49 protein-coding genes (2 of these 49 cut by a window edge) are annotated in these 57,671 nt (G+C 68.7%); 43 read left to right on the top strand and 6 right to left on the bottom strand.

From position 1 onward, the window contains the following. From leuC to AB0333_RS11695, 6 genes are all read left to right on the top strand, one after another. On the top strand, nucleotides 1-1,333 hold the 3' portion of the coding sequence (gene leuC / locus AB0333_RS11720) for a 3-isopropylmalate dehydratase large subunit (protein ID WP_366218847.1). It extends 173 nt beyond the left edge of the window; the window shows 1,333 of its 1,506 coding nt (coding positions 174-1,506); its start codon lies off the left edge, out of view; the stop codon is at nucleotides 1,331-1,333. Nucleotide 1,334: 1 nt separating this feature from the next. Further along, entirely contained in the window at nucleotides 1,335-1,937 is a 603-nt protein-coding gene (gene leuD, locus AB0333_RS11715) for a 3-isopropylmalate dehydratase small subunit (protein WP_366218846.1), read from the top strand. 120 nt (nucleotides 1,938-2,057) lie between these two features. Then, complete coding sequence (gene murA, locus AB0333_RS11710; protein ID WP_366218845.1) at nucleotides 2,058-3,386, top strand: UDP-N-acetylglucosamine 1-carboxyvinyltransferase; 1,329 nt, start codon at nucleotides 2,058-2,060, stop codon at nucleotides 3,384-3,386. 10 nt (nucleotides 3,387-3,396) lie between these two features. Beyond that, complete coding sequence (locus AB0333_RS11705) at nucleotides 3,397-4,134, top strand: lysophospholipid acyltransferase family protein (protein ID WP_366218844.1); 738 nt, start codon at nucleotides 3,397-3,399, stop codon at nucleotides 4,132-4,134. Next, a complete protein-coding gene (locus AB0333_RS11700; protein WP_366218843.1) occupies nucleotides 4,131-5,168 on the top strand; it encodes an NAD(P)H-dependent glycerol-3-phosphate dehydrogenase in 1,038 nt (345 codons plus the stop codon). Before AB0333_RS11705 ends, AB0333_RS11700 begins: the two co-directional genes overlap by 4 nt. Continuing rightward, nucleotides 5,165-6,319, top strand: a complete 1,155-nt coding sequence (locus AB0333_RS11695; RefSeq protein ID WP_366218842.1) for a D-alanine--D-alanine ligase family protein — start codon at nucleotides 5,165-5,167, stop codon at nucleotides 6,317-6,319. The genes AB0333_RS11700 and AB0333_RS11695 overlap by 4 nt, the downstream gene beginning before the upstream one ends. A 36-nt stretch (nucleotides 6,320-6,355) precedes the next feature. Here AB0333_RS11695 and AB0333_RS11690 read toward each other — a convergent pair whose 3' ends face one another. Then, entirely contained in the window at nucleotides 6,356-6,961 is a 606-nt protein-coding gene (locus AB0333_RS11690; protein ID WP_366218841.1) for a DUF3515 family protein, read from the bottom strand. Between the two features lie 171 nt (nucleotides 6,962-7,132). Here AB0333_RS11690 and AB0333_RS11685 point away from each other — a divergent pair, with 171 nt between their 5' ends. Genes AB0333_RS11685 through rsmD form a run of 5 tightly spaced genes read left to right on the top strand, consistent with a single transcriptional unit; the run spans nucleotide 7,133 to nucleotide 13,685 of the window. Further along, on the top strand, nucleotides 7,133-8,218 hold the full coding sequence (locus tag AB0333_RS11685) for an LCP family protein (protein WP_366218840.1): 1,086 nt from the start codon (nucleotides 7,133-7,135) through the stop codon (nucleotides 8,216-8,218). Nucleotides 8,219-8,247: 29 nt separating this feature from the next. Then, nucleotides 8,248-9,726, top strand: a complete 1,479-nt coding sequence (locus AB0333_RS11680) for a polysaccharide biosynthesis tyrosine autokinase (protein WP_366218839.1) — start codon at nucleotides 8,248-8,250, stop codon at nucleotides 9,724-9,726. A gap of 10 nt (nucleotides 9,727-9,736) precedes the next feature. Continuing rightward, complete coding sequence (locus tag AB0333_RS11675; protein WP_245952041.1) at nucleotides 9,737-10,744, top strand: DAK2 domain-containing protein; 1,008 nt, start codon at nucleotides 9,737-9,739, stop codon at nucleotides 10,742-10,744. Beyond that, entirely contained in the window at nucleotides 10,741-12,999 is a 2,259-nt protein-coding gene (locus tag AB0333_RS11670; protein ID WP_366218838.1) for an ATP-dependent DNA helicase RecG, read from the top strand. The genes AB0333_RS11675 and AB0333_RS11670 overlap by 4 nt, the downstream gene beginning before the upstream one ends. 23 nt (nucleotides 13,000-13,022) lie before the next feature. Next, nucleotides 13,023-13,685 (top strand): 16S rRNA (guanine(966)-N(2))-methyltransferase RsmD, encoded by a 663-nt coding sequence (rsmD, locus tag AB0333_RS11665; RefSeq protein WP_366218837.1) that lies wholly within the window; start codon nucleotides 13,023-13,025, stop codon nucleotides 13,683-13,685. Here the strand turns inward: rsmD and AB0333_RS11660 are convergent. Further along, nucleotides 13,653-14,903 carry an aminotransferase class I/II-fold pyridoxal phosphate-dependent enzyme gene (locus AB0333_RS11660; protein WP_366218836.1) on the bottom strand — a complete coding sequence of 417 codons (1,251 nt, stop codon included), beginning with the start codon at nucleotides 14,901-14,903 and terminating at the stop codon, nucleotides 13,653-13,655. The two genes, rsmD and AB0333_RS11660, sit on opposite strands and share 33 nt — an antisense overlap. 23 nt (nucleotides 14,904-14,926) lie before the next feature. On the opposite strand from AB0333_RS11660, the gene coaD reads away from it, so the two are divergent. From coaD to AB0333_RS11625, 7 genes are all read left to right on the top strand, one after another. Beyond that, nucleotides 14,927-15,397 (top strand): pantetheine-phosphate adenylyltransferase, encoded by a 471-nt coding sequence (coaD, locus tag AB0333_RS11655; RefSeq protein ID WP_366218835.1) that lies wholly within the window; start codon nucleotides 14,927-14,929, stop codon nucleotides 15,395-15,397. A 29-nt stretch (nucleotides 15,398-15,426) separates the two neighbouring features. Further along, on the top strand, nucleotides 15,427-16,338 hold the full coding sequence (gene galU, locus AB0333_RS11650; protein ID WP_366218834.1) for a UTP--glucose-1-phosphate uridylyltransferase GalU: 912 nt from the start codon (nucleotides 15,427-15,429) through the stop codon (nucleotides 16,336-16,338). 118 nt (nucleotides 16,339-16,456) lie between these two features. After that, nucleotides 16,457-17,509 carry a glycosyltransferase gene (locus AB0333_RS11645; protein ID WP_366218855.1) on the top strand — a complete coding sequence of 351 codons (1,053 nt, stop codon included), beginning with the start codon at nucleotides 16,457-16,459 and terminating at the stop codon, nucleotides 17,507-17,509. Nucleotides 17,510-17,641: 132 nt separating this feature from the next. Continuing rightward, nucleotides 17,642-18,895 carry a nucleotide sugar dehydrogenase gene (locus AB0333_RS11640; RefSeq protein ID WP_366218833.1) on the top strand — a complete coding sequence of 418 codons (1,254 nt, stop codon included), beginning with the start codon at nucleotides 17,642-17,644 and terminating at the stop codon, nucleotides 18,893-18,895. Then, nucleotides 18,895-20,124: a glycosyltransferase gene (locus AB0333_RS11635; protein WP_366218832.1), complete on the top strand. Its 1,230-nt coding sequence runs from the start codon at nucleotides 18,895-18,897 to the stop codon at nucleotides 20,122-20,124. Before AB0333_RS11640 ends, AB0333_RS11635 begins: the two co-directional genes overlap by 1 nt. 6 nt (nucleotides 20,125-20,130) lie before the next feature. Beyond that, the gene (locus AB0333_RS11630; protein WP_366218831.1) at nucleotides 20,131-22,665 is read left to right on the top strand and encodes a glycosyltransferase; all 2,535 of its coding nucleotides are present in this window, start codon (nucleotides 20,131-20,133) and stop codon (nucleotides 22,663-22,665) included. Then, on the top strand, nucleotides 22,662-23,816 hold the full coding sequence (locus AB0333_RS11625; protein ID WP_366218830.1) for a class I SAM-dependent methyltransferase: 1,155 nt from the start codon (nucleotides 22,662-22,664) through the stop codon (nucleotides 23,814-23,816). The genes AB0333_RS11630 and AB0333_RS11625 overlap by 4 nt, the downstream gene beginning before the upstream one ends. Here AB0333_RS11625 and AB0333_RS11620 read toward each other — a convergent pair. After that, complete coding sequence (locus AB0333_RS11620) at nucleotides 23,779-25,410, bottom strand: hypothetical protein (RefSeq protein WP_366218829.1); 1,632 nt, start codon at nucleotides 25,408-25,410, stop codon at nucleotides 23,779-23,781. The genes AB0333_RS11625 and AB0333_RS11620 overlap by 38 nt on opposite strands. 627 nt (nucleotides 25,411-26,037) lie before the next feature. Here AB0333_RS11620 and AB0333_RS11615 point away from each other — a divergent pair. The 7 genes from AB0333_RS11615 (at nucleotide 26,038) to wecC (ending at nucleotide 34,289) form a co-directional block, all read left to right on the top strand. Then, complete coding sequence (locus tag AB0333_RS11615; RefSeq protein WP_366218828.1) at nucleotides 26,038-26,646, top strand: DUF177 domain-containing protein; 609 nt, start codon at nucleotides 26,038-26,040, stop codon at nucleotides 26,644-26,646. Nucleotides 26,647-26,648: 2 nt separating this feature from the next. Beyond that, complete coding sequence (rpmF, locus tag AB0333_RS11610) at nucleotides 26,649-26,852, top strand: 50S ribosomal protein L32 (protein WP_115930987.1); 204 nt, start codon at nucleotides 26,649-26,651, stop codon at nucleotides 26,850-26,852. 7 nt (nucleotides 26,853-26,859) lie between these two features. After that, nucleotides 26,860-27,648, top strand: coding sequence for a ribonuclease III (gene rnc / locus AB0333_RS11605; protein ID WP_366218827.1), 789 nt, complete (start codon nucleotides 26,860-26,862; stop codon nucleotides 27,646-27,648). Next, nucleotides 27,641-28,594 carry a bifunctional DNA-formamidopyrimidine glycosylase/DNA-(apurinic or apyrimidinic site) lyase gene (gene mutM, locus AB0333_RS11600; protein WP_366218826.1) on the top strand — a complete coding sequence of 318 codons (954 nt, stop codon included), beginning with the start codon at nucleotides 27,641-27,643 and terminating at the stop codon, nucleotides 28,592-28,594. Before rnc ends, mutM begins: the two co-directional genes overlap by 8 nt. A 171-nt stretch (nucleotides 28,595-28,765) precedes the next feature. Further along, entirely contained in the window at nucleotides 28,766-29,920 is a 1,155-nt protein-coding gene (locus tag AB0333_RS11595) for an LCP family protein (RefSeq protein ID WP_366218825.1), read from the top strand. Between the two features lie 3 nt (nucleotides 29,921-29,923). After that, entirely contained in the window at nucleotides 29,924-32,944 is a 3,021-nt protein-coding gene (locus AB0333_RS11590) for a glycosyltransferase family 4 protein (protein WP_366218824.1), read from the top strand. Between the two features lie 100 nt (nucleotides 32,945-33,044). Beyond that, the gene (gene wecC, locus AB0333_RS11585) at nucleotides 33,045-34,289 is read left to right on the top strand and encodes a UDP-N-acetyl-D-mannosamine dehydrogenase (RefSeq protein WP_366218823.1); all 1,245 of its coding nucleotides are present in this window, start codon (nucleotides 33,045-33,047) and stop codon (nucleotides 34,287-34,289) included. Nucleotides 34,290-34,303: 14 nt separating this feature from the next. Here the strand turns inward: wecC and AB0333_RS11580 are convergent, their stop codons facing one another. Beyond that, a complete protein-coding gene (locus AB0333_RS11580; protein WP_366218822.1) occupies nucleotides 34,304-35,197 on the bottom strand; it encodes an ATP-binding cassette domain-containing protein in 894 nt (297 codons plus the stop codon). Next, the gene (locus AB0333_RS11575; RefSeq protein ID WP_366218821.1) at nucleotides 35,194-36,087 is read right to left on the bottom strand and encodes an ABC transporter permease; all 894 of its coding nucleotides are present in this window, start codon (nucleotides 36,085-36,087) and stop codon (nucleotides 35,194-35,196) included. The genes AB0333_RS11580 and AB0333_RS11575 overlap by 4 nt, the downstream gene beginning before the upstream one ends. 223 nt (nucleotides 36,088-36,310) lie before the next feature. On the opposite strand from AB0333_RS11575, the gene wecB reads away from it, so the two are divergent. After that, nucleotides 36,311-37,498, top strand: a complete 1,188-nt coding sequence (gene wecB / locus AB0333_RS11570) for a UDP-N-acetylglucosamine 2-epimerase (non-hydrolyzing) (RefSeq protein ID WP_366218820.1) — start codon at nucleotides 36,311-36,313, stop codon at nucleotides 37,496-37,498. Beyond that, nucleotides 37,489-41,253, top strand: a complete 3,765-nt coding sequence (locus AB0333_RS11565; protein ID WP_366218819.1) for an AAA family ATPase — start codon at nucleotides 37,489-37,491, stop codon at nucleotides 41,251-41,253. The genes wecB and AB0333_RS11565 overlap by 10 nt, the downstream gene beginning before the upstream one ends. Here AB0333_RS11565 and AB0333_RS11560 read toward each other — a convergent pair. Continuing rightward, complete coding sequence (locus AB0333_RS11560; protein ID WP_366218818.1) at nucleotides 41,210-42,514, bottom strand: MFS transporter; 1,305 nt, start codon at nucleotides 42,512-42,514, stop codon at nucleotides 41,210-41,212. The two genes, AB0333_RS11565 and AB0333_RS11560, sit on opposite strands and share 44 nt — an antisense overlap. 101 nt (nucleotides 42,515-42,615) lie before the next feature. Here AB0333_RS11560 and ftsY point away from each other — a divergent pair, with 101 nt between their 5' ends. From ftsY to AB0333_RS11480, 16 genes are all read left to right on the top strand, one after another. Further along, complete coding sequence (gene ftsY / locus AB0333_RS11555) at nucleotides 42,616-43,845, top strand: signal recognition particle-docking protein FtsY (RefSeq protein WP_366218817.1); 1,230 nt, start codon at nucleotides 42,616-42,618, stop codon at nucleotides 43,843-43,845. A 205-nt stretch (nucleotides 43,846-44,050) separates the two neighbouring features. After that, nucleotides 44,051-45,874, top strand: a complete 1,824-nt coding sequence (locus AB0333_RS11550; RefSeq protein WP_366218816.1) for a hypothetical protein — start codon at nucleotides 44,051-44,053, stop codon at nucleotides 45,872-45,874. Between the two features lie 238 nt (nucleotides 45,875-46,112). Next, nucleotides 46,113-47,441, top strand: a complete 1,329-nt coding sequence (locus AB0333_RS11545; protein WP_366218854.1) for an ammonium transporter — start codon at nucleotides 46,113-46,115, stop codon at nucleotides 47,439-47,441. A 126-nt stretch (nucleotides 47,442-47,567) separates the two neighbouring features. Further along, nucleotides 47,568-49,169, top strand: a complete 1,602-nt coding sequence (gene ffh / locus AB0333_RS11540) for a signal recognition particle protein (protein ID WP_366218815.1) — start codon at nucleotides 47,568-47,570, stop codon at nucleotides 49,167-49,169. Nucleotides 49,170-49,430: 261 nt separating this feature from the next. Then, entirely contained in the window at nucleotides 49,431-50,393 is a 963-nt protein-coding gene (locus AB0333_RS11535) for a VOC family protein (RefSeq protein ID WP_366218814.1), read from the top strand. A 165-nt stretch (nucleotides 50,394-50,558) separates the two neighbouring features. Further along, entirely contained in the window at nucleotides 50,559-51,014 is a 456-nt protein-coding gene (gene rpsP / locus AB0333_RS11530) for a 30S ribosomal protein S16 (protein WP_366218813.1), read from the top strand. A 2-nt stretch (nucleotides 51,015-51,016) separates the two neighbouring features. Next, nucleotides 51,017-51,256 (top strand): RNA-binding protein, encoded by a 240-nt coding sequence (locus AB0333_RS11525; protein ID WP_188804119.1) that lies wholly within the window; start codon nucleotides 51,017-51,019, stop codon nucleotides 51,254-51,256. A gap of 159 nt (nucleotides 51,257-51,415) precedes the next feature. Then, complete coding sequence (gene rimM / locus AB0333_RS11520; RefSeq protein WP_366218812.1) at nucleotides 51,416-52,015, top strand: ribosome maturation factor RimM; 600 nt, start codon at nucleotides 51,416-51,418, stop codon at nucleotides 52,013-52,015. Further along, on the top strand, nucleotides 52,012-52,812 hold the full coding sequence (trmD, locus tag AB0333_RS11515) for a tRNA (guanosine(37)-N1)-methyltransferase TrmD (protein ID WP_366218811.1): 801 nt from the start codon (nucleotides 52,012-52,014) through the stop codon (nucleotides 52,810-52,812). The genes rimM and trmD overlap by 4 nt, the downstream gene beginning before the upstream one ends. A gap of 193 nt (nucleotides 52,813-53,005) precedes the next feature. Continuing rightward, a complete protein-coding gene (gene rplS, locus AB0333_RS11510; RefSeq protein WP_188803127.1) occupies nucleotides 53,006-53,368 on the top strand; it encodes a 50S ribosomal protein L19 in 363 nt (120 codons plus the stop codon). Nucleotides 53,369-53,395: 27 nt separating this feature from the next. Next, entirely contained in the window at nucleotides 53,396-54,142 is a 747-nt protein-coding gene (gene lepB / locus AB0333_RS11505) for a signal peptidase I (RefSeq protein WP_366218810.1), read from the top strand. Between the two features lie 34 nt (nucleotides 54,143-54,176). Beyond that, entirely contained in the window at nucleotides 54,177-54,989 is an 813-nt protein-coding gene (lepB, locus tag AB0333_RS11500; RefSeq protein ID WP_366218809.1) for a signal peptidase I, read from the top strand. Between the two features lie 34 nt (nucleotides 54,990-55,023). Next, complete coding sequence (locus AB0333_RS11495) at nucleotides 55,024-55,854, top strand: ribonuclease HII (protein WP_366218808.1); 831 nt, start codon at nucleotides 55,024-55,026, stop codon at nucleotides 55,852-55,854. Then, nucleotides 55,851-56,177: a DUF2469 domain-containing protein gene (locus AB0333_RS11490; RefSeq protein WP_313817270.1), complete on the top strand. Its 327-nt coding sequence runs from the start codon at nucleotides 55,851-55,853 to the stop codon at nucleotides 56,175-56,177. Before AB0333_RS11495 ends, AB0333_RS11490 begins: the two co-directional genes overlap by 4 nt. Nucleotides 56,178-56,295: 118 nt before the next feature. Beyond that, complete coding sequence (locus AB0333_RS11485) at nucleotides 56,296-56,700, top strand: YraN family protein (protein ID WP_366218807.1); 405 nt, start codon at nucleotides 56,296-56,298, stop codon at nucleotides 56,698-56,700. Beyond that, nucleotides 56,697-57,671, top strand: partial view of a YifB family Mg chelatase-like AAA ATPase gene (locus AB0333_RS11480; protein ID WP_366218806.1) — the 5' portion only. The gene runs 603 nt beyond the window's last position; only the first 975 of its 1,578 coding nucleotides appear in the window; it begins with the start codon at nucleotides 56,697-56,699; its stop codon lies beyond the right edge, outside the window. The genes AB0333_RS11485 and AB0333_RS11480 overlap by 4 nt, the downstream gene beginning before the upstream one ends.

Below are 57,671 nucleotides of genomic sequence, written 5' to 3'. Positions count from 1 at the left end.
GCACGAGGTCACCAGCCCACAGGCCTTCGAGGGGCTACGCCTGGCGGGCCGCACCGTCCGGCGCCCCGACCTGACGATCGCCACCGAGGACCACAACACCCCCACGTTGGAGATCGACAAGCCGATCGCCGATCCGGTCTCGGCCAAGCAGATCCAGACCCTGCGGGACAACGCCCAGGAGTTCGGCATCCGGCTCCATTCCCTGGGCGACGCCGAACAGGGCATCGTCCACGTGGTGGGGCCACAATTGGGCCTCACCCAGCCGGGCATGACCGTGGTGTGCGGCGACTCGCACACCTCCACGCACGGCGCTTTCGGAGCCCTGGCCTTCGGCATCGGCACCTCCGAGGTCGAGCATGTGCTGGCCACTCAGTCCCTGCCACTCAAGCCATTCAAGACCATGGCCATCACCGTCGAGGGCACCCTCCGGGAGGGGGTGACCGCCAAGGACATCATCCTCGCGGTCATCGCGAAGATCGGCACCGGTGGCGGGCAGGGGTACGTCCTGGAGTACCGGGGTTCGGCCATTCGGGCGCTGTCCATGGACGCGCGCATGACCATCTGCAACATGTCGATCGAGGCCGGTGCCCGCGCCGGTATGATCGCCCCGGACGAGACGACCTTCGAGTACATCAAGGGCCGTCCCCACGCCCCCCAGGGCGAGGACTGGGACGCCGCCGTCGAGTACTGGTCCAGCCTGCCCACGGACGAGGGTGCCACCTTCGATGCCGAGGTCTTCCTGGACGCCGACGAGCTGGAGCCCTTCGTCACCTGGGGCACGAACCCGGGGCAGGGTGTGTCCCTCAGTGACACCGTTCCGAACCCGGAGCACTTCGACGACCCGAACGCCCGGGCCGCCGCCGAGCGGGCGCTGGAGTACATGGACCTGACCGCCGGCATGCCGATGAAGGACATCCGGGTGGACACCGTCTTCCTGGGCTCCTGCACCAACTCCCGGCTCGAGGACCTGCGCACGGCAGCCGCGATCATCGAGGGGCGGACCAAGGACGAAAACGTGCGGATGATCGTGGTCCCCGGCTCCGCCCGGGTGCGACTGGAGGCGGAGGCCGAAGGCCTGGACCGCGTGTTCAAGGATTTCGGTGCCGAATGGCGCTTCGCCGGCTGCTCCATGTGCCTCGGGATGAACCCGGATCAGTTGGCCCCGGGAGAGCGGTGCGCGTCCACGTCCAACCGCAACTTCGAGGGGCGCCAGGGCAAGGGTGGCCGCACCCACCTGGTCTCGCCGGTGGTCGCGGCCGCAACCGCGATCCGAGGCACGTTGTCCTCGCCGTCCGACCTGACGGCATTCGAATCCGAACTGCAGGAGGCCTGACATGGAACCCTTCACCAGCCACACCGGGATCGGCGTTCCGCTGAAGCAGTCCAATGTGGACACGGACCAGATCATCCCGGCGGTCTACCTCAAACGGATCACCCGTACCGGTTTCGAGGACGCCCTGTTCGCCGGCTGGCGCAAGGACCCGGAGTTCATCCTGAACCGGGAGCCCTACTCGGCCGGTTCCGTCCTGGTGGCGGGCCCGGACTTCGGCACGGGTTCCTCTCGCGAGCACGCGGTGTGGGCCCTGAAGGACTTCGGGTTCAGAGTGGTCCTGTCCGCCCGCTTCGCGGACATCTTCCGCGGCAACTCCGGCAAGCAGGGCCTGCTGGCCGCCGAGGTGGACCAGCAGGACATCGAGCTGATCTGGAAGGAGCTCGAAAACCATCCCGGCACGGAGGTGACGGTGGACCTGGAGGCTCGCACCGTGACGTGCGGTTCGTTCAGCACCGGATTCCAGGTGGACGACTACACGCGCTGGCGCCTGATGGAGGGGCTCGATGACATTGGCCTCACCCTGCGCACGGAGCAGGAGATCACCGACTTCGAGACGAGCCGCCCGGCCTACAAGCCCGCCACGCTTCCGGCCCGGACCGCGTGATCCCGGACTGATCCGGCTTCGCCCCGTATGCTGGTGTGCGGATCTGCGCCGGGCACGTCCCAGCCATCCGCACACCAGCGACGGCCCGTTCCGGCGGGCCACGGAGGAATGCCACTGTCTATGGGAAATCTGCTGACGATCAACGGCGGTAAGCCGCTCGAAGGACGCGTGACCGTCCGTGGCGCCAAGAACCTGGTGCCGAAGGCCATGGTGGCCTCGCTGCTGGGCAGCAAACCGTCGATCCTGCGCAACGTCCCGGAGATCCGGGATGTGGACATTGTCACAGGCCTGCTCTCCGTCCACGGGGTCAAGGTCTCTAAGGATCCGGAGACCGGGGACCTCTCCCTGGATCCCGCGGACACCAAGTCCGCCACCAGCTCGGAGATCGACGCCCACGCCGGCGACTCCCGCATCCCCATCCTGTTCTGCGGCCCCCTGATGCACTCCATCGGCGAGGCCTTCATCCCGGATCTCGGCGGCTGCAAGATCGGCGACCGGCCGATCGACTTCCACCTGACCGTGCTGCGCAACTTTGGCGCCGTGGTGGAGAAGCGACCCGGCGGCATCCACATCTCGGCACCGAAGGGGCTCACCGGCGCCAAGCTCGAGTTGCCGTACCCCTCCGTGGGCGCCACCGAGCAGGTGTTGTTGACCGCAGTGAAGGCCGAGGGCATCACGGAGCTCAAGGGCGCCGCCGTGGAGCCGGAGATCCACGATCTGATCCACATCCTGCAGAAGATGGGCGCCATCATCACGGTGCAGACTGATCGCACCATCCGGATCGAGGGCGTCGACGAACTCTCCGGGTTCAACCACCAAGCTATCCCGGACCGCAACGAGTCGGCGTCCTGGGCCTCGGCCGCACTCGTGACCCAGGGGGACATCTACGTCGAGGGCGCCATGCAACGCGACCTGACGGCCTTCCTGAACATCTACCGGAAGATCGGCGGCGAGTTCGAGGTCGACGATCACGGCATCCGCTTCTGGCACGGCGGGGGGAGCCTCAAGCCCCTCGTCCTGGAGACCAACGTCCACCCGGGTTTCATGACGGACTGGCAGCAGCCGCTCGTGGTGGCGCTGTCCCAGGCCGAGGGCGTCTCGATCGTGCATGAGACGGTCTATGAGAACCGCTTCGGGTTCACCGACGCACTCGTGCGGATGGGCGCCTCCATCCAGTTGCACCGTGAGTGCCTGGGGTCCGTGCCGTGCCGTTTCGGTCAGCGCAACTTCCTGCACTCTGCCGTCATCTCCGGACCGACGGAACTGCGCGGGGCGGATTTCGACATCCCCGACCTGCGCGGCGGGTTCTCCCACCTCATCGCCGCCCTCGCTGCCCAGGGAACCTCGCGTGCCACCGGCATCGAGATCATCAACCGCGGCTATGAGAAGTTCATGGACAAGCTCATCGGCCTCGGGGCAGACGTCGAGTTGAGCAGCCCGGGCCGGTAGGGGACCACTCGTGACCGAATCCACCGGACTGCGCGCCGGCTACTTCGCGGCGGCCTCCCTGGTCCGTCCCGCGCTCAACGCCATCATGTCCAAGGAGTGGCAGGGCGCTCACCACATCCCGGAATCGGGATTCATCGTGTGCGCCAACCACATCTCCAACCTGGACCCGTTGGCCCTGGGTCACATGATCTACAGTCTGGGCCACCTGCCGCACTTCCTGGCCAAGTCCGAGCTGTTCCAGCTGCCGGTCGTGGGCGGGATCATCACCGGGTTGCGGCAGATTCCCGTGGACCGCGCCCGGGGCGGCAACGAATCGCTCGTGGCCGCAGACCGGGTCCTGTCCGAGGGCGGCGCGATTATCATCTATCCCGAGGGAACGCTGACCGCAGACCCCGAGCTGTGGCCCATGAAGGCCAAGACCGGGGCGGCGCGATTGGCTCTCAAGGCCGGGGTGCCGGTCATCCCGGTGGCCCAGTGGGGCATCCATGAGGTGCTGCCGAAGACCGCCAAGGCGCCCCGGCTCCGGCCCCGCCGGACGGGACGGATCCGCATCGGCGCCCCCGTGCCCCTGGAGGACCTGAGGGAGTCCACGCTGACCCGAGCCGTGCTGGAGACCGCCAGTGAACGCATCATGACGGCCATCACCGGCGAACTCGAGGTCCTCCGTGGCGAGGATGCGCCGGAGGGACGGTGGAATCCGCGCACCGGGCAACGGGAAGCGGGCCACCGGGGCCAGGGGATCTCGTGAACGCGCGCCCCGAGAAGCTGGTGGTGGTGGGAGCCGGCAGCTGGGGGACCACCTTCGCGAAGGTCCTGGCGGACAGCGCCATCGAACGAGGGGTGGTCGAGCCGGAGATCGTGCTCTGGGCCCGCCGCCCCGAGGTGGCCGAGGACATCACGGCCCGGAAGCGCAACACCGACTACCTCCCGGACATCGACCTGCCGGCATGCCTGAGCGCCACCACCGACCTGGCGGAGGCCGTGGCCGGTGCCGGACTCGTGGTATTGGCCATCCCCGCCCAGGAGGTCCGCGGGCACCTGCCGACCATTCGCGCCCACCTGGACCCGGCCGCCGTCGTGGTGTCCTTGGTCAAGGGGCTGGAACGCGGTAGCGACGCCCGGATGAGTGAGCTGTGCGCGGAAGAACTCGGCCTGCCGGAGGAGCGGTTCGCCGTGGTGTCCGGGCCGAACCTGGCCCTGGAGATCGCCCGGCAGGAGCCAACGGCGACCGTGGTGGCTTCAGCGGACCCGGCCACGGCCGAGTGGATCGCGGTGCGGACCTCGGGCCCGTACTTCCGGCCCTACACCAACACGGACGTGACCGGCGTTGAGATCTGCGGCGTGGTCAAGAACGTGATCGCGCTGGCCGTGGGGATCTGCGACGGGCTGGGCTACGGGGACAACTCGAAGGCCTCCGTCATCACCCGCGGGCTGGCCGAGACCGCACGTCTGGTCGAGAGCCTCGGGGGCCAGGCCGAGACCCTGGCCGGGCTCGCCGGGCTGGGCGATCTCGTGGCCACGTGTGCCTCGCCCCTGTCCCGCAACAGGACGGCCGGCCGGTACCTCGGCCAAGGGCTCAGCGTGGAGGAAGCCACCGCGCGGCTCAAGCAGACCGCCGAGGGCATGAAGTCGGTCTCCGCGGTGGTCGACCTCGCCCGGCGACACGGCGTGGAGATGCCGATCAGCGAGGCCATGAATGCCGTGATCGCGGGCGCCCTCGATGTAGACACGCTGGCGGGGCTGCTGCTGGCCCGTGACCTCAAACCGGAAGGACGATCGTGACCACGGAATCAGACCGCAACGCACGGCTCGGGTCTGGCGCCCATGGCCGGCTCCGCGTGCTGGTGCTCTTCGGAGGCCGCTCCAGCGAGCACCCGATCAGCTGCATCACCGCCTCCGGCGTGCTGAACGCCATGGACCCGGACCGGTACGAGGCGGTGCCCGTCGGGATCACGGCGTCCGGCCGGTGGCACGGCTTCGAGGCAGATCCGGCGCAGTGGAACCTGCCCGGCGGGGACCTACCGCACGTCCCGGAGCCGGCCGATCCGCTCGCGTTGCGCTGTTCCGAGGGGGGCGGCCATGAGCTCGTCTCCGTGGCCAGCGGGGAATCACACGGGGCCATCGACGTGGTGTTCCCGCTGCTGCACGGGCCGTTCGGTGAGGACGGGACCCTGCAGGGAGAGCTCGAGATGGCCGCCGTGCCCTACGTGGGCGCCGGCGTGCTCGCCTCGGCCGTGGGCATGGACAAGCACTTCATGAAGGTCGCCTTCCAGGCCGCCGGGCTGCAGGTCGGACCGTGGGAGACCATCACGGACCGCCAGTGGCGTGGTGAGCGGGAGGCCGTTCTCGAGAGGGTCGCCGCTCTGGCCTTCCCCGTGTTCGTCAAGCCGGCCCGGGCGGGCTCGTCCTTCGGCATCACCCGGGTGGCGGGCGCCGAGGACCTCGCAGCAGCGATCGAGGAGGCCCGCCGCTTCGACCCCAAGGTCGTCGTCGAGGCCGGGATCGTCGGCCGCGAGATCGAGTGCGCGGTGCTGGATGGCCATGGAGTCCAGGCACCACGGGCCTCCCTGCCCGGTGAGATCGTGGTCCACGACGGCTCCGGTCAGCACGAGTTCTACGATTTCCAGGCCAAGTACCAGGACGACACCGCGGCAGACCTGTCCTGCCCGGCCGACCTGCCCGAGGCGGCCATCGACACGGTGCGCCGGCTCGCCATCGTGGCCTTCGACGCCGTGGACGCCGAGGGTCTGTCCCGCGTGGACTTCTTCTACACCCCCGCCGGCAGTTTCGTCATCAACGAGATCAACACGATGCCGGGCTTCACCCCGATCAGCATGTATCCCGCCATGTGGGAGCGGTCCGGGCTGGCCTACGGCGAACTGATCGACGAACTCCTGCAGCTCGCTCTCGAGCGCGGCACCGGGCTCCACTAGGTCCGGCGCGGCGGTCTTCTCGGAGCTGCGGCACCACTACGACGACGGCGCGTCCGTCTCCGGGATCGGCGCCTGGGTGGGGGCCGAGGTGGTGCACCCGCCGGTGGCGGGGATGCGTCCCACAGCCGAGGAGAGATCCACCATGACCGAGCTCGACGCCGCCCGGGTGTCATCGAACAGCACCTCGATGGCGGGGGAGCGGCCATAGGTGGTCAGCGTCCAGAAATCCCCGTCGTCCCGCGTGACCCAGTCGATGCCGTTGGCCGTCACGCAGTGCTCGGTGGTGGGCCCCGGGACGGGGACGCCACAGCGGAGGATGACGGCAGAGGGCTCGCCCCAGGCGGCCGTGGCCTGGCTGTCCGTCTCCCGGCGGTCGAAACCTGCGACGGCGTCCGGCAGGGATACCATGGCCTCGGCACACACCGGGTCGGTCGCCTCCGGGGCCGCCTCGACATCGGCGACGGGCGCGGTGCATCCGCTGACGACCAGGCCGAGTCCCACCACGGCGACGGCCCCGACGGATCGGAAGCTGCGAACCCGGGACAACCGGGGGCGGGACAGCCGAGTAACGGCCGTTGTGGTGGAACGCTCGGGGCAGGTGGTCGTCACAGGATTGCGGGGAGGCACGCCGGGGGAAAGCATGCTGACAGCCTACGATGAGGGCCCGTGACGGTGCTTTATCATGGGACGAGCACCACAGGCGAGGGGCCATGACGGGCAGGATCCCTATGGCACGCGCACCGAGGGCCACAACGCCACCGTTGCCGCGTGTGACCCACTGCCACCGATACCGACCGACCCCGGAGGACCTCTGTGTCTGAACCCTCGTCTGACCTCTCCGACTCCATGGGTGACACGGGCGATGGCGGATCCGGGGGCCAGCGCGACCGCGGTCACCGCAAGAAGGGGAAGAACCGGGCCGTCTGGCTGACGCTCGGCATCGTCCTGGTCCTGGTCATCGGGGCCGGCGCCGTGGCCATCGGATACCTGGCGAACCTCGCCTCCACGTTCGACAACGACACGCAACGCTTCGAGACGACGTTCCCGGAGGCGGATTCCCGTCCCACCAAGGCACCGGCCGAAGAGGGTAAGGAGGAACCGCTGAACATCCTGCTGCTCGGCTCCGACTCCGGCGGCGGCTCGGGAGAGACCGAGAACCTGGCCGGGGTACCCCAGGCTGGGCGGTCCGACACGATGATGTGGGTCCACATCCCGGGTGACCGGGAGGCGGTCTACGTGATGTCCGTCATGCGCGACCTCTGGGTGGAGATCCCGGGCGAGGGAACGCACAAGCTCAATGCCGCCTACTCCTTCGGTGGCGTGCCGAAGACGGTCCAGACCCTGGAGAGCCTGTTCGGCACCCGGATCGACCACGTGGCTGCCGTGGACATGGCTGGATTCGAAGGCCTGGTGGATTCGCTCGGAGGCGTGGACATCACCGTTCCGGAGTCCTTCCAGGCGGGCAATGGCGGCCATTCCTTCCAGGCGGGCGCCCAGCACATGGACGGGGACACGGCCTTGTCCTTCGTCCGCGAGCGTTATGCCTTCTCCGACGGCGACTATTCGCGCGTCGGAAACCAGCAGTTGTTCCTGAAGGCGGTGGCCCAAAAGGTCCTGACCGCGGAAACGCTGACAAACCCCGGCAGGATCTCGGATATGGTTGGTGGGTTGTCTCCATACCTGACGCTCGATGAAACCCTTAACTCAGGGGAATTGATCTCCATCGGCAGGACCATGACGGACATCCGTTCGGACGACCTGGAGATGTTCACGGTGCCCACTAACGGCGTGGGCCGCGCGGGGGGCCAGTCAGTCGTCTGGCCGGACGAACAGGCGATTGAGGAGATCGGCGCAGCGTTGAGCCAGGACGATGTGGCCTCCTACCTTTCCGGTCAGTGACCGGCACACACTTACGAAAGGATCGCGACTTGGACCTTCGCGACTACATCCGGATCCTGCGGAACAATTGGCTGTCGATTCTGTTGGTGACCCTCTTGGGGGTGGCCGTCGCAGCCGGTGCCACGGCACTGACGAAGCCGACATACACCGCCCGGACACAGATCTTCGTGGCCGTGAACTCCGGTGATACTGCGAGCGACATCCTGCAGGGCTCCAGCTTCTCCGAGAAGCGGGTCACGTCCTATGTCACCCTCGCCACCAGCCCGCGCGTCCTGCAGCCTGTCATCGAAGACCTCGGCCTGGACCTGACCGTGCAGGGGCTGGCCGCCACGATCGAGGCCACGGCCCCGCCGCAGACCGTGCTGATCAACCTCTCGGCCAGCCATGAGGACCCGGCCCAGTCGGCAGAGATCGCCAACTCCGTGGCAGAGTCGCTGATCGCGACCGTGTATGAGGTGGAGGACCCGGAGGGCGCCAACGACCCCCTGGTGGACCTATCCGTGGTGGAGCAGGCGTCCGTGCCGCTGACCCCGTCGAGTCCCCGAGTGGCCCTGAATCTCGTCCTGGGCCTGGTGGTCGGCGCCGCACTCGGTGTGGCCTTCGCCCTGCTGCGTACGCTTCTGGACTCCCGCATCCGCAACCGCGAGGATGTGGAGCGCATCACTGACGCCGCGATCCTGGGTGCCTTCGCCGACCACAAGTCGGCCGAGGATGAGCCGATCATCTCGCTGGACGACCAGTTCGATCCGCGGGCCGAGAACTACCGTCAGCTGCGCACCCACCTGAAGTTCACGAATGTGGACGGCGGCACCCAGTCCGTGGTCGTGACCTCCTCCATCCCGGGCGAGGGCAAGACCACCACCGCGTGCAACCTCGGCATCATGATGGCCGAGTCGGGCAGCCGGGTCGTCATCATCGACGCCGACCTCCGCCGTCCGCGCGTCGCGAAGACACTCGGCTTGGAAGGAGCCGTGGGCCTGTCCACGATCCTGTCCGGCCAGATCGACCTCGAGGACGCCATCCAGTCCTGGGGTCCTGAGGGCGAACTGGACATCATCACCTCCGGCGAGATCCCGCCGAACCCCTCCGAGCTGCTCGGCTCCGAGGCCATGCGCCGCCTGCTGCGCCAGCTCGAGGGACGCTACGACGTGGTGCTCATCGACGCCCCGCCGCTGCAGCCGGTCACCGACCCGACGGTCCTGGCCTCCATGGCCTCCGGTGTCCTGCTCGTCACCCGCGTGGACGGTTACGTCCACCGTGAGCAGCTGCAGGGCGGTCTGGACAGCCTGGCCTCCGTGGACGCCCGTGTGCTGGGCCTAGTGCTGACCCGCGTGCCGCAGAAGCGTGGCACGTACTACGCGTACCAGTACGCCTATGAGTCGGACGCCGTGGAACCCACGTCGGCCCGCCGTTCCCAGGGCAGCCGTTCCTCCGGCGCCGGTGGCGCCTCCACCCGGGGCAAGGGACAGTCCAACCAGAAGGCCCTGACGGGTATGCGATTCCGGTGAGGCGCCCGGCATGACCATGGACGACACTCCACGCCGGAGTCCCTCGCGGGTGCACCAGTGGCTGGAGCTGGCGGAGACCGTCCTGGGCAATGCCTCCGATCGGATGGATGCCATCAACATCTTCCCGGTCCCGGACGGTGACACCGGCAGCAACCTGTACGGCACCGTTCGCGCCGCCCGTGCCGCGGTGGCCGAGGAGACCACGGAGGACGTTGGCGCCCTGATGTCCCTCGCCGGCCGCGCCGCGCTGGACCAGGCCCGAGGTAACTCCGGGACGCTGCTGGCCGTGATGCTGATCGGCATGTCCGAACCGCTGACCGGCCACGAGCGACTCGCGGCCCCGACGCTGGCCTCGGCTCTCGAACGCGCCCAGACCAGCTGTTGGGCCGCCCTGTCCGATCCGCAGGAGGGCACCATGCTGACGGTGCTCGCGGCGGCCGCCCGCGCGGCGTCCGAGCATGCCGCCGGGCTGCGGGGTCAACCGGACGACCAGGTCATGAGCCGCCGGGAACTCGGTGCCGCACTGGACGCCATCGTGGGCGCGGCCTGGCAGGCCGTGGTCCAGACGGAGGGCCAGCTGCCGGCCCTGACGGCAGCACACGTGGTCGATGCGGGCGGCATGGGACTGTTGCTGGTGCTCGACTCCCTGCGGGCCACGGTCATGGGCACCAGCATCGACCCGGGTCTGCTGGACGGACTGCACGGGTTCTCCGCCTCGGACCCGCACATCCACGAGGGCCTGGACTCACCGGTGGGCTACGAGCTGATGTGCAGCATCTCGCTGGATCCCCTCACGGCCGCCACCCTCCGGTTCGAGCTCAATGACATGGGGGACTCCGTGATCATGAGCCCCGTCGGCACCTCCGGTGAGGAGAGCGGCGAGCCCAACGCCCCCGTGCGGTGGAGACTGCACGTGCACGTGGACGACCACGCGGCGGCAGAGGCCCTGGTCCGCAAGGCCGGCGAACCGGAGAACCTGGTGATCACCTCCCTGCAGGACCCGGAGACCGCCGGGTGAGACCCGATCCGCTCAACCAGCCGCTCGACCGGCTCCTGGGCGGCCGCACCGGCCAGCGCCTGGACAGGGAGATGGGCCTCAGTACCGTCCGGGACCTGTTGGAGCACTTCCCCCGGCGCTGGATCGAACGCGGGGAACTGACACCGATCGCCTCCCTGCCCGTGGGCGATCAGGTCACCGTGGTCGCCCGAGTGGTGTCCGTGGACCGCCGGAACATGCACTCCCGGCGCGGGTTCATCGTGGACGTCACGGTGACGGACGACGACCCGTTGCGTCCGGCCTCCCTCGACATGGCCTTCTTCAACAGCTACGAGGCACTGCGCCGGCTGCAACCGGGCCACCGGGCCATGTTCCATGGGAAGACCGCCCTCTACCGGGGTGAGAAGACGCTGAACAACCCGGACTTCTCCGTGCTGGACGAGGCCGAGGTGCCGGGCGAGGAGGACCTGGCTCCGGTGCCGCTCTATCCGGCCACGGCCAAGGTTCCCAGCTGGGTCCTGCGGGCCAGCATCGGCACCGTCCTGGACGCCCTTGACGCGGACGCACTCCAGGATCCGGTCCCGGCCGACCTGCTCGAGGAGGCGGCCACGGACGGCGTCCCTCTGCCCGGACTCGCCGCCGCGTATCGGGACTTCCACCGCCCGGCCGTGGTGGCGGACGCGCTCAGGGCCCGGCGCCGGTTCGCCCTGCAGGAGGCTCTGGTGCTCCAAGGGGCGCTGGCAGTGCGGCGCCATGCGGCGGCGATGCCGGACGCGGTGTCCCGCGCCGCCGTCGGGAACGGGCTGCTGGCCGCCCTGGACGCACGACTGCCCTTCACGCTGACCGACGGCCAGGTCTCCGCCGGGGAGGCGATCTCAGCCGACCTGGCCCGTGGCCGGCCCATGAGCCGGCTGCTGCAGGGCGAGGTGGGCTCCGGCAAGACGCTCGTGGCCCTGCGCGCCATGGCGCAAGTTGTGGATGCCGGCGGGCAGGCGGCCCTGGTCGCCCCGACGGAGGTGCTGGCCGCGCAGCACTACCGCTCCCTGACGGTCACGCTCGGCCCCCTCGCGCACGCCGGCCGGCTCGACGCCCCGGACGGACCCGCCACCGAGGTGGTCCTGTTGACTGGTTCTCTCACGACCGCCCAGCGACGTGAGGCGTTGCTGAAGATCGCCTCCGGCCAGGCCGGTCTGGTGGTCGGTACCCATGCCCTGTTCTCCGGAACCGTTCAATTCGCCGACCTGGGGCTGGCGGTCGTGGACGAGCAGCACCGCTTCGGAGTGGACCAGCGCGAGGCGCTGCGCCGAGAGAACCCCGGTACCCACCTGCTGGTCATGAGTGCCACTCCGATCCCTCGTTCCGTGGCGATGACCGTGTTCGGCGACCTGGACCTGACGCTTCTGCCCGGGCTGCCGTCCGGTCGGCAGCCGGTGGCCACCCACCTCGCCCGGATGGCCCATGGCCCCCGGATCATCGGCCGCGTCTGGGAGGTGATCGCCGAACAGGTGGCCGCGGGACACCAGGCGTTCGTGGTGTGCCCCAAGATCGACCCGACCGACCGCCGGGACAACCCTGACAATCCTGACAACTCCGCCAGTCCTGCCAGTCCTGACAACCCCGCCAGTCCGGACAACTCCGCTGGCACGGCCCGGGACCACCGTCACGACGCTGCGGTCGAGGACATGGTGCCCCGGCTCGCCTCCCTGCCCGTGTTGCAGGGCGTGCGCATCGCCGGACTGCACGGTCGGCAGGACCAACAGACCCAGGCGGAGACCATGAGCCGCTTCGTGGCCGGGGACCTCGACATCCTGGTGGCCACCACCGTGGTCGAGGTCGGCGTGGACGTGCCCAACGCCACCGTCATGGCCATCCTCGATGCGGAGGCCTTCGGGCTGTCCACCCTCCACCAGCTGCGCGGGCGGGTGGGCCGTGGTGCGGCCCCGGCCACCTGCCTGCTCGCCACCCGCCTGCCGGACGGGCATCCGGCGATCGACCGGCTCGAGGTGGTCGCCGGCACCCAGGACGGGCTCGAGATCGCGCGCGCCGACGTCCAGCAGCGTGGCGAGGGGGACGTGCTCGGGGCCGCCCAGCACGGCGGGAGCCGGCTGAAGGTCCTGCGGGTGCTCCAGCACGCTGACCTCATCGAGCTGGCCGCCGGATGGGTTGCCCTACACCAGTCCGCCGCGGGCACGCTGGACCACCCGGAGCTGGCGGCGGCCGTGCAGGCCTGGGAGGCGGGCCATGAGGACACCGGCGACTACATCGAGAAGGGCTGACCGGGCCCGCCCGAAGGAGACAGATGCCAAGGATCATTGCCGGCCAGGCCGGATCACTGCAGCTCGAGTCCGTCCCGGGACAGGCCACCCGGCCCACCACTGATCGCACCCGCGAGGCCCTCTTCTCCTGGCTGGCGAGCCGGGGCTGGTTGGAGGGCACCGCCGTCGTGGACCTGTTCGCCGGTTCCGGTGCCCTGGGTGGCGAGGCGGCGAGCCGGGGCGCCGAGAGGGTGCTGCTGGTGGAGCGGGATCGGCGGGCCGCCGCCGTGTGCCGGCGGAACGCGGCCGCCGTCAACCAGCGTGTGGGCCGGAGCGTGGTCCAGGTGGCCGCCGGGGACGTGGACCGGGTGCTCTCTGAACCCACCGGCGCCGGCCCCTGGGACCTGGTCCTGGCCGATCCGCCGTATCCGCTGGGCGGTTCCGAACTGGCGGAGACGCTCCAGCGGATCTCCACCGTCCTGGTGCCGGACGGCCTGCTGGTCCTGGAACGCTCGGCCCGATCGGCCACACCGGACTGGCCCGAGGACTTCGAATTGCTGGAATCCCGGACCTACGGCGAGACCATCCTGTACTTCTGCCTACGATCCGGTCCGGGCGAGGCGGAGCAGGCCCCAGGCGATGCCCCAGGGGATGGGACGGCTGGGGCCGGGACGTCAGCCGGAGAGGGCCCGGCCCAGCCCCTGTAGCCGGGCCACCGCCTCGGTCAGGACCTCGGGAGACTTGCAGAAGGCCCAGCGCATCCAGGACCCGAACGGAGCGGGACCACCCGGGTGAGCCGGCGGCCCACACAGGGCTCCCACCGGGATGCCCACGACGCCGGCCCGCTCGGCCAGCACCGCGGCTGCGGCCCGCGCGTCGTCCACTCCGAGGTCGGCCAGGTCGGACACGGTGAAGTACCCGGCAGCCGGCACCACGGGATCGAGTCCGGCCGAGCGCAAGCCGGCCACCAGGGTGTCACGGGCGGAGCGGTAGCGGTCGCGCTGCTCGACCAGGAACCCGTCGCCCTCCGGCAGGGCTCGGGCGATGGCCGCCTGGTAGGCGGGGCCGGACGAGTAGGTGAGGAACTGCTTGACCGAGTACACCGACTCCACGAGGTCTGCCGGACCGGTGAGCCATCCCACCTTCCAGCCGGTGAGGGAGAAGCTCTTGCCGGCGGACGAGACGGTCAGCGTGCGCTCCCACCCGCCGGGCACGGAGGCGACGGGGTGGTGGCGGCCCCCGAAGACCAGGTGCTCGTAGACCTCGTCGCTGAGGATGAGGACGTCGTGCCGCGCACAGAGGGCCACGATCCGGGAGAGGACTGCGGGCGGAATCACGGCCCCGGTGGGGTTGTGTGGGGTGTTCAGCAGCAGGATCCGGGTGTACCCGGTGATGGCCGACTCCAGGGCCTCGAGATCCGGTTGGAAATCCGGTGCGGCGAGCGGCACGGTGACGAACCGGGCCCCGGTCAGGGCCGCGACGGCCGCATAGGAGTCGTAGTACGGCTCGAAGGCCAGGATTTCGTCACCCGGCCGCACGAGGGCCAGCAGCGCCGCGGCGATGCCCTCGGTGGCACCCGTGGTCACCAGGACCTCGCGGTCCGGGTCCACCTCCAGCCCATAGTGGCGGCGCTGGTGGTCCGCCACCGCCCGGCGGAGCGCGGGGTCGCCCCGGCCCGGGGCGTACTGGTTGGCGTGCTCGACTCCTTCCGCCCGGCCCGTGACGATCGCCTCGGCCGCCAGAGACCGGATCCACTCCGGGCCGTCGGCGTCCGGGAAGCCCTGCCCCAGGTTGACCGCTCCGTGCCGGCGCGCCAACCGGGTCATCGTCTCGAAGATCGAGGGCGGGTGACGGGGTGTGACGGGGGTTCGCGCGGAAACGTGGGGGACGGCACCTGGGTGGTGCGGCTGTCGTGCGGCGGGCATGGGCTCCATAGTATGTTCGGTGCATGCGTCGAGCCGTCTGCCCCGGATCCTTTGACCCCCTGCACCACGGCCACGTGGAGGTGATTGCACGGGCCACCAACCTCTTCGATGACGTCATCGTGGCGGTCTCCACGAACTACGCGAAGAAGTACCGGTTCGACGTGGACACCAGGATCGAGATGATCCGGGAGACCGTCTCCTCGCTCCAGGGGATCTCCGTCGTGCCCATGGGGGAGGGACTGCTTGCCGAGTTCTGCCGCAAGGCCGGTGCCAATGCCATCATCAAGGGCCTGCGCGACACCGCCGATCTGGAGTACGAGATGCCGATGGCGGCGATGAACCGACACCTGACCGGCGTGGAGACCGTGTTCCTGCCCACCGACAGCCGTTACGCACACCTGTCCTCCACGCTCATCAAGGAAGTGAGCCAGCTCGGAGGAGACGTCTCGGAGTTCGTGCCGCGGGCGGTCATGCGGCGGCTGAACGAGTCGTGATGGTCACCCGGACCCGTTATCCTGCAGCCATGACTGAACGCTCGCAGAATCCTCGCACCCAAAAGGCCATCATCCCCGCCGCCGGGCTGGGGACCCGGTTCCTGCCGGCCACCAAGGCCATGCCCAAGGAGATGCTCCCGGTGGTGGACAAGCCGGCCATCCAGTACGTGGTGGCGGAGGCCAAGGCCGCCGGGCTGAAGGACCTGTTGATGATCACCGGCCGCAGCAAGCGTGCCCTGGAGGACCACTTCGACCGGGTTCCGGCCCTCGAGCGCAGCCTGGAGCTCAAGGGGGACTTCGGCAAACTGGACAAGATCCAGGAGGCCACCAACCTCGGTAACATCCACTATGTGCGCCAGAACGATGCCAAGGGGCTGGGGCACGCGGTGTGGTGCGCCAAGCAGCACGTGGGACGCGAGCCGTTCGCCGTGCTGCTCGGTGACGACCTGATCGATGAGAAGGAAGACCTGCTGGAGCGCATGATCGACGTCCAGCAGGAGAAGGGCGGCTCGGTCATCGCCCTCATGGAGGTCCCCCGCGAGAACATCTCCGCCTACGGGGTGGCCGAGGTCTCCACGGTGGCAGGGGGGCCGGAGGACGTCGTGCGTGTCACCGGGCTCGTGGAGAAGCCCCCGGTGGAGGAGGCACCCTCCAATTTGGCCGTGATCGGCCGCTATGTGCTGGACCCTGCGGTCTTCGACATCCTCGAGCGCACGGAGCCCGGCCGCGGGAATGAGATCCAGCTGACCGACGCCCTGCAGGTCCTGGCCGAGGGGCAGGGGGAGGGGTTCGGTGTGCATGCCGTGGTGTTCAGCGGTAAGCGCTATGACACGGGTGACAAGCTGAGCTACCTGAAGGCCGTGATTGAGCTGGCCAGCGCCCGTGAGGACCTGGGCCCGGACCTGCGCCCCTGGCTCAAGGAGTTCGCGGCCGGACTCTGAACCGCATCCGCGAGTCGCGGGCTTCGGGCGGGTAACTCGATGTCACAGTGAGTGGTGTCCCAGGCGACGCTAGGATGTCCGTGTCTGCCAACGGACGGCAAAGGAAGAGGAGAAGGTCATTCTCAAGTATTATTTCGGGGCCACGCGGTTCAGCATTGTCAGCCCGGACAGCACGTCATGGAGACTCAGCCGCAAGGAGGGCGTCGCCGACGCGCAGAACTACACCGAGCGCCTCTTCTCGGATGAACGTCTGGGCCCTCGAGTACAGATCTTCTGTGAGCTGGCCGCACCGATCTATCAGCAGATGGCCGACCGACACCATTACCGGCACTTCGTCTACTACTCGCCCCAGCTGCCGGACAAGTGGCTGACGGAACTCCAGGCGGCGGCGGAGAAGTACCCAGTACTGGAACTCGTGGCGGTCAACTCTGACCGAGTGGGCAACGTCGCTCGCATGCAGAAGGTCCTGGTAGAGGCCGCTCCCGGTGATGATGCACTGGTCTTCGCCTTCCGTGTGGACGACGACGACCTTCTCTCGGCCGACTACCTGGACCAGGTGGAGCAGTATATGCTCCCGGAACACGACGGATTCGGAGTGTCCCTGGCGGAGGGGTACGTCGGTCTTTTCGAACATGGTGGGTACTCGGTGCTGCGCCATTACAACCAGGCGATGTCCTCGATGGGCCAGGGCGCCATCGGGCGCTGGATCTCCAGCACGGGCACCTTGGAGATCAACGAGATCCGCAATCATCGGCGGACACCGAAGATGCGGACTGTCCTCCTCAACGCTCAGCGTCCCAGCGTGATCCAGACCCGGCACATCCAGCAGGACACAGCCACGGACGATGGCCACATGAACGGCGACCCGGACGTCATCCGCCGGGAGATCCTGACCAAGATGGGGCGGCACGCGGTGGTGGAAGACACCGAACAGTTGTTCACGCAGTTCCCCACGCTGCGCGGTCTGTACACGGCCGCGGAGGACGCCAAAGTCAGCACCGACGCAGAGCAGGCCGCCAGTGATGCCAAGGCGGCCGAGGCTGGCAACGCCGCGGCCGGAGTCGGGCGGGCCTCGGTTGGTCAGTCCGCGACGAGTCGGCTTGCCGTGGCGCGGAGGCGGCTGCGGCGCCGAGTCGGCACGATGGCGCGCCGAATCGGCCTGCGCCGCTGAGCAGCTGGGCGGGGTCCACGGCGTGTTCTGACGACACGGTGCGGATGGTTTTCGGCCGCCGGAGAAGCCCGGTACTCTTGGCAACAGTCGCATAACGGCCCTATGGGGCCGTCCAATTGGAGGAATTGATCTATGAAGCGAACCGCCACGATCGTTGGTCAGGGATATGTGGGACTGCCCTTGGCGCAGGCCGCCGTCGAAGCCGGATGGCAGGTGTATGGCCTGGATGTGACGGCGTCGCTGGTAGAGGCCCTGAACTCCGGGACCTCTCACGTCGACGACCTCTCCGACGCCGACGTCGCAACGATGATTGAGCAGGGTTACCGGGCGACCACTGACGCTGCGGTCGTGGCGGAGTCCGACGTTGTGGTGATCTGCGTGCCCACGCCGCTTAGTGACAGCGGTGGACCCGACCTCAAGGCGGTCCGGCAGTCGTCCACCTCCGTGGGCGCGCACCTGAAGCCCTCCACCGTCGTCATCCTCGAGTCCACGACGTACCCCGGGACCACTGAGGACGTGCTGATCCCCATCCTGGAGTCGCAGAGCGGGCTGACGGCCGGCCAGGACTTCGACGTCGCGTTCTCCCCGGAGCGCATCAATCCCGGTGATCCGGTCTACGGTGTCAAGAACACTCCGAAGCTCGTCGGCGGCATTTCGGACCATTCCACCCAGGCTGCCGTGGGCTTCTACTCGGACTTCGTGGACGAGGTCGTCCCGGTGTCCGGGCCGAAGGAGGCCGAGATGGCCAAGCTGCTGGAGAACACCTTCCGGCACGTGAACATCGCTCTCGTCAATGAGATGTCCAAGTTCGCCCATGATATGGGCATTGACATCTGGGAGGTCATCCGCGGCGCCTCGACCAAGCCCTTCGGCTTCATGGCCTTCACTCCCGGTCCGGGCGTGGGCGGGCACTGCATCCCGATCGATCCGAATTACCTGGCCCACCATGTTCAGAAGGAGCTGGGATACCCCTTCCGCTTCGTGGAGTTGGCCCAGGAGATCAACAACTCCATGCCCGAGTACGTGGTCCATCGCTCCGCCGATATCCTCAACGAGCAGGAGCGCTCGGTCAAGGGGTCCAGAATCCTGGTCCTTGGGGTGACATACAAGCCGGATATCGCGGATCAGCGCGAATCCCCGGCGGTCGCGGTGGCCGAGCGGCTCTTGGCGCGCGGCGCCCAGCTCTCCTACCACGACCCCTACGTGAAGTCCTGGCACCTGGCGGACCGCACCCTCCGGAGCGTGACTGACCTGGACACCGCTCTGGCCGAGGCAGATCTGGTGGTGCTGCTGCAGGCCCACCGTGCCTACGACCTGGCGTCCATCGAAGCCCGGAGTGCGGTCCTGTTCGACACCCGCGGCAAGAGTGAGGGCATCCGGCTCTGATGATGCCGCAGCTCGCTGGTCGAGGTGCCCTGGCGCGGACCGTCCGGTCCGCTCGCGCTCGGACACGGCGGTGGGCCGGAGGCATCACCCCTCTCGTGGAGTTCCGCCGCCGGCAGCGGGTGCGTGTGGGATACGGGCAGACGGAACCGCTGGACTACCGTCCTTCCGGCTCGTTCCTCTTCATCACCAGCAACGGCGCGGGACTGGGACACATCTCCCGGATGCTCGCGGTGGCGACCCGGCTTCCGAGCGACCGTGACCCGGTGATCCTGACCCTGTCCAAGGCCTACACGCAGGTGCAAGGACTCGGCGTGGAAGTCCGCTATTTCCCGTCCGCCGCGGCGACGGACGGCGATGCCGACTCCTGGAACCACGGATTCGGCCGCCACCTGTTCGAGCTGATGAAAGAACTGCGCCCCTCCGTGGTGATGTTCGACGGTACCTGGATCTATCAGCCGGTCACGGATGTGTGCCGCACCCTCGGGATCCACCTCGTCTGGATGCAGCGAGGATGCTGGCGTCCGGAGGTGGACCGGAACTCCCCGCAGCGCCATCTCGCCGCGCGGGTGTGCGATGAGGTGATTGTTCCCGGTGACTACGGGTGCCGCGAAATGGTTGATGTTGGTCCGGGCGTCCCCGTCCACTACGTCAATCCAGTCACCCTCACGGGGCCGGAAGACCTCCTCAGCCGGGAGGAGGCCTGTGCGGACCTGGGATTCGATTCATCCCGCAGGTATGTGTTGATCAGCCTGGGCGGCGGGATCCTGTTCGATGGTGAGAAGGCGGTGGCCGCGGCCCTGGAAGCGGTCCTCTCCCTCGGGCCGGAGTGGGTGCCGGTCATGACGCGGAACCCCCTGGCAGAGGAGGCGGCTGTGGACGAGCGTCTCCAGGTCATGAGCGCCTATCCGTTGGCCCGGTACTACCGGGCCTTCGAATTCGCGGTCACTGCGGCGGGATACAACTCCGTCCAGGAAGCCATTGCTCTCGACCTGCCCTCGATCCTGCTGCCGAACGACCGGACCGTTACGGATGATCAGGTCAGGCGAGCCCTGTCCGTGGACGAGGAGGGCCTGGCCCGCACGGTCCGCTCGGCAGAGGGGCTGCGGGAGGCGATCACCGCGCAGGCGGCCGGTGACGGCAGAGCCGCCGAGGCCCCGCTGCCGGCTGATGGAGGAGCGCAGGCCGCCGAGCTCCTGGCCGACCGGCTGCGAGCGATCGCGGCAATGTAGAAGGACTTGGAGATCAAGGTGATCGGGACGGAACGGGACAGGACGGGACGGGACATGGACGCGCACGGTGCAGGGGCTGACGAGAAGTACCCCGGGCTTCCGCCGGCCTTGACGGCAGTGGTGCACCGCGCCACCCGTGACCGCCTGGACAAGTGGGCCGTGTCTTCGGAGACTGCCGAAATCGGTGAGTTCTACGCGTGGATCGCCTCCGAGGGCACCATGACCTTCGCCGAGGTCCGGGAGCAAGTCCACAAAGGCCGGCTGGACGGGCTCGACCCGGCGAACCTTGTCCGCATGGCGCGGTTGCTGGCGGTCCAGCTCATCGCCCCGCAGCATGACGAATTCGTGGTGGACGTCCTTCAGCTCGTCCTGCGCCACGATCCCCACAACCCGGCGTACCGTCACCACCGCAAGCTGTTGGTCGAGATGCTGTTCGAACAGGGAAGGTTCGCCGAGGTCCGCAAGCTCCTGGGCCGGCATCCGGACCTGGCCTCTGAGTCCTGGGGATACCTGGACGCGGATACTCTCAACCCCTTCGTCACGGGGAATCGGGCGGACCACGCCCAGTGGCTCCAGGCCTTCAACCGACCGTTCACCAGCTTCGGCCTGGGGCCGGTCACCGTGGACCCGGACGCCGCCAAGCCCTTCGACACGCTCTCCGCGGTTCCGGAATCCGAGGTGCGCCATGGCGGGCCCCTGGTCTCCGTGATCGTCACGACGTACAACCCCGACCCGGCAGAGATCGTCACCGCCGTGCAGTCGATCCTCAAGCAGACCTGGCGAAACCTCGAGGTCCTGCTCGTGGATGACTGCTCGAGTCAATCCGACCCGGTGATACTGGACGAACTGGCCGCCTCTGATGACCGGATTCGCCTCATCCGTCTCGACCCCAATGGGGGTACCTACCGGGCCCGCAATGAGGGCATCAAGGCGGCTCGTGGTGAATTCATCACCGGCCAGGACACGGACGACTGGTCCCACCCGGAACGGATCGCCCTCCAGGTCGACCGTCTTCGCGACCGCGAGGACGTCGCCGGGGTGATGACCCGGGCCACCCGCATGGACGACACCTTGGTGCGGGTGTCTCGCGGTCTGGTTCCGGTGCGCCGTTGTGAGGTCAGTTTCATGATGCGTCGCGAGGACGCCATCGGGGTCGGCGGCTACCTGCCGGTGCGCAAGGCGGGGGACTCGGAGTTCCGTGAGCGGCTCGAGCGGTGGACGGGGAAGCCCACGGACGTCCTGGACGAGCCCCTGTACATGATCAGGCTGTCCCTCGGGTCCCTGTCCCGATCTGACTTCCGCGTCGGCTGGAACCATCCGATGCGCACCGGCTTCCGCAATGCCTACCGGCGCTGGCACCAGACGGTGGAACCCGCTGAGCTTGCCTTGGACAACCTGGGCGACGAGGACCGTTTCCCGTTCGCCATCGCCCCGAACATGCGGGGAAAGGAATATGAACCGCAGCGTGTTGATGTCTGCTTCGTGGCCGACTGGCGCGGGAATTCTCCGCAGGTCGGTGAGGTCTTGGAAGAGATCCGTGCCTGCCGGGACGGCGGCCTCAGCGTCGCCGTCCTCCAGATGGAATCTCCCTACGGGTCGAACCAGTTCGGCACCCCGATCCTCCCCGAGGTGCAGGAACTCATCAATGATGGGTCCGTGCTGCAGATGTACCCCCACGGGCCGGACACCGCACGGAACATCATCGTCCGGGACCCGGCAACAGTCCACCTGGGCCGCCGGGCGTCGCTCGGACTGGCTCCAGACCGGCTGTTGATCGTCGCGGACGCGGAGGAGATGTCCATCCGCGACCGCGACTGGACCTTCGACCCGGCGTGGACACAGTCGATGGCCGCGGACATCTTCGACTGTCAGGCCGAGTGGGTGCTGACCGCAGCCGACGCCTCGTCCGAAAAAGCCGCCGGCACCGATTTCCCCGTGCCCGTCGCCGATTGGGCCTACCCCGTGGTGCTGTCGGCCGGCTGGACCGCGCGTCCGCCGGCGCCGGTACGGACCGAAGGAGTCGTCCTCGCCCGCCGGGTGGGCACGGACTCCGGGGACTGGCCGGCGAACGAGGAGCAGATTGAAGCTGCCTACCCCACGGATGGATCGGGGGAGTACCGGTGGCTGGGGGATGCTGACGTGCTCCTGGACCGCGTGGGACGGAGAACCCTCCCGGCCTCCTGGGTGTGCTTCGGCGACGGCGAGATCGACCCCCTGATCTTCTGGCGCTCGGCGGACTTCTGCCTGCAGTTCGGCGGAGACTCGGCGACGGGGCACCCCCGGCGTGATGTCCTCGAAGCCCTCGCGGCCGGCGTCGTGGTGGTGGGCGATGTAGGCCACCAACGGGCCTACGGTGACTTCGTGGTCGAAGTCCGGCCAGCGGATGCGGCTGAGACCGTCCGGACGCTGGCGGAGAACCCCGAGGAGTACCGCCGTCTGGCCCTAGCAGGACAGAAGCACGTTCGGGCGAGGTACGGCGGCCAGTCATTGGTCCGAACCCTGCAAGACAACAACGGCGATGAGGATGGGACGAGAACATGAGGATCACTGCCCGGAGGATTTTGCCGGTCATCCTGGGGGTCGTCGCGGCTTTCCTGCTGGCCCTGGTGCTGACCGTGGCGGGCTATGCCGGTGCCGAGGTGGTGACGGCGGGAGCATTCTGGACCACCCTGGCGACCCTGATGCTGCTCATGCTGGTGTTGGCGGCGATACTGGCCGTTCTGGCACTGTCCCTGGTGCGCCTGGTGCTGCGTTCCGCCAAGGTGCGGAAGTGGCTACGTCGGCAGATCGACCGTTTCCTCGACTACGTGGAGAAGGATTCCCAGCGCCGTCAGGCGGCGAAGGCTCAAGTTCTCTCGGCCCGGCGCCAGGAGACGACGACGCGGGAACGTCTCGAGGCCGCGGAGCGCCGCCTGCTGGCCACCATGGATACCTTCCGCTTCGGCCATGAAGACCGGCTGGCAGCCCTGGAAGAGCGACTGGAAGCCGTGGATGAGCACATGGAACGGCAGGCCTCTAAGGCCGAACGCCAGCGTTCTGATGGCGTCCGGCATACGACGACGACCTCAAGGGAGACCGTGCGGCAGGTCGAGTCCCTGATGCAGCTGTCGGCGCGGGTCGACTCCTCGCACCACCGTCTGCCGCTCTCGGGAGGCTTCGCCATGAACGCCGAGGGGCTGCTCTGGTTGACCGACCTGCTCCAGGATCACCAGCCCCGGAAGGTCCTTGAGGTGGGCAGCGGCGCGTCGACCTCCTGGATGGGAGAGTTCGTCCGCCGCCACGGCGGGAAGATCGTGTCCGTGGACCATCTGGAGGAATACGCGGCCCAGACACGCCATGTGGTCGAGGCCCGTGGCCTCGGGGACACCATCGAGGTCCGCCTGTCTCCACTGCAACCCGTCGACATCAAGGACCGGACCTTTCAGTGGTACGGACTGGAGGCCTTCCATGACCTCCGGGACATCGATCTGCTCGTCGTGGACGGGCCGCCCAAGTCCACGGGCGAGAACGCCCGGTTCCCCGCGCTGCCCGTGCTTCTTGACCGCCTCGCGCCGGGCTGCCTCGTCGTGATGGACGACTACAACCGGCCCGATGAGCGGGCGATCGTGGAGGACTGGCTAGAGCAGTTCCCGCAGTTTGAGCCCGTCGAGACGTTCAACGAGCGGATCGGGATGATCCGACGAGTCGGCTGATCTTCCGCACGGCCCGGCGCACCAGGCTTGGTTTGGGCCGGACCTGGGTCGGAGCCGCCTGGACTGAAGCCGCCTGGGCCGCCGTGGCCGGAACTGCCGCTGCTGTGGTGCCCTCGGGGGCGGCGGAAGGTTCCATTCCGGCGGGCTCGTGCTCAGCGACGAAGCGCTTCAACGCCTGCTTGTCCACGCGGTCCTCCAGGAGCGGCCCGGCCAGGGCCTCGACGATTCCCCGGGCGTTGAACGGCAGCTGAACACGGTGGGCGAGGTCCACCTCCTGGATCCGCAGGGTGGCCCAGCGGCCCAGTCTGCCCTCCACGTAGAACAAGTCGTGCCAGTCGAAGGGTCCGGGGTACTCCGTGTCCAGACCTGCGTAGTCGACGTACCGTTCGAATGCCGACCTGACGAGCGGATGCTCATGGAAGGGCGACGAATTGTAGAGGTAGGACAGTCGTTCCACATCAGGCTGACCGGATCGCTTCTTATAGAATCCCGTGCCGACCTCGGCCACCATGGACTGCAGTTGGACGGTGTCAACGGGCAGCTGTTCCGCGTAGGCGACTGAGACGCGTCGAAACTGCCGGGAATACCGGAGGCTCCGCTCGTAGGACCGGCCGTAGTCTGTGCCTGCGGTCGTGGACAGTGCCTTCAGGACATTCGGGCTGAGGTCGATGACCTGGTGGCGCAGGCCGTAGAGCTCGGCCAGCTTCACCGCCGCCTCAAGATCGGCAGCCATTCCGGCGTGCGGATTGCTCACATCGATGTAGGTCCACGTGACGGCTGTGTCGGTGTTGAGATACGGGGCCGTCGCGGCCAGGGTGGAGCGCGAGTCCGTCCCGCCGGTCAGCGAGATGCCGATCTGGTCCGTCGAGGCGCAGATCAGCCGGACGTGACGGATGAACAGATCGCGAAAGGCCTCATAAGCCTTCTCGGAATCTCTGATGGCCGTGGTTTCCGGGAACGGGTAGTAGCGACGGTGCTGGGGCGTGGAGCCAGCCTTCAGGTGCAAGGCGTGATTCGGCAGGACGGGCAGGACACCTATGAAGGGAGTCTCCACGCCTGGCCAGTAGATAGTTCCCTTGGCGCCATGGTCCCGAGGGCTTGCCATGAGCTCCCGGTACGGTGTGTTCAACTCGGCGCCGGTGGCCTCGGCCAGCAGGTGAGAGTAATTGGAGAACGTGGTCCCGCGTTCATCGTGGTGCCAGAACACGGCCTGGGTGGCCGCGAAGTCTGTGATCAACACGGTCTCGGTACCGTCATAAAGCATGGCCGTCCACCGGCCACCGAGATAAGCCACGCGGCGCAGTGCCTGCTGTAGGCCCTCAGCCTCCAGCAGGTGGCCGATGGTGGATACAACGATCTCCGGGTCGACGATGTCGTCGGTGAGATCGATCGGCTCGCCGATGACGGCGGCGCGGACCTGATTCCCCTCGTGGACCGCCCATGTGGTCTTGGGGTGCAGCCGGACCGTGAGGTTCCCGAACGCTTCCGCCCGCCAGCCGGCGAGGTCAGATACCTCCACGGCGTGATCGGCGGCGAGGTACCCGTAGTTGAAGGCGTGGTCGATCGGGGTCTGCTCGTCAACACTGGAAGTCATGCACCGAGCGTAATCCACGACTCTGTCTGCGCAGTACACCCGGGTCTAGTTGCCTCATGTCAAGATGCCAGCTTGTATTGATTCGTTGACTCATCCGTTTTCGCCCGCGTGCGGGGTGGGCGGCTGAGCCTGGTCTTGGATGTCGAAGACATGGTGTTGCTGGTGTCGGTCCGGCACGGGCCCGCGCTATTTTTGGCGAGGGTGACGAGCCGGTCCTGGAGGGCGGCAGGATCTCGATCTCCGTTGGGGTGTCGTAGCGGCAGTAGCCAGCGCACCGTCTGATCCAGGCCCCGTTTTTCTATTCGACGTAGGATCGCGGTCAGTGCCCAGATCTGCTGCTCTGAATAGCGGTAGAGCGGTCCACGTAGCTTGGGTGTCGCCGGCACGCCGGCCAATTCCCGGCGAATGGCATTGCGGGCGTGGTCGCTCCACGCGGGCAATGTTGAATGAGGCAATGAACCGCCCCGCGCGGGCATTCAGCCTGAGTCAACTCGCGGGTTTGGACTCGCCGGGATCGCGGGTTACACTGGTGAGTCGGTCCTTAAGGGATCTACCCTGCCCGGATGTCGGAGCGTGGCTCACGCCGCTCGAGGAATCCGCACCGCCACCGATTCGGAAGGAATGCTGATGTCCGCGTCATCGTCACCCTCCGCTGCGGAAACGGCCGGTGCCTGGGTGATCTCCGTCAAGGACCTGGTGCGCAGCCCGGGGTCCATGAGGACCCTGGAGGAGCAGTGGCCAGCCCCCGAGGCACTGTCCACTCCGCTCATCGGCATCCCGGCTGGTTCAGCCGTGGACGTCGACCTGCGTCTGGAGTCGGTCCACGAAGGCATCCTGATCACCGGTGAGGCTCACGCCGAACTGGTGGGAGAGTGCAGTCGTTGCCTGGACCCGATCCAGGAAGGGATCACTGTTGACCTGCAGGAGCTGTTCCACGCGTCCGCCCCGGAGGGTGGGAGTGACGAAGAGCGCCTGGTGGTGTACGAGACGGTGGATCTGGAGCCAGTCCTCCGGGACGCCGTGGTCACGGCCTTGCCTTTCCAGCCGGTCTGCCGGCCGGGATGTCTGGGTCTGTGCTCCGAGTGCGGCATCCGACTGGAGGACGCACCGGACGATCACGTCCATGAACAGCTGGATCCGCGCTGGGCGGCCTTGGCCGAACTGACGAAGACCTCCGAGTCCGGCACTGCCGGGCCGGAGACGAAGACCTCATCCGACGAGACAGAAGAGAGATAGCCGTGGCAGTTCCGAAGCGGAAGATGTCCCGTTCCAACACCCGTGCCCGCCGCTCCCAGTGGAAGGCCACCGTGCCCCCGCTGGTGAAGTCCGTGGAAAACGGCCGCGTCACCTACCGCCTGCCGCACCAGGCCCAGGTCGTGACCGATTCCGCCGGTACGCCGTTGTTCATGGAATACAAGGGCCGCAAGGTCGCCGACGCCTGAGGTGCCCATGGCGCCACGGAAGTCGGTACAGGCGTCCGGACAGCAGTCCGGGCGGCGCCGGCCGGCCCAGCTGGACCGGCCGATAACTGAAGACCTGCTCAAGCGTCTCGGGGTCGTCATCGGCCCCGAGACGCTTGTGCTCGCCCTGACGCACCGCTCCTACTCCTATGAGCAGGGCGGGTTGCCGACCAACGAGCGCCTCGAGTTCCTCGGCGACTCGGTGCTCGGTTTCGTGGTGACTGACCACCTCTACCGCACCTATTCGGATCTCGCCGAGGGTGATCTAGCGAAGATGCGCGCCGCCGTCGTCTCCACCCGCGCCCTCGCCTCCGTGGCCCGCACCGTCGGCGTCGGCCCAGCCGTGCTGCTCGGAGAGGGCGAACGGCGAACCCGCGGTGCGGACAAGGACTCCATCCTGGCCGACACCATGGAAGCGCTCATCGGCGCCACCTACATGGACCAGGGGCTGCCCGCCGCCCATGACCTCGTCCACCGGCTGGTCATCCCGCTGCTCGCGGACAAGCTCGCCATGGGTGCCGGGACCGATTGGAAGACCTACATCCAGGAGGCCGCTGCGAACGGTGGCCTCGGTCCCATCGAGTACCGGATGGAATCCGCTGGCCCGGACCATGACAAGGTGTTCACCGCCACCCTGGTGGTGGGCGGCACGCCCTACGCCACCGGTACCGGGCCCTCCAAGAAGGAGGCCGAACGCCAGGCCGCGGCCCATTCCTGGGACCGGATCTCGGCTGCCCATGTGGCCGCCGCAGGTACCGAGGCAGCCGCCGGTGCCTGAACTGCCCGAGGTGGAGGTTGTCCGCCGGGGGCTCGCGACCTGGGCGGCCGGACGTTCGGTCTCCGGTGTCGAGGTGGTGGAGCCGCGCTCCACCCGCCGGCACGACGGCGGCGCGGTCGCCTTCGAATCCCAGCTGACCGGACTGCGGCTGGCGGCACCCGAACGGCGCGGCAAATACCTGTGGGTTCCGCTGGTGGCCGCCGGTTCGCCGCCTGATCGGGCGCTCGTGACACATCTGGGCATGAGCGGTCAGCTACTCGTGAACGCTCCGGGTGATCCGGACCCGAGACACCTGCGCATCCGGATCCTGCTCGAGGGGGAGGGCGAGAGCTTGGGCGAGGGTGAGCGTGAAGGCGATGACCGCGAGGCCGCGCTGGAACTGCGTTTCGCGGACCAGCGTATCTTCGGCGGGCTGTTCATCGATGTCCTGGTGCCGGCGTCGGACCGTCCGGACCAGCTGGTGCCGGCCTCGGTGACCCATATCGCCCGCGACCCCCTGGACCCCCACTTCGATCCGGACACCGTGTATCAGCGGTTCCGCCGCCGCAGGACAGGCCTCAAGCGAGCGCTGCTGGACCAGGGCCTCATCTCCGGTATCGGTAACATCTATGCGGATGAGGCCCTGTGGCAGGCGCGTCTGCACTATGCCCGCCCCACCGAGACGTTGAACCGCGGCGAATCGGCGCGGCTGCTGGACGCGGTATGTGCCGTAATGGAGAAGGCCCTGGCCCAGGGCGGCACCAGCTTCGACGCGCTGTACGTCAATGTCAACGGGGAGTCCGGGTACTTCGACCGTTCGCTCAATGTCTACGGCCAGGCCGGCCGGCCCTGCGCGCGCTGTGCTGGCGAGGGGCATCAGAGCCTGATCGTCAAGGACCGGTTCATGAACCGGTCCTCGGCCTACTGCCCGCGATGCCAGCCCGTTCCGCGCCGCGCCCGCTGGTAGCGTCCGGGACGGCAGGATCAGCCGCAGCCCGGTTGCGGTCTAAGATGATGTGGAACTGTGACGTGTCGATGGGAACCCCTTTTGTCTCACACTGAGAACAACGATTATTTGCCGCGCCGCTCAAGCGGTCGGGCACGGCGGCGGCGCCATACCGTCCGCAACGCCTTCATCGTGGTTGCCGCACTGCTGGTGGTCGTCCTCGTGTCCGTCGGAGTCTATGTGGGCTCCATCGCCTCGGCCTTCAACGATCAGCGCCAGACGGTGGACGCCGGCATCGCCACCTCGGAGGCCACCACAGACGGCGCCCTGAACGTGCTGGTCATGGGATCGGACTCCCGCGGTGAGGGCATGGACACCGCCGAGAACAAGGGCGAGGAGGGCGAACGCTCGGACACCCTCATGCTCGTGCACATCCCCGAGGACCGGCAGGACGTCTACGTCATGTCGATCGTGCGTGACCTGTGGGTGGAGATCCCCGGCCACGGCGAACGCAAGGTCAATGCCGCGCTCGGACTCGGCGGCTACCCGCTGGTGACCTCGACGGTGGAGAACCTGCTGGGCGTGAACATCGATCACCTGGCCGTGATCGACTTCGAGGGTTTCAACGGGCTGACCAGCGCGCTCGGCGGTGTCCGGGTCTGCAACCCGCAATCCTTCTCCTCGGGACAGGTCAATCCGTCCTTCTTCGCCCAGGGCGAGATTCTGTTGGAGGGCTCCGATGCCCTGCGCTATGTCCGGGAGCGGAAAGCCTTCCTGGGTGGTGACTTCGAGCGGGTAGCCAACCAGCAGCGCTTCGTCTCGGCGATGGTGGACCAGATCCTCACGGTGGACACGCTGGCCAACCCCCAGAAGTTAATGGGCGTCGTCAACAGCATCGTGCCCTTCATCACGGTGGACGACGGGTTGGACGCGGCGACGATCGCCGGCTACGGCCTCCAGCTCAACGGCATCCGCACCGACGACATCGAGACCTTCACGATTCCCCACGGCGATCCGGCCGAGGGTCCCGGTGGAGCCTCGATCGTCCTCCAGGACGAGATGGCCACCGCTGAATTGTCCCAGGCTCTTCAGTCAGATCAGCTGGACGGGTACCTGTCGGAGGATCAGGACGGCGCCGAGTCGTCGCCCGCGTCAGCCTCGGCAGATGCCTCGGCGGCCGCCTCGTCCGGGACGGAGTCGGAGTCTGCGTCCGCCCCGGGCGCGAGTGATCAGGGCCCGTCCTCAGACGCGGCATCCGAAGCCGCCTCGGATGCCGCCTCCAGCTCGGCACCGGTGAGTCCGACGGCGGCCCCCGCAGCGCGGGCGCAGCCCTGCGCGGGGACCTGAGCCGTGCGTATCCAGCTGATCACGCACTCCTACCTTCCGGAACGCACCCCGCCCCAGCGACGGTGGACCGCCTTCGCGGAGGCTTTCCGCCGCCGCGGATGGGATGTGGACATCGTGGCTCCTCCCGGGGACCCCGCCCATATCCCCGGCGCGGATGCGTACCACGGGGGGCGGCTCATGGACCGTGCGGACGTCGGCGTCGGCCCATGGGGAGAGCGCGTCGTGCACACGTTGCGGATAGCGTTGCTGGGGGCCACCCGCGAAGGTCGCTTCCTGGGGTCCGTCGTCCATGCCGTCGTTGCCATTCCACGGTCATTCCTGGTGGAGCGGCCGGACGTTCTGGTGGTCACGGTGCCGGCCCTGCCGACCGTCGTCGCCGGCTGGGTCCTATCCCGGTGCCGACGGGTGCCTTTGATCGTGGAGATGCGCGATGCCTGGCCCGATCTGGCCCGCGAAGCCGAGGTGTCCATCGGACTGCTCAGTCGCCTGATGGATCGACTGGTCACCGGTACGCAGCGGTCAGCCGACCTGGTGGTAACGGTGACCGAGGGATTTGCCGAGCGATTGGCACAGCGTGGCATCGGCCCGGTGGCGGTGGTCAGCAACGGGGTACCCCTGGACGAGATCGAGCCGGCTGCGGTGCGGCATCGGCCACCACGAGAACTGCACGTCCTGTACGTGGGCAACCATGGGGAAAGCCAGGGGCTGGAGACGACCATCCGGGCAGCCGCTCTTCTGCAGAACGGGACGGAGAGGATCACCGTCCGCCTCGTGGGATCGGGCACCCGTAAGGATGAGCTGTGGGCCCTGAACGAATCTCTGGGGCGTCCTGTGGAGATGCTGGACTCCGTGCACGGCCCCGGACTGCGGTCCCAGTACGACTGGGCGGACACCTGCTTGGTCACACTGCGCCCGGATTGGCCCAGTTTCGCCTGGACCGTTCCGTCCAAGACCTACGAACTGCTCGCGGTCGGCAAGCACATCACCGGAGTGGTCACCGGTGAAGCAGCACAGATACTGAGCGACTCCGGAGCCGCGGACCTGGTCGATCACGATGCGGAGGCCCTGGCCGCGCTGTGGACGCGGCTGGCCCGCGACCCCGCGTCGACCACCACGGACGGGCGGGGGCGCGACTGGGTGACAGACCGGGCGAACCTGCCGGTACTGGGCCAACGCTTCGTCGATCTGGCCGCCGAGGTGGCCGGTGCGCGCTGGGAATCAGGGGCACCTGACCGGGGCCGGGCTCGGCAACTCGTCGCCAACCTGTCCCTGACCTGGGTTACCGTGTGGGAGCATGTACGCGATGATCCCGCGGTGATGGCACTGCAGATCACCCGCAGGCTTCCGCCGGCTGTGCGCCGTGCCGTGGCCGGTGCGGCCGCCCGCCTGGACAGTGGGCCGCTCCAAGTGGTGGGTGCTCTCGGTCTAGCGGCAGCGGGCCGGGACGATAAACTCAGGAGTCGGGCCGCTGCGGCGGCGGAGCGGGGCGAGGGTAACGGCATACTGCTGCGCTATGCGGACACGCTGATCGGCACGGGCGACGTTCCTGCTGCACGTGAGATCCTGGACCGGGCACGGCCCGGATCAGCCGGGCACCGCTCCGTGACGGCGCGTCTGGCCTGGCATGAGGGACACCTGAGCGAGGCGATCGGAGTCCTGCCTCGCGCTGGCCGGGGAAGCCGGCAGCGCGCCCGGTTCGTATCGGAACGCAACCGCATCACCACGACCCGGCCCCGGCTGGACCCGGTGCCGGGATACGTCCCGCACGAACGCTCGGTCCTGCACGTCCTGGACAACTCTCTTCCGCACACCGGTGCCGGGTACGCCCAGCGCAGCCACTCCATCTTGATGTCCTTGCGAGATGAAGGGTGGGACGTCGCCGCCGTGACCCGGCTGGGATGGCCTGTCCAGGTGGGCGTGGTGCACGCTGCCGTCCAGGACACGGTGGAGGGCATCGACTACCATCGCCTGCTGCCGTCACGCCCGGCCTCCGGGCTGGATCAACGCCTCCAACAGCATGCCGAGCTGTTGCTCCGTCTGGTGCTTCGACTGCGGCCTGAGCTGCTGCACACGACCACGGACTTCACCAACGGCCTCGTGGTGCGCGCCGTGGCCGAGGCCGTCGGCATTCCGTGGGTCTACGAGGTGCGGGGCCAGCGGGCTGACAGCTGGGCCTCCACGCGTGGCCCTGAGTCTGGGGGCTCCGAGTATTACCGGGCCTTCACCGCACGCGAGTCCGAGACCGCGCGCGCGGCCGACGCCGTCGTCACCCTGGGGCGGGGGATGCGTGAGAACCTGGTGGCACAAGGCGTGGCAGCGGACGGGATCGTTCTGTCCCCGAACGCCATCGGAGGCTCATTCCTCGCCGATCCGATGAGTCGCACCGAGGCGAGGTCTCGGCTGGGACTCGAATCGGACCTGGAATACGTCGGCTCGGTCAGTTCCATCGTTCCCTATGAGGGTCTCGATGTCCTGGTCCGGGCGGTCGCCGCCCTGGCACCGTCTCGCCCCCGACTGCGCCTGTTGCTGGTCGGGGACGGCACGGCCCTGCCGGGAGTGCTGGACCTAGCCGATGTGCTCGGGATCAAGGAACGTGTCATCGCCACCGGGCGCGTCGACCGGAGCCTGGCGCCCACCTACCACCAGGCCTTGGACGTGTTCGTGGTCCCGCGCCGGGACATCGAGGTGACCCGAGCCGTCACGCCGATGAAATCGGTCGAGGCCTCGGCCTCGGCCCGCCCGGTGGTGGCATCGGACTTGCCGGCCCTGGCTGAGCTGGTCCAGGACGGACGCACCGGAATGCTCGTCCCGGCCGAGGACCCGACCGCGCTGGCCGCGGCCCTGCGCCAACTCTTGGAGGATCCGGAGTTGGCCCGGACGATGGGCCGTGCCGGTCGGAACTGGGCGCTGGGTGAGCGCACCTGGCAAGCCAATGGCCGCCGCTATACGCAGCTGTACCGCTCGCTGCTGCACAGTTCGGCGCATCCGGCGAGCTCGGCACCCGGCCCGGCAGGACCGGCCTGAACTATGCTCGATCAGGCACCATTCCCACTGATCAGCGGGCAGCCGACTCTCCTGCCGCGGTCACGGCCGTGTGCAACCACTTCGAAGGGACCATCCATTCATGACTGAGATCTCCACCGTTGCCGTGATCGGCTTGGGCTACATCGGACTTCCGACGGCCGCCGTGCTGGCCCGCAGCGGTATCCGGGTCCACGGGGTGGACGTCAACCAGGGGACCGTCGAGGCGGTGAACGCAGGTCGCGTCCCGTTCGTGGAACCAGAGTTGGGCGACGTGGTGGCCGGGGCGGTGTCCCGGGGGACGCTCTCAGCGTCCACAGAGGTCGCCGCCGCGGAAGCGTTCATCATCGCGGTGCCGACCCCCTTCGCCGATGATCACCGGGCTGACCTGAGCTACATCGAGGCGGCGGCACGCAGCATCGCGCCACGCCTCGAAGGGACCGAGCTGGTCATCCTGGAGTCCACCTCTCCTCCCGGCACCACGGAGCGGGTGGCCGAGGTCATCCACGGGGAGCGGCCGGATCTGGTCGCAACGGGGACCCTGATGTTCGCCCACTGCCCCGAGCGCGTGCTGCCAGGGAAGATCATGCGCGAGCTGGTCACCAACGACCGGATCATCGGCGGCTCCACTCCCGAGGCCGCCACTGCTGCGCAGCGCCTGTACCAGCGCTTCTGCGAGGGCGAGTTCCTCCTGACCGACTCGCGCACCGCCGAGCTCGCCAAACTCGTGGAGAATTCCTTCCGCGATGTGAATATCGCCTTCGCCAATGAGCTGTCCATGATCTGCACCGAGCTCGGCATCGACGTCTGGGAGCTCATCGAGCTCGCCAATCACCACCCCCGGGTCAACATCCTGCAACCCGGTCCGGGCGTCGGTGGGCACTGCATCGCCGTTGACCCCTGGTTCATCGTCTCGGCGGCTCCGCAGTCCGCGCGCATGATCCGGGCCGCCCGCGAGATCAACGACGCCAAGCCGGAATGGGTGGTCCGCCAGGTCAAGGCCGAGTCCTATGACGTCCAGCGGGAAACGGGACAGTCCCCGGTGATCGCCGCACTGGGCCTGGCCTTCAAACCGAACATCGACGACCTCAGGGAATCGCCCGCCGTCACCATCACCCGTCGGATGGCCGAAGAATTCCCGGACAGCCGCATCCTGGCGGTCGAACCCCATGTGGATGTGCTGCCGGCCGAGCTCGCGGACCGGGCGAACATCGACTTGGTCACCGCCGCCGAGGCCATCGAGCAGGCGGACATCGTCGTGTTGCTGGTGGACCACCGGACCTTCAGCGGACTGCGGAGCGAGGTCGCAGGGCTCCGAGTGGTGGACACCCGAGGTCAGTGGCGCTGAGCGGCTGAGGCGGCTCAGCGCCAGGCGATGGTCAGCGGTGCCAGGCTGGCCTGCAGGGACCGCCGGTGCGCGGCAGCCTTTTTGTAGTTCTTCTCGGACTTGAGCTTTGTGTACTTGCGGTAGTGGGCCGTCACCGTGTCCGGTTCTCCGTCCATGATGAGTTCACCTTGCTCGATCCAGATCACTCGGGTGCACATATTCTTGATGGTGCCGAGAGAGTGGCTCACCAGGAAGACGCAGCCGGCCTGCTGACGCAACTCGTCGATGCGGGCCTGGGTGCGGCTCCGGAACTGCGCATCGCCGGTGTTGAGCGCCTCGTCGATGATGAGGATCTCCGGGTCGATGCTGGTGGCGATGGCGAATTGCAGCCGGGAGGCCATGCCGGAGGAATAGGACTTCAGCGGGAGGTGGAGCTTGCCCTTCAGGCCACAGAGCTCGACGATGGACGGACGCTTGGCTTCGACCTGTGCCGGCGTCATCCCCATGGCCAGGCATCCCAGGGTGATGTTGTCATCACCGGAGACGGTCCTGACGAGGGCTGCGTTCACGCCCAGCATGATGGGCGTGGACGTGGCGTGGATGATGCCAGTCGTGGGGCGCAGCCGGCCGGTGATGAGGTTCATCAGGGAGGACTTGCCGGAGCCATTGGTCCCGACGATGCCCACGGACTCACCCTGGCGGACTACCAGGGACAGGGGCTTCAGGGCCTCAACGCTGGTGGTCCTCATGCGCTGCACGCGCCCGGTCCACCTCATGCCTGTCGACTCGTCGCTGGGCGGCCGCGTCCGGACGGTATAGGTCAGCCCGGCGCGGTCGATGACCACGAGTGGATCTCTCAGGATGACCGGGGCTCCTGCGGACGTGGCGGCAGTCTCCTGCGCTGTGGTGGTGTCTGGAGTTTCACTCATTGCTCACGCCCATATGATTCCTCTGCCTGCCAGAATACGAGACCGCCGATCACCAGTGCGCCCAGGGCCCAGGCCCCCAGCACGAGCCACCGTGCCGGATCGCCCATTCCACCGTAGAGCAGGATGTCCCGGACGATGTCGAGGACGCAGAACATGGGGTTCGCGTTCATGAGAGCGGTGAGGGGCTCATTGCCCGCGAATCGATCAGCGCTGAAGAACACGCACGACAGATACAGCCAGGCCCTCGTGCCGAAGGCGATGAGGTGGGTCACGTCGTTCCAGCGAGCCACGAGCCGTGCCAGGAACAGGCCGAGGCCTAGGTTCATGATGAAGTTCAGGGCCAGGGCCGGCACAAAGAGCAACCAGGCCCAGGTGATCGGCTCTGACGGCGGGATGGCCAGAACCAGGACGAACATCATCAGGAACGTCGGGATATTGCTGATCAGCTCACGGACGTTGGTGGCGACGGCCAGGGTGGCCCGGGGGAAGCTGAAGGCACGGATGACCGGGCGGTTGCCCACGATGGCCTTCGAACCGGCGGTGACGGACGAGGTGGTGTACCTGAACATGAACACCCCGATGATGAGGTAGCCCAGGAAGTTCTCGATGCCACGGCCGGTGCCCAGAAGGACACCGAAGACGAGGAAATAGGTCGCGCCGTTCAGGATCGGGTTGAGCAGCATCCACAGCCGGCCCAAAGCGTCGTTGGCGGCCGAGCCGGCCACGCGGGCCCGGGCATCGAAGAGAATGAAGTGCCGGTAACTCCACATCTGGCCGATGTACCGGAAGATATTGGGGCGGGCACCGACGCGGACGAAGGGGCGCTTGTCGATGAGGACGACATCGGAATCGGTCCCAGCGGGCGCCGAATCGGAGTCCTGCACGGACATGAATGGTGCCTTTCGACTCAGGACATGACGCGGCGGTCGCCGCGCTGTAGCCGCCGGACCGGAATCGGACCTGTGCGGTGACCGATCCATGATACCCGAAGCCTGTGATCCGACGAGAGCCTCGCGTACCCGGCGGCAGGCCGCCACGGAGGCGCGAACTGCACCTCATAGTATGGCGCTGACATGATTTCCTGTGCGTTCAACCCGCCGAAGTGAGGATCCAATGAAAAAGGTCATGCCCATCTTTGGGACCAGACCGGAGGCGATCAAGATGGCGCCCATCGTCCAAGCCCTGCAGGCAGACGATCGCTTCGAGTGCCTGGTCACCGTGACGGGCCAACACCGGGAGATGCTGGACCAGGTCAATGAACTCTTCGGGATCGTTCCGGACCACGATCTGAACATCATCCAGTCCCGGCAGACGCTCAACATGGTGCTGGCTCGAACGGTGGACGGGCTGGACTCCGTGCTGGAACGAGTCCAGCCGGATGCCGTCATCGTTCAGGGGGACACGACCACTTCGACGGCCGCGGCGTTGGCATCCTTCAACTGCGGCATCCCGGTGGCGCACGTTGAGGCTGGGCTGCGCAGCTTCGACCTTCATTCCCCTTTCCCAGAAGAAGCCAATCGCAAGATCACCTCCCAGGTCAGCTCCCTGCACCTGGCGCCCACCAGCGTGGCGAGGGACAATTTGCTGCGAGAGAGCGTGGCCGCGGAGACGGTGTATGTCACGGGCAACACCGTCATCGATGCCCTGCTGGAGGTCGTGGGCCTGCGGGTGCCGTTCTCCGACAATCGGCTGCAGGCCCTGACGCAATCCGTGGCGGACGGTCGGCGGCTGCTGGTCGTGACCACCCACCGCCGGGAGAACCAGGGTGAGGCCATGCGCCGCGTCGGGCGGGCGGTGGCACGGCTGGCGCGGGAGAATCCCCAGCTGGACGTGGTCCTGCCCGTGCACAAGAACCCCGTCGTGCGGGAGGCCGTTCTGCCCGCACTGGAGGGGCTGGTGAACGTGTTGGTCACGGAACCTCTGGCTTACGGGGAGTTCACACACCTGCTCGCTCTGTCCACCGTGGTCCTCACGGATTCGGGCGGGGTCCAGGAGGAGGCCCCCGGTCTCGGAAAGCCCGTCCTGGTGATGCGGGAGAACACGGAGCGGCCGGAAGCGGTCACGGCGGGGACCGTGCGGTTGATCGGAACCGACGAGGAACGAATCTACAGGGAGGTCACCACCCTGCTGCGGGACCAGAATGCCTACGATGCCATGGCCCAGGCGGTCAATCCCTACGGGGACGGACAAGCAGCGGCCCGCACGGTCTCGGCCGTGGCAGAACTCCTCGGCGTGGGCACGCGGCTGCCGCAGTTCCGGGATGGTCTGGGGGAAGGGCCCGGCACCAGCCCATGTACCTGAAGACGTTGACGGTCCGCGGCTTCAAGTCCTTCGCCTCGGCCACCACCTTCCACTTCGAACCCGGGGTGACCGCCGTGGTGGGCCCCAACGGCTCGGGCAAGTCCAACGTGGTGGACGCCCTCTCCTGGGTGATGGGGGAGCAGGGTGCGAAGAACCTGCGCGGCGGCAAGATGGAGGACGTCATCTTCGCCGGCACCTCCGGGCGGGCCCCGCTGGGCCGTGCCCAGGTGTCCCTGACCATCGACAACGCGGACGGCGCCCTGCCGATCGAGTACTCGGAGGTCACCATCTCCCGCACGCTGTTCCGCAGCGGGGGATCCGAATACGCCATCAACGGCAGTTCCTGCCGATTGCTCGACATCCAGGAGCTGCTCTCCGACTCCGGCCTTGGCCGGGAGATGCACGTCATCGTGGGTCAGGGCCAGCTGGACCGGATCCTGCAGGCCAGCCCGGAGGAGCGCCGCGGCTTCATCGAAGAGGCCTCGGGGGTGCTGAAGCACCGCCGGCGCAAGGAGCGCAGCGTCCGCAAACTCGAGTCGATGCGCACCAACCTGGACCGTGTCCGGGACCTCTCCGAGGAGGTGCGCCGTCAGCTCGGGCCGTTGTCCAAGCAGGCCAAGACCGCCCGCAAGGCACAGCGCATCCAGTTCGACGTCCGTGATGCCCGGTCCCGGCTGCTCGCGGACGACCTGTTCCGGCAACAGGCGGCCCTGGAACAGCTGGGCGCCGGAGACCAGGAGCTCGAGCAGGCCGTGGCCACCGCTGAATCCGAGGTCGCGCGGGCCGAGGAGGCTGCAGCCCGGCTGGCCACGGAGGTCGCCACGGCCGGGCAGGCCTCCGCGGCCGCCCGCGACCACTGGTACCGGCTCTCGACCTTGGCCGAACGGTACCGTTCCCTGAGCGCCGTGGCCGCCGAGCGGGAACGCTCCCGCCGTCACCCCGTCCCGGAGCCGTCGGGCCCGGACCCGGAGACGGCGCGGGACCTCGCCGACCGGGCCGGGAGCGAAGCTGCCGAGGCTGAGGCAGCCGTGGTGACGGCCCAGGCCGAGCTCGAGCGCGCCTCCACGGAGCGTCAGCGTGCCGAAGCAGCGGCGCGGGCGGCGTCGGACACCTACACGCGCCTCCTGCAACAGGCCGCTGACCGGCGCCAGGCGGCCGCCGTCGCCGCGGGTCGCATCGAGGCGGCCAGGGCGACCGAGCAGTCCCTCCGGGCGCAGTGGGAGAAGGCCGCCGCCCGGCTGGCGGACAGTGAGCAGGCCGCGCAGTCCCTGCGCGCCGAACTGGCGGACCACCAGAACCGTCTGGCCGGCTCACTCGATTCCGAGGAGGAACTCGACGCGACCTACGAGGCCGCCGCCGCGACGGCCGATCGGCTGCGCGAACGCCTGGCTCAGCTCGACGAGGCGCTCGCCGTCGCCGCATCGGCCCACGGTGCCGCCCTGGCCCGGCGGGATGCTCTGGCCGAGGCCCTCCAACCGGAGGCCGGGGCCGCGGTCACGGCTCTCGGGGACCTGGCACCTACCGCCCTCGCCGAGGTCCTGACCGTGGAGGGCGGCTGGGAGGCCGCCATCGCCGCGGCCCTCGGCGGACCCGCGGAGCAGCTCGTCCTCGACGGCCTCGCCCCGGCCGTCGAGGCGGCGGGACGGCTGGCCGACGCCGGCGCAGCAGACGCGCGCCTGCTGTTCCCCTGGGCGCCCGGCACGGAAACTTCGGTCGCTACCCCGGCCATCTCCGCCGATTCCACTGCCCCGGTGCCAGGGGCGGCGGCGGGGCTCCCCGACGGGGCGACGGACGCGGCATCCGTGGTCCGGCTTCCCGCGGGGGACCCCGGGACCGCCGGCGCCACCGCGGAACCGTCGATCGCGGACACCGTGCGGTCCCTCCTGGCCGGGACGGTGCTCGTGGAGGACCTGGCCACGGCCACCGCGCTCCTGGACGGCGGATCGCTTCCGGCGCTCCACCGGGGAGTGCCGGTCCGCCTGGCCACCCGGGACGGGCACGTGGTAGGCCCGGGATGGGCGGACGGCCGCGGTGCCGGATCCGGCAGTCGGCTGGAGCGCCAGGCCGCGGCGGACCAGGCGGCCGGTGTGGCGGAGCAGGCCACCCACGAGATCGAACGGCTCCGGTTCGAGCGCTCCGGCGTGGCCCGGGAGGTCGAGGAGGCCGTCGCGGCCGAGACCGCCGCCCTCGAGGCCCTCGACGCCTCCGATGCCCGCTTCACGGCGGTCACGGAGGAACTGGCCCGGCTCAACCAGCAGCTGGCCCATGCCGACGACGGTGTGGAACGCCAGCGTGCCGAGCTCACGGCCTTGCGGGACCGCCTCTCGGAGGCGACGGCCGGCGTCGGGCAGGCCGAGGATCAGGCGCGGCGATCCCAGGAGGACTCCGTCGCGGAGCCACCGGGTGGCGAACCCCCGACCGGGGACGCGTCCGCCGACACGGCGGCTGTTCCGGACCCCGAGGCGCGGGACACGGCGGAGGAGCAGGCCGGCCTCGCCCGGCATCAGGAGACCGAGGCCAGGTTGGCCCTGAGGGCCGCCGAGACCAGCCGGTCACAGCTCGTCGCGCGGGCCGAGCAGGCGCGCCGCCAGGTCTCCGCCGCCACGCTGGCCCACCAGGAGAGGGAACGGGCGGAGCAGAAGCGACGGGCCTGGCTGACCCGGATCTCAGCGGTCTCACAGGCCTTGGCGCAGGCCCTGGAAGGGGTGCAGGACGCCGTGACCCGCGCCGATCGAGACCGCACGGAACTGGACCGCCGAGGTGAGGAGCTCGCGGCGCGGCGTCAGCAGCTCCAGCGCACCGCCGACCACCACCGTTCGGTGGTGGCCCAGGCCAAGGACCGGCTGCACGCGGCCCGGATGGCCCGCCAGGAACAGCAGCTCAAGCTGGACCAGCTGCGGGACAAATCCCTCGATGACCTCGGCATGACAGGGGACTACCTGCTCGAGCACTTCGGCCCGCACCTGCCGGTCCCGCTGGCACCGCCCGTGGAGGAGCTGGGAGGGACTGACACCGAGACCACCACCGGGACCGACACCGGGACCACCACCGAGACCACCACCGGGACCGAGACGGTGCCGTTCGACCGCGCGGAACAGCAGAAGCGGCTGCGCCGCGCCGAGCGGGAACTGTCCGCGCTGGGCCGGGTCAACCCGCTGGCGCTGGAGGAGTACGCCGCCGTGGAGGAACGGCACCGCTTCCTGTCCGGTCAGCTCGAGGACCTGGACTCCAGCCGTCGGGACCTGCTGAAGATCATCCAGGATGTGGATGACACGGTGCTGCGGGTGTTCTCTGCCGCGTTCGAGGACACGGCCGCCCAATTCCAGCACGTCTTCGCCACCCTGTTCCCGGGCGGCGAGGGGCGGCTGTTTCTGACCGATCCGGACAACCTGCTCGAGTCCGGCGTCGAGGTGGAGGCCCGGCCGGCGGGCAAGAAGGTCAAACGGCTGTCCCTGCTGTCCGGCGGTGAGCGCTCACTGGCGGCCGTCGCCATGCTCGTGGCGATCTTCAAGGCCCGCCCCAGCCCGTTCTACGTGATGGACGAGGTCGAGGCCGCCCTGGACGACACCAACCTGGGACGGCTGCTGGAGATCTTCCGGGAGCTGCAGCAGGACAGTCAGCTGATCATCATCACCCACCAGAAACGCACCATGGAGGTCGCGGACGCGCTCTACGGCGTCTCCATGCGCGGTGACGGCGTCAGCACCGTCATCAGCCAGCGTCTGGAGGCCCTGCGGGCCGCCCCGGCGGACTGACCTTCGGCAGGGCGCCCGTCCGGGGGCCACCCGGCGCCACCGGGAGGTTGGTCTCCGGGGCGAAAGTCCACGAGATGGCACCCACGGCCAGGATGCCGCCGGTGAGCAGGAAGGCCCAGCCGAATCCGGCCGCGTCCACCACCAGGCCGGCGATCAGCGGACCGGAGATCGCCCCGAGGTCGGAGGCCATCTGGGCGGTGGACATCACGGAGCCGGCCTTGCGCTCCTGGCCCACGATGTCCGCGACGGCGGCCTGCTGGGGTGCGTTGAGCGTTCCCGTGCCGGCTCCGGCCACCACGCACAGGGCCAGGAACAGCCACGGGTTGTCCATCCAGCCGATCACGGCGGTGCCCGCCGCGGCCACCAGCAGGCCGATGATGATCAGGGGTTTGCGGCCGTGCACGTCGGACAGCCGTGAGGAGAACGTGACCGCCGCGATGTTGCCGACGGCAAAGAGGGACAGGGCGGCACCGGCGATCTGCGGTCCGTCGAGCCAGAATCCGGTGCCCGTGAAGGCGGTGGCGGCCAGCAGCGGCGTGAGGGAGTTGCGCACGCCGAAGGTGGCCCAGCCATTGGCGAAGAAGGAGGTCAGCGCGGCGCGGAAGGCGGGACGCTCCCAGGCCTCGGCCAGCCTCATGTCAGGCCGGGTATCCGGCTTGCCGCGATCCGCGAGCCGGGAGTCGCGCAGCAGGAAGAACACCAGTCCGGCGGCGACGACCAGGGCCGTGCCGTAGATCAGGAAGGGCACCCGGTAGCCGAAGACCGCCAGCACCGAACCGACCACCGGGCCGGCGATGTTGCCGATCAGGAACGCCGAGGCGTAGGCCCCGGAGACCCGGCCGCGAATGCTCGGGGGCGACTTCCGGGCGAGGAACGCCATCGCGGACACCGTGAACAGGGTGGAGCCGATGCCGCCGAGGCCGCGGAAGATCAGCAGTTGCCAATAGTCCTGCGAGAACGCGATGAGGAACATGGACAGCGCGACAATCAGCACACCGGTCATGTAGGCCGGGGTCTCGCCGAACCGGCTCGTCACGCGCCCGGAGATCGGGGCGAACAGCAGCCGGGTGAGACCGAACGCGGAGACGACGGCGGAGACGGCGGTGGCTGAGGCGTTGAACGACTGGGCGTACTGCGGCAGGACCGGGGCGATGATGCCGAAGCCGATGGCGATGACGAAGGCGGCGACGATGAGGACCTTGATCTCCCGGGGGATGGGAAGCTGCTCCCGCTCCTGCCCGGTGTTCCTCGTGCGCGCCATGCCCTCCATCTTGCCACCTGCGGCCCGCCGGCCCGACCGGACCAGGACGGGCCGCCGCGTACCACCGCGAGTCACCCGGAGAGCTGTGACAGACTGGTCCGGTGGATCCGATCATCTTGATTTCGCTTGCCTCTGTCCTGCTCGTCGGCCTGGTCCTGCTGGCCTTCATCGACCGCAGGCCCCGCCCGCCCCGGGGTGGCTACCCGAGCACCCGGGATGCCAATGACCCGGCGCCGGGGGACACCTCTGGCCGAGGAGGTACCGCGGTCCTCGATCGTCCGGAGACGGACGACGCCGGCCCGGCGGGGACCGCGGTCGCCGAACCTGAGGCACCGGTCGCCGCCCCCGTGCCGGCCACGGACGTGGTGGAGGCCGAGGCGCCGACCGCCCCCGGGCTGGAGACACCGGCTCCGGTGGCCGGGCGCCTGGCGCGGCTGCGTGCACGCCTGGCCAAGTCCAACAGCATCTTCGGCAAGGGACTGTTGGCGCTGCTGTCCACGGACAACATCACCGAAGACGTCTGGGACGAGGTGGAGGAGACCCTCCTGCTGGCCGACCTCGGCACCGAGCCCACCATGGAACTCGTGGACAACCTGCGCGAACGCGTGACCGTGGAGGGATCCCGCGACCCCCAGCAGGTCAAGGCGATGCTCCACGAGGAACTGGTCAAGATGGTCGATCCGACCATGGACCGGCGCCTGGACGCCTCCCGCAAGGACGGCCGCCCCGCCGTCATGATGGTCGTCGGCGTCAACGGCGTCGGCAAGACCACCACCGTCGGCAAGATCGGACGGGTGCTTGTGGCGGAGGACCGCACGGTCGTCTTCGGGGCCGCTGACACCTTCCGTGCGGCCGCCGCCGAGCAGCTGGCCACGTGGGGGGCCCGGGTGGGTGTGGACACGGTCCGCTCCCATGAAGACGGTGCCGATCCGGCCTCGGTGGCCTTTGAAGCCGTGCGGACGGGCATCGAGACGGAAGCCGACGTGGTCATCGTGGACACCGCCGGGCGCCTGCAGAACAAGGCCAACCTCATGGACGAACTGGGCAAGATCAAGCGCGTCATCGAGAAGCAGGCCACCGTGGACGAGGTGCTGCTCGTCCTGGACGCCACCACCGGACAGAACGGCCTGGCCCAGGCCAAGGTCTTCGCCGAGGTCGTCAACATCACCGGCATCGCGCTGACCAAGCTGGACGGCACCGCCAAGGGCGGCATCGTGGTGGCCATCCAGCGTGAGCTCGGCGTCCCGGTCAAGCTCGTCGGCCTGGGCGAGGGCCCGGACGACCTCGCCCCGTTCAACGCCGAGGGCTTCGTGGAGGCCCTGCTGGACTGAGGACGGCCGGCGGGCTGCGGCAGCCGCTGACGACACGCCGGCACCGGCCGTCCACCCCGGCCTCAGGCACAACCACACGCATGGTGGCTATCCTTCTTGACGACCCGCGCGCCTCCGCGCCACGGGTGCCAGGGCAGGAACTCGACCTGCGAGAACCCCCGGTCGAGACCCGTATAGGGCTCCGGGGTGGAAGGGGACAACTACCGTGACTGTTCTGCTGGGGATCGTTCCCCGCGGCAAGGCGTACCGGGCCGGCCTCGAGGCCGTCTCCGCCGCCGTCGTCGAGTCCTTCACTCCCTTTCTGGGGCCGCGCTACCGGCGGGAGGCCGTGATCCGCCGGGGCCTGTCCGGAGGAGCGATGCTGGTCGAGTGGCCGGCCACGGTGGCGCAGCACACCAGCCGCAAGGGCACGAGGTGGGCCTCGGCAACGTTCCCGGGCGCCGGCGAGCAGCTGCTGCGTTCGTCCGGGAGATTCGGGCATCCGATGCAGATGCGCACCCCCGTGGGCGGCACCTACATGGCGATCTCCGGGAACCGCCGGGAGATCTTCGCCTGGAACACGGTGCCGGCCCTCGAGGCCGTCCACTATGGCGAGGACGCCGACTACTTCTACGTCTCCAACCGCCCCCTGGCCATCGCCCTCGCCATGGCCCGAGGCGACGTCGACGCGGTGGAGACCAGCGACGACTATCTCGCCGAGGCGCTCAACTTCGGCTTCTCGATGTCCGGGCAGAGCCCCTTCGTGGGCGTGCGGACCATCCCCACGCGCGGTGCGGTGAGGATCTCCGGGGGGCGACTGGAGGTGGTGGACGGGCCCGAGCGGCCGCCCGCCACGATTGTCCAGGTGGAGGACTCGCTGTACCGGGGAGTGGACGAACTGGAGGCGGCGCTGAACAGCTCCACCGATCGGCTCCTGGCGGCCCTGCCGGAGAAGACCATCCAGTTGCGCCTGAGCGGCGGCAAGGACAGCCGGCTGCTGCTGGGGCTTCTGCGGAACCACGGGGTGACGGACCTGCACGCGGTCACCCAGGGGGACGAGACCAGCGAGGAGGTGATGGTCGCGGCCCAGCTGGCCGAGATGACCGGCATCGAGCACTCCGTCGTGAAGCCGGCCCTGAGCGTGCCCGGCAGCGTGATCGACTCGTTCACCCAGTCCCTGCGGGACGGACAGGGGTTCTTCCTGTCCGAGGCCCTCGGCGCCCCGTACGCCTTCGCGGATCCCTTCGTGGTGGGCGAGGGCTATGCCTCGGGGCAGTGGCCCACGTTCAAGGGGCTCTTTCAGCGCAAGAGGAGCATCGTCCAGGCGGATCTGGACCGCGAGTGGGCGGCGCACAACGCCCAGATCCTGACTCCGGAACTCAACGAGAGCACGGCGCAGACGCTGCGGGACTGGGCGGAGTCGATGCCCGGGAGCACCCTGGCGGAGATTCTCTACGCCTATGGCCGGGACGTCCGGGCCAGCCGGTATATGCAGGCCAGCACCGTGGTGGTGGACGGGTACTCCCAGGTGTTCTTCCCCTTTGCGGACTCCGAGGTCACGGCCGTCTCGGATGCGCTGGTGCCCTATCTGCGCTTCTCCCATGTCGCCATGTTCCTGGTGATGCGCCGGGTGTGGAACGAGTCGCTGGCGGTCCCCTTCGCCCGCGGCGGCCGGTTCCGGTTTGAGCGGGACGGGCCTTCTGAGAATCTCAGCGGTCCGGACTTCGCCGCGCGCAGGGCCGCCCCGGAGCCCCGGGCGGTCACCGTGCTGGGGGCCGACCGGATGGCGGAGGTCCCGGACCGGACGCTCATCGATGAGCCCTTGACGGCCAGTTCCCGCTACCTGCTGGAGTGCGCCGCCTGGCCTCGGTTGGAACAGATCCTGAGCCCAGGGTTCGTGGCCCAGATCCGCAGGCTGGCGGCCATGGAGACGGAGCAGGAGGCGCTGGTTGCCATCTCGACGCGGGCCGGCCGGATCCGCACCCGGGTCAACCTCTCCCGGGCGATCCTGGCCGACCGTTGGCTCTCCCGGGAGTGGTTGCAGGCGTAGACGAGCGGACCCATGGTGGGGACGGCCACGCCCGGAACGTCACCGGAAACGTGGTGTTCATGTATGCCGGGAAGTCGTGATCCTCCCGAAACATCCCCGGCGGTGCCATGAAACACCGCGGGCGCATTCTCTTAACCGGGACCGGTCGCAACCCGTCGCGACACCGCACGATCTCCCGGGCCATCCCCGCCCGGGAAGCACGGGTGGTCCTTCGGCGAGAGGATGAACAGTGGAAACGATTGAACTGACATCGGGGCATGTCTGGACCATGGTGTGTGCCGCCCTGGTACTGCTGATGACCCCTGGATTGGCCTTCTTCTATGGCGGTTTGACCCGTGCCAAGGCCGCCTTGAACATGATGATGATGTCCTTTGTGTCCATCGGCCTGGTGGCCGTGGTCTGGGTGCTCTGGGGCTACAACATGACCGGCGGTGACGGCATCGCCGAGATGTTCGGCAACCCGTTCGCCGACTTCGGGCTCTACGGTTCCCTCGGCACCGAGGATCTGATCGGCATCGGTTTCGGCGCCACCTTCGCCATCATCACGGTCGCCCTGATCTCTGGTGCCGTCGCCGACCGCGCGAAGTTCAGCACCTGGGTGGCCTTCGTCCCGATCTGGGTCACAGCCGTCTACTGCCCGCTGGCCTTCATGGTCTGGGGCGGCGGCCTGCTCTCCGCCGACGGAGCCATCGGCAGCGCCGTGGGCGAGGCCGTCGACTTCGCCGGTGGGCTGGTCGTCCACATCTCCGCCGGTGTGGCCGCCCTGGTCATCGCCCTGCTGCTCGGCAAGCGCCAGGGCTTCGGCACGGACCCGGGGCACCGCCCCCACAACATCCCGTTTGTGATGCTCGGCGCCGCCCTGCTGTGGTTCGGCTGGTTCGGCTTCAACGGCGGCGCCGCCGGTGATGCCACCGAGGCCGGCCTCATCTGGGTCAACACCCTCGCAGCCCCGGCCGCCGCCATGCTCGGCTGGCTGCTGACCGAACGGATCCGTGGCAAGCGCGCCACGTCGATCGGCAGCGCCTCGGGCATCGTGGCCGGATTGGTGGCTATCACCCCGGCCTGTGCCTTCGTCGATCCCGTGGGTGCCCTCATCATCGGCTTCCTGGCCGGTGCCGCCTGTGCCCTGGCCGTCGGCCTGAAGTACAAGCTCGGCTTCGACGATTCACTGGACGTCGTCGGACTGCACCTCGTGGCGGGCATCCTCGGCACCGTGATGATCGGCCTGCTCGGCCGGCCGATGGAGGACGGTCGTGCCGGACTGTTCTACGGCGGCGACGCTTCGTTGCTGCTGGCGCAGGTGGTGGCCGTGCTGGTCGCCGTCGTCTATGCCGGCGTGGTCACCTTCGTGATCGGCATCGCGCTCAAGGCCACCATGGGGTGGCGCGTCACCGCCGAGCAGGAGGAGGCCGGCCTGGACCGGTCCCTGCACAGCGAGAACGCCTACGAGTTCGGTGGCGGTGGGATGGGCACGTCCTATTCCGAGTCCCCGGACACCGGTGAGCAGGAGACGGTGGCCGCGGCGGGGCCAGCCGACCGGGAGACCACCTCGGTCGGCGTGCAGTAGGGAGTCACGTCCGCCAGTGAGCGGGGGCCCCGCCAGTGAGCGGGGCCCCCGCTTCGTCTGACTTGATACCCTGGGGAACTGGTGGTTTCCGCCGCCGTTCCCCACCACCGAAGGAAGAGCACCGCAGTGTTCAACTCTCTGTCCGATCGCCTGGCCGCCACCTTCAAGAACCTGAAGGGCAAGGGGCGCCTGTCCGAAGCGGATATCGACGCCACGGCCCGTGAGATCCGCCGCGCCCTGCTGGATGCAGACGTGGCCGTCCCGGTGGTGCGGGAGTTCATCAGCCACATCAAGGAGCGGTCCCTCGGCGAAGAGGTCAGCCAGGCCCTGAACCCGGGCCAGCAGATCGTCAAGATCGTCAACGAGGAACTGGTGGCCATCCTCGGCGGTGAGACACGCCGGCTGAATCTCGCGAAGAACCCCCCGACGGTGATCATGCTCGTCGGTCTGCAGGGTGCGGGTAAGACCACCCTGGCGGGCAAGCTCTCCAAGCACCTGAAGGAACAGGGACACACCCCGATGCTGGTGGCGGCGGACCTCCAGCGACCCAACGCGGTCAAGCAGCTCCAGGTCAACGGCGAGCGGGCCGGCGTGCCGGTCTATGCCCCGCACCCGGGCGTCTCCAGCGAGTTCGAGGATCCCACCGGCGATCCCGTGCAGGTCGCCCGGAATGGCGTGGCCGAGGCCAAGGCCAAGTACAACGACATCGTGATCGTGGACACCGCTGGCCGTCTCGGCATGGACGCCGAGCTGATGCAGCAGGCCGCGGACATCCGCGCGGCGGTCCAGCCGGACGAGGTCCTCTTCGTCCTCGACGCCATGATCGGCCAGGACGCTGTGGCCACGGCCCAGGCCTTCAATGAGGGCGTCGGCTTCACCGGCGTGGTGCTCTCCAAGCTCGACGGCGACGCTCGCGGCGGTGCCGCCCTCTCGGTGCGCTCGGTGACGGGCAAGCCCGTGATGTTCGCCTCCACGGGTGAGAACCTCTCCGACTTCGAGGTCTTCCACCCGGACCGGATGGCCTCGCGCATCCTCGACATGGGCGACATGATGAGCCTGATCGAGCAGGCCGAGCGCAACTGGGACCGGGCCGATGCCGAGAAGATGGCCCGCAAGTTCGTGGACCAGGAGGACTTCACCCTCGACGACTTCCTTGATCAGATGCAGCAGATCAAGAAGATGGGCTCCATGAAGAAGCTCCTGATGATGATGCCCGGGGCCCAGGGCATGCGTCAGCAGCTGGAGCAGTTCGACGAGCGGCAGATCGACCGCATCGAGGCCATCATCCGGTCCATGACCCCGCATGAGCGGGTGGCACCCAAGATCATCAACGGCTCCCGCCGCGCCCGCATCGCGCGCGGCTCCGGTGTCCAGGTCTCCGAGGTCAACGGCCTGCTGGAGCGCTTCGGCCAGGCCCAGAAGATGATGAAGAAGATGGCGGCCGGCGGTGGGATGCCAGGCATGCCCGGGATGCCCGGTGGCGGGTCGGGTGGATCCGGCGGTGCCCGCAAGGGCAAAGGCAAGGGCAAGAAAGCCAAGCCCAAGTCGGGCAACCCGGCCAAGGCGGCCCAGGAGATGCGCGAGCTCGAGGACCGCCGCAAGCGATCCGGCTCCCCGGCAGCGGGTTCTGCCTTCGGTCAGGGCGCCGAGGGTGGCCCGGACGGCGGCTTCGACCCGTCGTCGCTGAACCTTCCCAAGGGGTTCGAGAAGTACCTCGGCGGCAACTGAGCCGCAACGACTCGAGGGCCGCAACCACCACGGTGGTTGCGGCCCTCTGAGGTCTCCGGGAATGTTTCCGCGTTGGGTGGTTCCCCTGGTGGGCTGGGGTGGTTCTGATCACACCGCGCCAGGCGGTGGAATACTTGAAGCGTCAACTGAGTTGTGATGTGATGAAGGCGCTCACCAGGACACGAGCCAGTGAATCCGCAGTGCCGCCCGCAGACGCCACCAGCCCGAGCAGATACCGGGCCGAACCCGAGGAGATCAGTCATGTCCTTCACCGCACCCGATACCGCTGCAGATCCTCTTGCCCTGCGGCACCAGTCCATGCAGCACCAGCCCATCAGCGGACGTCCGGTCGCCGATCTGTTGCCCGCTGGTCTGTCCATGGGGATGGTCACCCTGAAGTCGGACAACGTGTCGCGCCTGCGGGCCTACTACGAGCAGGCGCTGGGCCTCGTCGCCGTGGCCGAGGATGGCCCCAACGTCGTCCTGGGCCGGTCCGGGGTGCCGCTCGTCGGCATCGAGGAGGCGCGCGGCCTCACACTGCCGGGCGAGGGGGAGGCCGGCCTCTATCACGTGGCCATCCTGTTCGAGGAGGCCGCCGATCTGGCTGCCACCGTCTACTCGGCCGTGCGGCTGGACCCCACGCGGTTCGTCGGCAGTTCTGACCACCTCGTCTCCGAGGCCTTCTACTTCCAGGACCCGGACAACAACGGCATCGAGCTCTACGTCGACCGGCCCCGTGACCAGTGGCAATGGGGCGCTGACGGCCAGGTCGCCATGACGACCCTCTACCTGCCGTGGGACCGGTACCTGGACACCCACCTCACGGAGGAAGCCGTGAACCGGCTGACAACCGCGCCCGCCTCCGTGGGCCACGTCCACCTCCAGGTCGGCGACGTCCACGCAGCGGAGGACTTCTATGTCCGGGAGCTCGGCTTCGAGAAGACCACCGCGCTCGGCACCATGGCCCTGTTCGTGTCCGCGGGCGGCTACCACCACCACATGGCGATGAACACGTGGAACTCCACCGGTGTCGGCCCCCGCCGCAACACCCTCGGCCTGGGCTCCCTGGAGATCACCCTGCCGCAGGGTGAGGGGCTGGGGTCCGCCGAGGATCGGCTCAAGAGCGCTGGCCGGTCCGTCCAGCGCACCGACCGTGGTCTTGAGATCCGCGACCCGTGGAACACGCTGCTCGTGCTCTCCGAGGCCGAGGCCGAGGCCAACTAGGACAATCGGCCGGGTGTCTGGCAGAATGGGACGGTACTGAACTGCCGTCCGGGCGACCCTCTATCACTCCGGCCGGCCGTTCTGTCAGCAGCAGACCACCCCGCGCCAACCCCACGGCCGGCGTGCACGCTGCGCCAAAACCAAGAACCAGGAGCTACCACACCCGTGGCCGTAAAGATCCGTTTGAAGCGCTTCGGCAAGATGCGCGCCCCGTACTACCGCATCGTCGTCATGGACTCCCGCACCCGCCGCGATGGCCGTGCGATCGAGGAGATCGGCAAGTACCACCCCACCGAGGAGCCCTCGTTCATCGAGGTCAACTCCGAGCGGGCCCAGTACTGGCTGTCCGTGGGCGCCCAGCCCACCGAGCAGGTGCACGCCATCCTCAAGATCACCGGTGACTGGCAGAAGTTCAAGGGTGAGCCGGGTGCCGAGGGCACCCTGAAGACCAAGCAGCCGAAGGAGCCGTTCGTGGCCCCGCAGAAGGGCTCGGTCATCATCCCGGAGGCCATCACGCCCAAGAAGGACGCCGCCGAGGCTCCGGCCGAGGCCGCTGAGGCCACCGACTCCACTGAGGCCACCGACTCCACCGAGGCTGCGGCCGACGAGAAGTCCGAGTGACCATGCTGCAGGAAGCGCTCGAACATCTGGTCCGGGGAATCGTGGATTCCCCGGAGGACGTTCAGGTCGACCTGCGGAACAACCGTCGCGGCGAAGTCCTCGAGGTACGTGTCGACCCTGCCGACCTGGGTCGGGTGATCGGCCGCCAGGGCCGGACCGCCTCCGCGTTGCGCACCGTGCTGGACGGCCTCGCCGGCCATCCGGTCCGGGTCGACGTCGTGGACACCGACCGCCGCCGGTAGCTGTACCGTGCCGCTCCATCCCGCCCTGCGGGACCGGCGCGGTGGCATGACATGATGGCCCGTGTCCGGACACCGTCCGGTGCGGGCCATTGTCGTCCCTGAACCACTTGACCTCTTCTGACCCTCTTCTTGCCCTCCTTCCGAAAGGACCCCACGAACATGCCGCAGCCAGGCGCCGAGAACCCACCCCGGGACGAGCGCGAGCACGTCCGCGTCGCGAGGATCGGCAAGCCACATGGCATCCATGGTGAGGTGACCGTTCAGGTGTTCACGGATGAGCCCGGTGAGCGGTTCAGCCCGGGAGCGGTGCTGCAGGGCCGCCGCGGCGGTCAGGGCGCCGGCCGGGATGGGACGCTGACCGTGGTCCGGGCCCGGTGGAACAAGGACATCCTCTTGCTGGCCCTGGAGGAGGTGGCCGACCGCAACCAGGCCGAGGCGCTCCGCGGCACCGAGCTCTTCGCCGAGCCGGACGAGGCGGGGGAGGATGACGCCTGGTACGAAGAGGACCTGGTCGGGCTGGCCGTCATGGTCGACGGTACGAAGGTCGGCAGCGTGACCGGGCTGATCACCGGTGAGGTCCAGGACCTGCTGGAGGTGACGCTCGATGGCGGAAGCAGCGCCCTGGTGCCGTTCGTCGAGGAGATCGTCCCGGAGGTCGATCCCGAGTCCGGCACGATCACCCTGACGCCGCCGCCGGGCCTGCTGACGCTCAACGACCCCGCGGTCGATGGCAGCTCTGCCGCGGGGGATCCTGCATGAGGATCGACGTCGTCACGATCTTCCCCGAGTACCTCCAGGCCCTCGACGTCTCGTTGATCGGCAAGGCCCGCCGGGACGGCTTGCTGGACATCCGCATCCACGACCTGCGCGATCACACGGTCGACCGGCACCGCACCGTGGATGACACCCCGTATGGCGGGGGCGCCGGAATGGTCATGAAGCCGGAGCCCTGGGCGCTGGCGCTCGAGTCGATCGCGGCCTCCGCACCTGATGCCGGGGGCGACGGCGATGCTGTTGGTGCCGGTGAAGCTGGTGGTGCCCGTCCGGTGCTGCTGGTGCCGACGCCGTCGGGCACGCTGTTCCGGCAGTCCGTGGCCCAGGAGCTGGCCGGGGCGGACCACCTCGTGGTGGCCTGCGGACGCTACGAGGGTATCGACGAGCGACTGTTCGACTGGGCCGCCGACCTGTTCGAGGTGCGGCTGGTCTCCCTCGGCGACTACGTCCTCAACGGCGGGGAGGTGGCGGCGCTGGCGATGATCGAGGCCGTGGGGAGGTTGGTGCCCGGTGTGGTGGGCAACCCGGAATCCCTCGTGGAGGAGTCCCACAGCGACGGACTGCTCGAGTACCCGGTCTACACCAAGCCGTCCTCCTGGCGTGATCGCGACGTCCCGGAGATCCTGTTGTCCGGCGATCACGGCCGGATCGCCGCCTGGCGGCATGACCAGCAGGTGGCCCGCACCCGGGCCCGGCGACCGGATCTCTTGCCGCACGAGTCCGCTGTGACCCCTACCGCGTCCACCGCGCCAGGAGACAAGACGGCCCCGGGTCTGGCATAATGGTCAGCTGTGTCAACTGGACATCCGACCTGCCACAGGGGGCGGATGCCGACAGTCTGACCCACCGGTGCCCAAACGGGTCAACCGGTCCCTAGCTGGGGCACGCCCATCCCGACGCCTTCACCTGCGGAGGCACCGGCCGGCGTGCCGCTGATGACGTGAATGACCTGTGGCGTTCACCAGGAGTAGCACTATGCATATTCTCGACTCCCTCGATGCGCCCTCGCTGCGCAACGACGTTCCCGACTTCCGTCCCGGTGACACCGTCAAGGTGCACGTGAACATCGTCGAAGGCAAGACCGCCCGTGTGCAGGTCTTCCAGGGCTTCGTCATGGGCCGCCACGGCCATGGCGTGCGCGAGACCTTCCGGGTCCGCAAGGTCTCCTTCGGCGTCGGCGTGGAGCGTACCTTCCCGGTGCACTCCCCGGTCATCGACAAGATCGAGCTCGTCTCCCGTGGTGACGTGCGCCGCGCCAAGCTGTACTACATGCGCGATCGCCACGGCAAGGCCGCCAAGATCAAGGAGAAGCGCGACTTCTCGACCAAGAAGGCCTGATCTGCGCCTGCGCGTGATCACGACCCGATGACCGACCTGTCGTCTGACTCGTCGCCTCGTCAGCGCCGCGGGCGCCGGACCCCCCAGGGGAACCGGCGCCCGCGGCGTCGTCGTCTCCGGATACTGCTCGCCGCACATCCCGTCCGGGCCTGGACCGTCCTCGTCGGTGCGGTGCTGATCGCCGCCGTGCTGACCGCCGCCCTGCTGCGCAGCACCGTGGCGGACCTGTATCGCGTCCCCTCCGGGTCCATGGAGCCGCTCCTGCTCCCCGGGGACCGCATCAGTGTGGACCGGGGGGCCTACGCGGCCGAACCCGTGGAGCGGGGAGATGTGGTCGTCGTGGACGGAGAGGGCAGCTTCGTGCCCTATGACTCCCGGCCCGCACCGCTCCGGGCGGTGGATGACGCGCTGCAGTGGCTCGGGCTGGCACCGGACACCTCCGCCTATGTGAAGCGAGTGGCCGGCGTGGGCGGAGACACCGTCTCCTGCTGCAGCGCCGACGGCCTGCTCGAGGTCAATGGCCAGGCCGTTCCGGAGGACTACCTCGCCGCACCGCCGGCCTCCCGCACCGCGTTCGCCGTCGAGGTGCCCGAGGAACGGCTGTTCCTCCTGGGGGACAACCGCCACCACTCCCACGATTCGCGTGGCCTGCTGGGCGCCCCGGGGGGCGGCATGATCGAGGAGGCCAAGGTCATCGGGAAGGTGACCGGCATCGCGTGGCCCGCGGAGCGACGCACCCCGCTGGAGCCGGGACCGGGCACGGGCGAGCGGTAGAGTGGACAGCCGGACCAGCGGAGAGGACGGCGAGATGGCCCAGGAGAACAACCCGGGGGCACCTGAGGCCCCTCGAGGGGAAGGCTCCGGGACGACCCCCGCTGAGACCCCCACCACTCACGTGGCGGACCCTGCCACCGGCCACGCGGGCGCTTCCTCCGGCGGGCACCGGCTCTGGCTCGCGGTCCGTGAAGTCGTCCTGATCGTGCTCATCACCCTGCTGGCCTCCTTCCTGGTCAAGACCTTCCTGTTCCGCGCGTACTACATCCCCTCCGGGTCCATGGAGCAGACGCTGCAGATCAATGACCGGATCTTCGTCAACCTCCTGGTCCCCGGCCCCTTCGATGTGGAGCGCGGTGACGTGGTGGTCTTCGAGGACACCAAGGGATGGCTCGGAGAGCCGGCCCCGGTGGCGTCCAATCCCGTCCGCGAGGCCCTCGAGTTCATCGGCCTGATGCCGAACTCCTCCGAGCAGCACCTCGTCAAGCGGCTCATCGGCCTGCCGGGGGACCGGGTGGAGTGCTGCACCGCCGAGGGGATGCTCACCGTCAACGGCACCCCGGTCGAGGAGCCGTACCTGCACCCGGGGTCAGCCCCTTCGGACATCCCCTTCGACGTCACAGTGCCCGAAGGCCAGATCTGGGTCATGGGCGACCACCGGGACGCCTCCGCCGATTCCCGCATGCACCAGGACGGCCCGGGCAACGGCTTCATCAGCCTGGACGACGTGACCGGCCGCGCCGAGGTCATCGCCTGGCCCCTCTCCCGCTGGGGGGATGCCGGCGGCAACCGCGACGCCTTCGAGCACGTCCCGGATCCCGAGGCGGCCCGGACGGAGTCCGAATGAATCCCGCCCGCCGCCGAGCTGGACGTCGGCCCGCATGACCACGCGGACCGTCGTGCCCGGCCCCGACCTGTCCGTCGAGCTGTCCCTCGTCGCGGAGCGGCTGGCCCTCGCCTCACCCGCAGGTGCTGGCGACGTCGGGCGCACCGGGCGGACGGAACACACCGGGCGCCCGCTGCTGGTCGCCGGCATGGATGAGGTGGGCCGGGGTGCCCTCGCCGGTCCGGTGAGCGTGGGGGTCGTCGTCGTGGCCCTGCCCGACGACGGCCCGCAACCGGCCGTCCGTGACTCCAAGGTCCTGTCCGCCAAGCGTCGGGAGGCGCTGGTCCCCGAGATCCTCGCCTGGGGTGCCGCGGCCGCCGTCGGGCACGCGGAACCGGGGGAGATCGACCGGTACGGGATCTCCGCAGCCCTCGCCCTCGCGGGGAGGCGGGCCTGGCACCGAGTGGCGGCCGACCTGGGGCGCATCCCGGATGCGCTGGTGCTGGACGGGCGCGACAACTGGCTGCCGCGGTCCCCGCTCCAGGCGAGCATCGGCTTGGCCCCCGGCCCCGGTGCGGTGCACCTCCAGGTCAAGGCCGATGCGATGTGTGCCACCGTGGCCGCCGCCTCGATCCTGGCCAAGGTGGAACGCGACGGTCTGATGACCGGCCTGGCGGAGGCCTTTCCCGACTACGGTTGGGAGGGCAACAAGGGCTATGGGGCCGCGGTGCACCGGCAGGCCATCCTGGACCGGGGGCCGAGCCCCTACCATCGGATGAGCTGGAACCTGGGCCTGTCCCGAGGCCAGGAAGCGACCCCGGTCTGGCCCCGGAAGCCGGAACAGGGCCGGGAACAGGGCCTGCAACAGGGAGAATGGACGGCATGAGCGGCGACGAACTCGAGAACTACGAATCCGAGATGGAACTCCAGCTCTACCGGGAGTACCGCGACGTGGTCGGCCTCTTCCGGTACGTGGTGGAGACCGAACGCCGCTTCTACCTGGCCAATGCGGTGGAGGTGAAGGCCCGCGCGGAGGGCGGCGAGGTGTTCTTCGAGGTCCTGATGGAGGACGCCTGGGTGTGGGACATCTACCGCACCGCCCGCTTCGTCAAGCGGGTGCGGGTCCTCAGCTTCAAGGACGTCAACGTGGAGGAACTCCCGCAGAACGACGACCTCCAGCTGCCCCAGGACGGACCCGCCCTGCCGTAGCCGCACCACCGGCCCGGTCCTCCACAGGGCACCGGTTCGCCTCCAGCGTCCACAGTGCGCACCCGCCACGCCCCGCGCCACCCTGACAGCGACCAGGCTGGTGCGTGGAGGTGCATCAATGGAGCAATCCACCGCGGCCGGTCGACGGCCGCAGCAATCATCAGCACACACGGCACTCGGCCGCTTCGGCGAAGACGTGGCCGCCCGGTGGCTGCAGGACCAGGGCTACGAGATCGTGGACCGCAACTGGCGCTGCCCGGACGGTGAGCTGGACCTCGTGGGGATCCACCAGGGGTGGTGGGTGGCGGTAGAGGTCAAGACCCGACGGGGTCTCGGCTATGGGCACCCCTTCGAGGCCATCAACCCCCGCAAGCTCCGCCGGCTCTACCGGTTGTCGCTCCAGTGGGCGGCGGCGCACCCGGACCTGCGGCGGCTGGCCGGATGGCGGGTGGATGCCGTCTCCGTCCTGCTTCCGGCCGGCGGCGGCCTGACCGTCGAGGTGCTCAAGGACATCCGGCCATGAGTGCGGCCGCCGTCATGGGACGGACTTTAGCCGTCGCCCTCACCGGCATGCACGGCCACGTGGTGGAGGTCGAGGCGGACATCGGCCAGACGCTGCCCGGTTTCGTCCTGCTCGGCCTACCGGATCAATCGCTCCAGGAGAGCCGGGACAGGATCAAGGCCGCCGCCCGCAACTCCGGACTACCGCTGACCCGGCGGCACCTGACCGTGAACCTGGTCCCGGCGGCGCTGCACAAACGCGGGCCGGGATTCGACTTGGGGATCGTGATGGCCGCCTATGCCGCGGACCGTCAGGTGCACGGCGTCCACGGACCCGTGTTCCTGGCAGAACTGGGGCTGGACGGCCGCCTGCGTCATGCCCCCGGCATCCTGCCCTCGGTGATGGCGGCGGTCGAGTCCGGGTACCCGGATGTGGTGGTGGCCGAGGAATCGGCGGACGAGGCCTCCCTGGTGCCTGGCGCGCGGGTGCGGGGCTTCCGCTCCCTGCATGACGTGATCCGGGCCTTCGGCGGCGAGCCGGAGCCCCCCTTGGCCAGTGCGGTGGCGGAACCACCACGGGGTGCCGAGGACCGGGCCGGCTCCATCGCCCTGTCCCAGGGACGCGAACCCGATCTCTCGGAGGTGGCAGGGCAGTTTGAGGCCAGATTCGCCCTGGAGGTGGCTGCTGCCGGGGGGCATCACCTGTTGTTGGAGGGCAGCCCGGGGGCGGGCAAGACCATGCTGGCCGAACGGCTCCCCGGCATCCTGCCACCGCTGGACGACCAGACGGCCCTGGAGGTGACCGCGGTCCGCTCACTGACCGGACGGCCCCAGGACGCGGCCCGGCTGATCCGCAGGGCCCCGTTCCAGGCACCCCACCATTCCGCGTCCATGGCGGCCCTGGTGGGCGGCGGTTCAGGGATCGCCCGGCCCGGGGCCGCGTCCCTGGCACATGGCGGGGTGCTGTTCCTCGACGAGGCACCCGAGTTCGAC

The sequence above is a fragment of the Citricoccus sp. NPDC079358 genome (genome assembly GCF_040702545.1).
Taxonomy (GTDB): Bacteria; Actinomycetota; Actinomycetes; order Actinomycetales; family Micrococcaceae; genus Citricoccus.
Note: the sequence above shows the minus strand (reverse complement) of the source record. Positions and strands in the feature narration are given on the sequence as shown.

What these genes read in the sequence shown, in the direction of transcription:
- AB0333_RS11565 (WP_366218819.1), top strand. Translation starts at nt 37,489, where the DNA reads ATGTACCTGAAGACGTTGACGGTCCGCGGCTTCAAGTCCTTCGCCTCG.
- trmD (WP_366218811.1), top strand. Translation starts at nt 52,012, where the DNA reads ATGAGGATCGACGTCGTCACGATCTTCCCCGAGTACCTCCAGGCCCTC.
- wecC (WP_366218823.1), top strand. Translation starts at nt 33,045, where the DNA reads ATGACTGAGATCTCCACCGTTGCCGTGATCGGCTTGGGCTACATCGGA.
- AB0333_RS11525 (WP_188804119.1), top strand. Translation starts at nt 51,017, where the DNA reads ATGCTGCAGGAAGCGCTCGAACATCTGGTCCGGGGAATCGTGGATTCC.
- AB0333_RS11690 (WP_366218841.1), bottom strand. Translation starts at nt 6,961, where the DNA reads ATGCTTTCCCCCGGCGTGCCTCCCCGCAATCCTGTGACGACCACCTGC.
- AB0333_RS11560 (WP_366218818.1), bottom strand. Translation starts at nt 42,514, where the DNA reads ATGGCGCGCACGAGGAACACCGGGCAGGAGCGGGAGCAGCTTCCCATC.
- galU (WP_366218834.1), top strand. Translation starts at nt 15,427, where the DNA reads ATGACTGAACGCTCGCAGAATCCTCGCACCCAAAAGGCCATCATCCCC.
- AB0333_RS11635 (WP_366218832.1), top strand. Translation starts at nt 18,895, where the DNA reads ATGATGCCGCAGCTCGCTGGTCGAGGTGCCCTGGCGCGGACCGTCCGG.
- AB0333_RS11620 (WP_366218829.1), bottom strand. Translation starts at nt 25,410, where the DNA reads ATGACTTCCAGTGTTGACGAGCAGACCCCGATCGACCACGCCTTCAAC.
- coaD (WP_366218835.1), top strand. Translation starts at nt 14,927, where the DNA reads ATGCGTCGAGCCGTCTGCCCCGGATCCTTTGACCCCCTGCACCACGGC.
- AB0333_RS11615 (WP_366218828.1), top strand. Translation starts at nt 26,038, where the DNA reads ATGTCCGCGTCATCGTCACCCTCCGCTGCGGAAACGGCCGGTGCCTGG.
- rsmD (WP_366218837.1), top strand. Translation starts at nt 13,023, where the DNA reads ATGCCAAGGATCATTGCCGGCCAGGCCGGATCACTGCAGCTCGAGTCC.
- AB0333_RS11675 (WP_245952041.1), top strand. Translation starts at nt 9,737, where the DNA reads ATGACCATGGACGACACTCCACGCCGGAGTCCCTCGCGGGTGCACCAG.
- lepB (WP_366218810.1), top strand. Translation starts at nt 53,396, where the DNA reads ATGACCGACCTGTCGTCTGACTCGTCGCCTCGTCAGCGCCGCGGGCGC.
- AB0333_RS11625 (WP_366218830.1), top strand. Translation starts at nt 22,662, where the DNA reads ATGAGGATCACTGCCCGGAGGATTTTGCCGGTCATCCTGGGGGTCGTC.
- murA (WP_366218845.1), top strand. Translation starts at nt 2,058, where the DNA reads ATGGGAAATCTGCTGACGATCAACGGCGGTAAGCCGCTCGAAGGACGC.
- rplS (WP_188803127.1), top strand. Translation starts at nt 53,006, where the DNA reads ATGCATATTCTCGACTCCCTCGATGCGCCCTCGCTGCGCAACGACGTT.
- leuD (WP_366218846.1), top strand. Translation starts at nt 1,335, where the DNA reads ATGGAACCCTTCACCAGCCACACCGGGATCGGCGTTCCGCTGAAGCAG.
- rimM (WP_366218812.1), top strand. Translation starts at nt 51,416, where the DNA reads ATGCCGCAGCCAGGCGCCGAGAACCCACCCCGGGACGAGCGCGAGCAC.
- AB0333_RS11640 (WP_366218833.1), top strand. Translation starts at nt 17,642, where the DNA reads ATGAAGCGAACCGCCACGATCGTTGGTCAGGGATATGTGGGACTGCCC.
- AB0333_RS11535 (WP_366218814.1), top strand. Translation starts at nt 49,431, where the DNA reads ATGTCCTTCACCGCACCCGATACCGCTGCAGATCCTCTTGCCCTGCGG.
- AB0333_RS11485 (WP_366218807.1), top strand. Translation starts at nt 56,296, where the DNA reads ATGGAGCAATCCACCGCGGCCGGTCGACGGCCGCAGCAATCATCAGCA.
- rnc (WP_366218827.1), top strand. Translation starts at nt 26,860, where the DNA reads ATGGCGCCACGGAAGTCGGTACAGGCGTCCGGACAGCAGTCCGGGCGG.
- lepB (WP_366218809.1), top strand. Translation starts at nt 54,177, where the DNA reads ATGGCCCAGGAGAACAACCCGGGGGCACCTGAGGCCCCTCGAGGGGAA.
- AB0333_RS11580 (WP_366218822.1), bottom strand. Translation starts at nt 35,197, where the DNA reads ATGAGTGAAACTCCAGACACCACCACAGCGCAGGAGACTGCCGCCACG.
- wecB (WP_366218820.1), top strand. Translation starts at nt 36,311, where the DNA reads ATGAAAAAGGTCATGCCCATCTTTGGGACCAGACCGGAGGCGATCAAG.
- AB0333_RS11575 (WP_366218821.1), bottom strand. Translation starts at nt 36,087, where the DNA reads ATGTCCGTGCAGGACTCCGATTCGGCGCCCGCTGGGACCGATTCCGAT.
- AB0333_RS11660 (WP_366218836.1), bottom strand. Translation starts at nt 14,903, where the DNA reads ATGCCCGCCGCACGACAGCCGCACCACCCAGGTGCCGTCCCCCACGTT.
- AB0333_RS11490 (WP_313817270.1), top strand. Translation starts at nt 55,851, where the DNA reads ATGAGCGGCGACGAACTCGAGAACTACGAATCCGAGATGGAACTCCAG.
- AB0333_RS11495 (WP_366218808.1), top strand. Translation starts at nt 55,024, where the DNA reads ATGACCACGCGGACCGTCGTGCCCGGCCCCGACCTGTCCGTCGAGCTG.